Source organism: Pseudomonas sp. NLJ1, assembly GCF_049486705.1.
Taxonomy (GTDB): Bacteria; Pseudomonadota; Gammaproteobacteria; order Pseudomonadales; family Pseudomonadaceae; genus Aquipseudomonas; species Aquipseudomonas inefficax.
In genome coordinates, this window is the sequence record NZ_CP137735.1 from 1,365,725 (window position 1) to 1,422,467 (window position 56,743).

At 63.0% G+C, this 56,743-nt stretch carries 50 protein-coding genes, 4 tRNA genes and 1 pseudogene (1 of these 55 only partly in view); 22 read left to right on the forward strand and 33 right to left on the reverse strand.

Translation table 11 applies throughout. The features are described from left to right. Nucleotides 1–7: 7 nt before the first annotated feature. Entirely contained in the window at nt 8–1,516 is a 1,509-nt protein-coding gene (locus R9B85_RS06055; RefSeq protein WP_112254225.1) for a YdgA family protein, read from the reverse strand. 446 nt (nt 1,517–1,962) lie between these two features. Between R9B85_RS06055 and R9B85_RS06060 the strand changes: the two genes are divergently transcribed. The 4 genes and pseudogenes from R9B85_RS06060 to R9B85_RS06075 all read left to right on the forward strand — a co-directional run bounded on the left by R9B85_RS06060 (nt 1,963) and on the right by R9B85_RS06075 (nt 6,565). Next, nucleotides 1,963–3,315 (forward strand): APC family permease, encoded by a 1,353-nt coding sequence (locus R9B85_RS06060; RefSeq protein WP_112254226.1) that lies wholly within the window; start codon nt 1,963–1,965, stop codon nt 3,313–3,315. Nucleotides 3,316–3,614: 299 nt separating this feature from the next. After that, nucleotides 3,615–4,601, forward strand: a pseudogene (locus R9B85_RS06065) (HAMP domain-containing protein); the annotation flags it as partial. A gap of 102 nt (nt 4,602–4,703) precedes the next feature. Beyond that, on the forward strand, nt 4,704–5,459 hold the full coding sequence (locus R9B85_RS06070) for a methyl-accepting chemotaxis protein (protein ID WP_370290640.1): 756 nt from the start codon (nt 4,704–4,706) through the stop codon (nt 5,457–5,459). Between the two features lie 146 nt (nt 5,460–5,605). Then, the gene (locus R9B85_RS06075) at nt 5,606–6,565 is read left to right on the forward strand and encodes a cation diffusion facilitator family transporter (RefSeq protein WP_112254228.1); all 960 of its coding nucleotides are present in this window, start codon (nt 5,606–5,608) and stop codon (nt 6,563–6,565) included. Between the two features lie 233 nt (nt 6,566–6,798). On the opposite strand, the gene R9B85_RS06080 is transcribed toward R9B85_RS06075, so the two are convergent. The 18 genes from R9B85_RS06080 to R9B85_RS06165 form a co-directional block, all read right to left on the reverse strand. After that, nucleotides 6,799–6,874 (reverse strand) — tRNA-Lys (locus R9B85_RS06080). Between the two features lie 60 nt (nt 6,875–6,934). After that, nucleotides 6,935–7,609, reverse strand: coding sequence for a 7-cyano-7-deazaguanine synthase QueC (gene queC, locus R9B85_RS06085; protein ID WP_133974768.1), 675 nt, complete (start codon nt 7,607–7,609; stop codon nt 6,935–6,937). A 17-nt stretch (nt 7,610–7,626) separates the two neighbouring features. Then, nucleotides 7,627–8,274: a 7-carboxy-7-deazaguanine synthase QueE gene (gene queE, locus R9B85_RS06090; RefSeq protein WP_112254230.1), complete on the reverse strand. Its 648-nt coding sequence runs from the start codon at nt 8,272–8,274 to the stop codon at nt 7,627–7,629. Between the two features lie 160 nt (nt 8,275–8,434). Then, complete coding sequence (ybgF, locus tag R9B85_RS06095; RefSeq protein WP_112254231.1) at nt 8,435–9,241, reverse strand: tol-pal system protein YbgF; 807 nt, start codon at nt 9,239–9,241, stop codon at nt 8,435–8,437. Nucleotides 9,242–9,247: 6 nt separating this feature from the next. Continuing rightward, nucleotides 9,248–9,748, reverse strand: coding sequence for a peptidoglycan-associated lipoprotein Pal (pal, locus tag R9B85_RS06100; RefSeq protein WP_012273762.1), 501 nt, complete (start codon nt 9,746–9,748; stop codon nt 9,248–9,250). A 53-nt stretch (nt 9,749–9,801) separates the two neighbouring features. Beyond that, entirely contained in the window at nt 9,802–11,073 is a 1,272-nt protein-coding gene (tolB, locus tag R9B85_RS06105; RefSeq protein ID WP_046617157.1) for a Tol-Pal system beta propeller repeat protein TolB, read from the reverse strand. A gap of 26 nt (nt 11,074–11,099) precedes the next feature. Further along, on the reverse strand, nt 11,100–12,197 hold the full coding sequence (gene tolA / locus R9B85_RS06110) for a cell envelope integrity protein TolA (protein ID WP_112254232.1): 1,098 nt from the start codon (nt 12,195–12,197) through the stop codon (nt 11,100–11,102). After that, a complete protein-coding gene (gene tolR, locus R9B85_RS06115) occupies nt 12,197–12,649 on the reverse strand; it encodes a protein TolR (RefSeq protein ID WP_003254760.1) in 453 nt (150 codons plus the stop codon). The genes tolA and tolR overlap by 1 nt, the downstream gene beginning before the upstream one ends. A 14-nt stretch (nt 12,650–12,663) precedes the next feature. Continuing rightward, entirely contained in the window at nt 12,664–13,359 is a 696-nt protein-coding gene (gene tolQ / locus R9B85_RS06120; RefSeq protein WP_015271471.1) for a protein TolQ, read from the reverse strand. A 2-nt stretch (nt 13,360–13,361) separates the two neighbouring features. After that, nucleotides 13,362–13,814, reverse strand: a complete 453-nt coding sequence (ybgC, locus tag R9B85_RS06125) for a tol-pal system-associated acyl-CoA thioesterase (RefSeq protein WP_423770901.1) — start codon at nt 13,812–13,814, stop codon at nt 13,362–13,364. Nucleotides 13,815–13,939: 125 nt separating this feature from the next. Continuing rightward, nucleotides 13,940–14,986, reverse strand: coding sequence for a Holliday junction branch migration DNA helicase RuvB (gene ruvB / locus R9B85_RS06130; protein WP_112254233.1), 1,047 nt, complete (start codon nt 14,984–14,986; stop codon nt 13,940–13,942). Then, complete coding sequence (gene ruvA / locus R9B85_RS06135; protein WP_112254234.1) at nt 14,983–15,600, reverse strand: Holliday junction branch migration protein RuvA; 618 nt, start codon at nt 15,598–15,600, stop codon at nt 14,983–14,985. Before ruvA ends, ruvB begins: the two co-directional genes overlap by 4 nt. A gap of 109 nt (nt 15,601–15,709) precedes the next feature. Next, the gene (ruvC, locus tag R9B85_RS06140) at nt 15,710–16,234 is read right to left on the reverse strand and encodes a crossover junction endodeoxyribonuclease RuvC (RefSeq protein ID WP_112254235.1); all 525 of its coding nucleotides are present in this window, start codon (nt 16,232–16,234) and stop codon (nt 15,710–15,712) included. Between the two features lie 182 nt (nt 16,235–16,416). Further along, entirely contained in the window at nt 16,417–17,163 is a 747-nt protein-coding gene (locus tag R9B85_RS06145; protein WP_112254236.1) for a YebC/PmpR family DNA-binding transcriptional regulator, read from the reverse strand. A gap of 114 nt (nt 17,164–17,277) precedes the next feature. After that, the gene (gene aspS / locus R9B85_RS06150; RefSeq protein ID WP_112254237.1) at nt 17,278–19,053 is read right to left on the reverse strand and encodes an aspartate--tRNA ligase; all 1,776 of its coding nucleotides are present in this window, start codon (nt 19,051–19,053) and stop codon (nt 17,278–17,280) included. Nucleotides 19,054–19,148: 95 nt separating this feature from the next. Beyond that, nucleotides 19,149–19,370 carry an FmdB family zinc ribbon protein gene (locus R9B85_RS06155; RefSeq protein ID WP_003254776.1) on the reverse strand — a complete coding sequence of 74 codons (222 nt, stop codon included), beginning with the start codon at nt 19,368–19,370 and terminating at the stop codon, nt 19,149–19,151. Between the two features lie 92 nt (nt 19,371–19,462). Continuing rightward, nucleotides 19,463–19,792, reverse strand: a complete 330-nt coding sequence (locus tag R9B85_RS06160; RefSeq protein ID WP_112254238.1) for a ribbon-helix-helix domain-containing protein — start codon at nt 19,790–19,792, stop codon at nt 19,463–19,465. A gap of 256 nt (nt 19,793–20,048) precedes the next feature. Then, nucleotides 20,049–20,522: a Dps family protein gene (locus R9B85_RS06165; RefSeq protein ID WP_084854477.1), complete on the reverse strand. Its 474-nt coding sequence runs from the start codon at nt 20,520–20,522 to the stop codon at nt 20,049–20,051. A gap of 279 nt (nt 20,523–20,801) precedes the next feature. Here R9B85_RS06165 and R9B85_RS06170 point away from each other — a divergent pair, with 279 nt between their 5' ends. Further along, the gene (locus R9B85_RS06170; RefSeq protein WP_112254239.1) at nt 20,802–21,395 is read left to right on the forward strand and encodes a cold-shock protein; all 594 of its coding nucleotides are present in this window, start codon (nt 20,802–20,804) and stop codon (nt 21,393–21,395) included. Nucleotides 21,396–21,472: 77 nt separating this feature from the next. On the opposite strand, the gene R9B85_RS06175 is transcribed toward R9B85_RS06170, so the two are convergent. Further along, a complete protein-coding gene (locus tag R9B85_RS06175; protein WP_112254240.1) occupies nt 21,473–21,679 on the reverse strand; it encodes a SlyX family protein in 207 nt (68 codons plus the stop codon). Nucleotide 21,680: 1 nt separating this feature from the next. Continuing rightward, a complete protein-coding gene (locus R9B85_RS06180) occupies nt 21,681–22,100 on the reverse strand; it encodes an HIT family protein (protein ID WP_112254241.1) in 420 nt (139 codons plus the stop codon). Nucleotides 22,101–22,790: 690 nt separating this feature from the next. Here R9B85_RS06180 and R9B85_RS06185 point away from each other — a divergent pair. From R9B85_RS06185 to R9B85_RS06195, 3 genes are all read left to right on the forward strand, one after another. Further along, nucleotides 22,791–24,056, forward strand: coding sequence for an OprD family porin (locus tag R9B85_RS06185; protein WP_112254242.1), 1,266 nt, complete (start codon nt 22,791–22,793; stop codon nt 24,054–24,056). 160 nt (nt 24,057–24,216) lie between these two features. Continuing rightward, entirely contained in the window at nt 24,217–25,932 is a 1,716-nt protein-coding gene (locus R9B85_RS06190; RefSeq protein ID WP_207876965.1) for a proline--tRNA ligase, read from the forward strand. A 20-nt stretch (nt 25,933–25,952) separates the two neighbouring features. Further along, nucleotides 25,953–26,906, forward strand: coding sequence for a hypothetical protein (locus tag R9B85_RS06195; protein ID WP_112254244.1), 954 nt, complete (start codon nt 25,953–25,955; stop codon nt 26,904–26,906). 160 nt (nt 26,907–27,066) lie between these two features. On the opposite strand, the gene dinB is transcribed toward R9B85_RS06195, so the two are convergent. After that, entirely contained in the window at nt 27,067–28,125 is a 1,059-nt protein-coding gene (dinB, locus tag R9B85_RS06200; RefSeq protein ID WP_181457416.1) for a DNA polymerase IV, read from the reverse strand. A gap of 220 nt (nt 28,126–28,345) precedes the next feature. Here dinB and R9B85_RS06205 point away from each other — a divergent pair. The 5 genes from R9B85_RS06205 (at nt 28,346) to R9B85_RS06225 (ending at nt 33,033) form a co-directional block, all read left to right on the forward strand. Beyond that, nucleotides 28,346–28,422: transfer RNA gene (locus R9B85_RS06205), tRNA-Met, on the forward strand. Between the two features lie 136 nt (nt 28,423–28,558). Further along, nucleotides 28,559–28,635: transfer RNA gene (locus R9B85_RS06210), tRNA-Met, on the forward strand. Between the two features lie 124 nt (nt 28,636–28,759). Then, nucleotides 28,760–28,836 (forward strand) — tRNA-Met (locus R9B85_RS06215). Nucleotides 28,837–29,098: 262 nt separating this feature from the next. Continuing rightward, a complete protein-coding gene (gene mprF, locus R9B85_RS06220) occupies nt 29,099–31,741 on the forward strand; it encodes a bifunctional lysylphosphatidylglycerol flippase/synthetase MprF (protein ID WP_112254246.1) in 2,643 nt (880 codons plus the stop codon). Further along, nucleotides 31,741–33,033, forward strand: coding sequence for a virulence factor family protein (locus R9B85_RS06225; RefSeq protein WP_112254247.1), 1,293 nt, complete (start codon nt 31,741–31,743; stop codon nt 33,031–33,033). The genes mprF and R9B85_RS06225 overlap by 1 nt, the downstream gene beginning before the upstream one ends. 113 nt (nt 33,034–33,146) lie before the next feature. Here R9B85_RS06225 and R9B85_RS06230 read toward each other — a convergent pair whose 3' ends face one another. Beyond that, nucleotides 33,147–35,057, reverse strand: coding sequence for a potassium transporter Kup (locus tag R9B85_RS06230; RefSeq protein WP_215521301.1), 1,911 nt, complete (start codon nt 35,055–35,057; stop codon nt 33,147–33,149). A gap of 235 nt (nt 35,058–35,292) precedes the next feature. Here R9B85_RS06230 and rimO point away from each other — a divergent pair, with 235 nt between their 5' ends. Beyond that, nucleotides 35,293–36,624, forward strand: a complete 1,332-nt coding sequence (rimO, locus tag R9B85_RS06235; protein WP_013973825.1) for a 30S ribosomal protein S12 methylthiotransferase RimO — start codon at nt 35,293–35,295, stop codon at nt 36,622–36,624. 199 nt (nt 36,625–36,823) lie between these two features. Here rimO and R9B85_RS06240 read toward each other — a convergent pair whose 3' ends face one another. From R9B85_RS06240 to R9B85_RS06255, 4 genes are all read right to left on the reverse strand, one after another. Further along, nucleotides 36,824–37,573, reverse strand: a complete 750-nt coding sequence (locus R9B85_RS06240) for a hypothetical protein (protein ID WP_215521302.1) — start codon at nt 37,571–37,573, stop codon at nt 36,824–36,826. Nucleotides 37,574–37,628: 55 nt separating this feature from the next. After that, entirely contained in the window at nt 37,629–39,284 is a 1,656-nt protein-coding gene (locus R9B85_RS06245; protein ID WP_112254250.1) for a DUF5666 domain-containing protein, read from the reverse strand. Beyond that, nucleotides 39,281–40,126, reverse strand: coding sequence for a DUF6502 family protein (locus R9B85_RS06250; RefSeq protein ID WP_252378924.1), 846 nt, complete (start codon nt 40,124–40,126; stop codon nt 39,281–39,283). Before R9B85_RS06250 ends, R9B85_RS06245 begins: the two co-directional genes overlap by 4 nt. A 188-nt stretch (nt 40,127–40,314) precedes the next feature. After that, nucleotides 40,315–40,938 (reverse strand): hypothetical protein, encoded by a 624-nt coding sequence (locus R9B85_RS06255; RefSeq protein WP_375149944.1) that lies wholly within the window; start codon nt 40,936–40,938, stop codon nt 40,315–40,317. A gap of 321 nt (nt 40,939–41,259) precedes the next feature. Here R9B85_RS06255 and R9B85_RS06260 point away from each other — a divergent pair, with 321 nt between their 5' ends. From R9B85_RS06260 to tsaA, 4 genes are all read left to right on the forward strand, one after another. Then, the gene (locus R9B85_RS06260) at nt 41,260–41,712 is read left to right on the forward strand and encodes a GNAT family N-acetyltransferase (protein WP_207879308.1); all 453 of its coding nucleotides are present in this window, start codon (nt 41,260–41,262) and stop codon (nt 41,710–41,712) included. Between the two features lie 77 nt (nt 41,713–41,789). Continuing rightward, entirely contained in the window at nt 41,790–42,500 is a 711-nt protein-coding gene (locus R9B85_RS06265; protein ID WP_112253471.1) for an rRNA pseudouridine synthase, read from the forward strand. A 49-nt stretch (nt 42,501–42,549) separates the two neighbouring features. After that, nucleotides 42,550–43,011: a DUF1456 family protein gene (locus tag R9B85_RS06270; RefSeq protein WP_112253470.1), complete on the forward strand. Its 462-nt coding sequence runs from the start codon at nt 42,550–42,552 to the stop codon at nt 43,009–43,011. A 6-nt stretch (nt 43,012–43,017) separates the two neighbouring features. Further along, on the forward strand, nt 43,018–43,710 hold the full coding sequence (gene tsaA, locus R9B85_RS06275; RefSeq protein ID WP_112253469.1) for a tRNA (N6-threonylcarbamoyladenosine(37)-N6)-methyltransferase TrmO: 693 nt from the start codon (nt 43,018–43,020) through the stop codon (nt 43,708–43,710). Nucleotides 43,711–43,830: 120 nt separating this feature from the next. Here the strand turns inward: tsaA and R9B85_RS06280 are convergent, their stop codons facing one another. From R9B85_RS06280 to R9B85_RS06295, 4 genes are all read right to left on the reverse strand, one after another. Further along, nucleotides 43,831–45,153 carry a dicarboxylate/amino acid:cation symporter gene (locus R9B85_RS06280; RefSeq protein ID WP_025340279.1) on the reverse strand — a complete coding sequence of 441 codons (1,323 nt, stop codon included), beginning with the start codon at nt 45,151–45,153 and terminating at the stop codon, nt 43,831–43,833. Between the two features lie 410 nt (nt 45,154–45,563). Continuing rightward, on the reverse strand, nt 45,564–46,910 hold the full coding sequence (locus R9B85_RS06285) for an ATP-binding protein (protein ID WP_423770902.1): 1,347 nt from the start codon (nt 46,908–46,910) through the stop codon (nt 45,564–45,566). Then, nucleotides 46,907–47,584 carry a response regulator gene (locus tag R9B85_RS06290; RefSeq protein ID WP_025340281.1) on the reverse strand — a complete coding sequence of 226 codons (678 nt, stop codon included), beginning with the start codon at nt 47,582–47,584 and terminating at the stop codon, nt 46,907–46,909. Before R9B85_RS06290 ends, R9B85_RS06285 begins: the two co-directional genes overlap by 4 nt. 150 nt (nt 47,585–47,734) lie before the next feature. Then, a complete protein-coding gene (locus tag R9B85_RS06295) occupies nt 47,735–48,340 on the reverse strand; it encodes an outer membrane beta-barrel protein (protein ID WP_013973837.1) in 606 nt (201 codons plus the stop codon). A gap of 129 nt (nt 48,341–48,469) precedes the next feature. Between R9B85_RS06295 and R9B85_RS06300 the strand changes: the two genes are divergently transcribed. Together R9B85_RS06300 and R9B85_RS06305 are read left to right on the forward strand one after the other, a co-directional pair. Further along, nucleotides 48,470–49,261: a dienelactone hydrolase family protein gene (locus R9B85_RS06300; RefSeq protein WP_423770903.1), complete on the forward strand. Its 792-nt coding sequence runs from the start codon at nt 48,470–48,472 to the stop codon at nt 49,259–49,261. A gap of 158 nt (nt 49,262–49,419) precedes the next feature. Further along, nucleotides 49,420–50,121 carry a 4'-phosphopantetheinyl transferase family protein gene (locus R9B85_RS06305; RefSeq protein WP_423770904.1) on the forward strand — a complete coding sequence of 234 codons (702 nt, stop codon included), beginning with the start codon at nt 49,420–49,422 and terminating at the stop codon, nt 50,119–50,121. 3 nt (nt 50,122–50,124) lie between these two features. On the opposite strand, the gene R9B85_RS06310 is transcribed toward R9B85_RS06305, so the two are convergent. Next, the gene (locus R9B85_RS06310) at nt 50,125–51,732 is read right to left on the reverse strand and encodes an ATP-binding protein (protein ID WP_112253464.1); all 1,608 of its coding nucleotides are present in this window, start codon (nt 51,730–51,732) and stop codon (nt 50,125–50,127) included. Next, entirely contained in the window at nt 51,729–52,427 is a 699-nt protein-coding gene (locus tag R9B85_RS06315) for a response regulator transcription factor (RefSeq protein WP_085590720.1), read from the reverse strand. The genes R9B85_RS06310 and R9B85_RS06315 overlap by 4 nt, the downstream gene beginning before the upstream one ends. Before the next feature lie 830 nt (nt 52,428–53,257). On the opposite strand from R9B85_RS06315, the gene R9B85_RS06320 reads away from it, so the two are divergent. Beyond that, nucleotides 53,258–56,137 carry a ribonucleoside-diphosphate reductase subunit alpha gene (locus tag R9B85_RS06320; RefSeq protein WP_112253463.1) on the forward strand — a complete coding sequence of 960 codons (2,880 nt, stop codon included), beginning with the start codon at nt 53,258–53,260 and terminating at the stop codon, nt 56,135–56,137. A 267-nt stretch (nt 56,138–56,404) separates the two neighbouring features. After that, nucleotides 56,405–56,743, forward strand: partial view of a ribonucleotide-diphosphate reductase subunit beta gene (locus R9B85_RS06325; protein WP_112253462.1) — the 5' end (the start) only. 912 nt of this gene lie beyond the right edge of the window; only the first 339 of its 1,251 coding nucleotides appear in the window; it begins with the start codon at nt 56,405–56,407; the stop codon falls past the right edge of the window.

The window sequence follows — 56,743 nt, forward strand, 5'->3', positions numbered from 1 at the left end:
GAAACGATCAGCCCTGCGGCGAGAGTGCCGCCAGGTGCGCCGCGATGAGCATGGCGAACTCTTCCACGGTCATCTTCTTGCCATTGAAGTCGACCATGCCATCGGCATAGTGCAGGCTGCTCACCACATCATTGCCCTGCACGGTGGCCATGCCGCTCTGCAGCGCCATCATGCCGACCATTTCCCCGGCCTGGCTCGATTGCATGGCAATGGCCTGGGCGTCGGTCTGGCCATCCAGCAGTGCCTGCAAGGTTGCCAGGTCACCGATCATCGGCTTGGACAACGACAGCTTGCTCTTCACCTCGGTGATCAATTGTTTGCTCAACTGGTCTGGCGGCAGGTCGAAGCTGGCCGGGGCGGCGAAGCCCATCGACAGGTCAAAGCGGCTTTCGCCATTGGCGGTCCTGAACGACAGGTTTTCCACCGCCACCCGGGGCTTGGCAGCCAGCAGTTTCTGCAGCTCGCCCTGGAACCTGGCCTTCTCCTCGTCGTTCATCTGGATTTCCGGCACCGGCTGGCCAGCGGCAGCGGCGGCCTCGAATTCCGGCAGGTGCGCCTGGTACCAGGTCGACAGCGCCTGTAGCGCCGGCGCGTTGACCGAAGTGATGCTCACCGCCATCTGCGCCTTGCCCACGGCACGGCCATCCCAGGTGATATCCCCGACCTTGTACTCCACGCGACCACCCACGGTATCCGGGCCGTCAAGGGTTTGCAGGGCGTTCTGCTCCAATGCCTTGATTACCAGCACCTGTTGTTTGGGCCCAAGGGTGACCTTGGTTTCGGCCAGCGCCAGGTCGACGTTACCCACATAGATGGCCTCGTGCGCGGTGGCCGCCAACTGGCCGCCGACTTTCAGGCCGTTGAGCTCGAAGGTGGCAGGCGGCTGGTCATCGCGTACCAGTTTCATCACGAACCGGTCGGCCTGGCCCTGGAAGTTCGAGGCCTTGCCTTCCTGGTCACCGCTGACCTGCAGTTGCATGCCCGAGAAGTCGAGGCTGTTGCCATCCGCTTCGTCGAGCTTGACCGGTGCCAGCCGTACCTGGCTGACCACATTACCGTCGTAGCCCAGGCTGGTCTGAGCGCTGACCGGGGCTTGCTCGCCCGCTGCGGCGAACCACGGTGCGGTGGTGTCGTCCTTCTGCAGCGTGCTGTTGCTGACTGCCAGCACCGGCATCAGCTTCAATGCCTTTACCCGTGACCAGGGAAACGGGCCGTGCTCGATCTGGTCGGTCACGCCCACGTCGAAATTCACCACTTCGCCTTCGCCCAGGTTGATATCGCGGGCCTTGAGCCGGTACTGGGCGGTACTGCTGAAGAAATGCTGCTCCAGCGACACCCGTTCGATGCTCATGCTGCCACCGGTGCTCACCAGGGCCTTCTTGAGTTCCGCGTTGCTGCGGACCAGGGCGTTGTCCAGCTCTGCTGGCAGCTGCTTGCCGGTGTACCAGGCGCCAGCGGTGGTTGCGACGGCGATGGCGATAGCCAGGCCGGAAAGGATGCCAACTGATTTCTTCATGAATAGAACCGATTGCTGTCCATAAGGGCTTCGTAGGCGGCCAAGGGCCACACGGGACGCCAAGAGTACCACCGCAGCCCAGCCCTGGCGCTGGCCAGGCTCAAGAAATCCCGTTTTTGGGAAGCGCCTGACACGCCCTCCAAGGCAGACGGGCATACGTTAATTTTTGCGAACACTAAAATTGATCAAAACCGCAAAAAAACGCGCAAAAACCGAACAAAACCCCACTTTAATCGATAAATATTTCAATCTGGCAACATCTTGTCATGTTTAACTTGACACTCAGCTACCCATCGTTTTTTATTTTCACCACTTTGCGCGCTCTCCCGCGTCCCCGCTGCTCCAACAATAAAAGGTGAACAACATGGAGCCCACCCGCTCGCCCTTGCCGCATGCGCAGTACACCGTGCCCGCCGTTTACGCCCAGCCGCAGGAGCCATGCCAGCATGCAGCCTGACCACAGCGCCTCCGGCAACGGCCAACTCCGTAAAACCCTGCGTCTGTGGCACGTGATCATCATCGGCTTGGCCTACCTGACCCCGATGACCGTGTTCGACACCTTCGGCATCGTTTCCGGGATAACTGCCGGCCACGTACCCAGCGCCTACATCCTGGCGCTGGCCGGGATCCTGTTCACCGCCGTGAGCTACGGCACCCTGGTAAGACGCTTCCCGCAGTCGGGCTCGGCCTACACCTACACCCAACGGGCGATCAACCCGCACGTGGGCTTCCTGGTCGGCTGGTCGTCGCTGCTGGACTACCTGCTGCTGCCAATGGTCAACGCGCTGCTGGCCAAGCTGTACCTTTCGGCCATGTTCCCAGAAGTACCGGAGTGGATGTGGGTGGCCGGCTTCGTCACCTTGATCAGCCTGATCAACATGCGCAGTGTGAACCTGGTGGCGCACTTCAACCTGCTTTTCGTGGCCGTGCAGGTGGCGATCATCGCCGTGTTCATCTACCTGTGCGTACGCGGCCTGGACCAAGGTGAAGGGCTGGGTACCGCCTGGAGCCTGCTGCCGTTCGCCGACGACCAGACTCAGTTCAGCGCCCTGGCCGCCGGTGCGACCATCCTGTGCTTCTCGTTCCTCGGTTTCGACGCTGTCACCTGCCTGTCCGAAGAAACCCACAACCCGAGCAAGACCATCCCACGGGCGATCTTCCTCACCGCACTGATCGGCGGCGTGGTGTTCATCACTGTGTCGTATTTCATCCAGGCTTACTTCCCGACCATGGCGCGCTTCCATGACCATGAAGCGGCACTGCCCGAAATCGCCCTGTACGTCGGCGGCAAGCTGTTCCAGTCGATCTTCATCGCCTGCACCGTGATCAACACCATCGCCTCGGGCCTGGCTTCGCAGACCAGCGTGTCGCGCCTGCTGTACGTGATGGGCCGTGACAACGTGCTGCCGGCCAGCCTGTTCGCCCGCCTGCACTCGCGCTACAAGACGCCAGTGCTGAATATCGCGGTGGTGGGGCTGATTTCGCTGTCGGCGATCTTCTTCGACCTGGTCACCGCCACCTCGATCATCAACTTCGGTGCGCTGGTCGCGTTCAGCTTCGTCAACCTGTCGGTCATCAACCACTGCTACCTGCGCGAAGGCAAGCGGCAAGGCCTGGCCAACCAGCTAAAGTACCTGGTGCTGCCGACCATCGGCTTCTGCATCATCGTCTCGCTGTGGCTGGACCTGAATGCCCACTCGCTGATGTTCGGTGGCGTCTGGGCTGTGCTCGGCTTGCTCTACCTGGCCTGGCTGACCAAGGCTTTCAGGAACGCGCCGCCCAACTACGTCGCTGAATGACCGTCGCTGAATGACCCATGCTGCCGACAACGCCCGCGCCTGATCGCGGGCGTTGCATTTGATCGAAAAGGAAAGCCCTCATGCCGCTGCGTCGCCTCTCCATCCAATGGAAGATCACCCTGCTCGCCGGCCTCTGCCTGCTGGCCATCGTCGCCCTGCTGGTAACCACATCGCTGGCCCAGGCGCGGCGCAGCGCGGCGTTGGTCAACCAGGCCAACACCGAAATGCTCGACAGCAGCGCACGCCTGCGCCTGGAGGCCCATGCCGAAACCCAGGCCCTGCGCATTCAGCGCTATTTCATGGACGCCTACCAGTACGGCAATGGCTTTGCCCGCCTGGTGCAGGTGCTCAAGGCCCGTGGCGGCAACGACCTGCGCGCCGAGCTGACGCGCCAGGCCCGTGCCAGCCTGGCTGGCAACCCGGATGTGATCGGCCTGTACCTGGTATTCCAGCCCAACGCTCTGGACCCGGACAGCCAGTACCTCGGCCAGGATGCCATGGGCAGCAACGAGGCCGGGCGTTTCTCGCTGTACTGGTCACAACCCAGCCCCGGCACCCTGGAGCTTGAAGCCATGCCGGAATCGATGCTCGGTGACGCCAGCATCGGCAGCAACGGCGCGGCGAAGAACCGTTGGCTGACCTGTCCGCAGGACACCGCCAGAACCTGCATGCTCGAGCCATACCTCGACGAAGTGAATGGCCGACAGGTGCTGATGACCAGCATCGCGCTGCCGCTGCTGGAGCACGGCAAGGTGGTCGGCGTGGTCGGCCTGGACATCGGCCTTTCCAACCTACAGCAGTTGAGCCTGGACGGCCGCCGGGAGCTGTTCGACGGCCAGGGCCAGGCCAGCATCGCCAGCGCGGCCGGCCTGCTGGCCGGCAATAGCCGCGACGACAGCAAGCTGGGCGAGCCGATGGACAAGACGGTAGCCGGCGGCCTGCTGCGGGTTGCCCACCCGTTCACGCCAATCCCTGACGCCGCCCCTTGGCAGGTATTGCTGGAACTGCCGGAAAGCGTGCTGCAGGCGCCTGCCGTAGCCCTCAACCAGCGCCTGGACACGCACAACCACAGCGCCAACCTCACCAGCCTGCTGGTTGGTCTGGGCGCTGCGGTAGTCGGCTTGCTGCTGGTGTGGCTGACCGCGCGCGGTGTGACCCGGCCAATCCTGGCCGTGGCCGCGCGCCTGGAAGACATCGCCAGCGGCGAAGGCGACCTCACCCGCCGCCTGGACTACGCCCGCCAGGACGAACTGGGCCAGCTTACCGGTTGGTTCAACCGCTTTCTCGACAAGCTGCAGCCGGTCATAGCCCAGGTCAAAGGCTCGCTGCGGGAGGCACGCAGCACTGCCGACCAGTCGGCAGCCATCGCCAGCCAGACCAGCAACGGCATGCAGCAACAGCACCGCGAAATCGAACAGGTGGCCACCGCCGCCAATGAGATGAGTGCCACCGCCCTGGATGTCGCCCACAACGCCTCGCAGGCGGCCCAGGCCGCACGCGCTGCCGACCAGGCCAGCCGCGAGGGCCTGCAACTGATCGACAGCACCCGGCAGGGCATCGACCGCCTGAATGCCGGCATGAACGCTGCCATGGACGAGGCGCACGCGCTGGAAGGCCGCAGCGGGCAGATCGGTTCGGTACTGGAAGTGATCCGCACCATTGCCGAGCAAACCAACCTGCTGGCGCTCAACGCCGCCATCGAAGCTGCCCGCGCAGGCGAAGCCGGGCGTGGTTTTGCCGTAGTGGCCGATGAAGTGCGCGGCTTGGCCCAGCGTACCCAGGTGTCGGTGGAGGAAATTCGCCAGGTCATCGAAGGTTTGCAGCAAGGCACCCAGGATGTGGTGGGCGCAATGCACGAAGGCCGGCGTCAGGCCCAGGACAGCGCCGCGCGGATGGAGCAGGCGGTGCCAGCCTTGCAACGTATTGGCGAGGCAGTGGCGGTGATCAGCGACATGAATCTGCAGATTGCCTCGGCAGCCGAAGAGCAGAGCGCCGTGGCAGAGGAGGTAAACCGCAATGTGGCCGGCATTCGCGATGTGACCGAATCGCTGGCCGGCCAGGCAGACGAGTCGGCGCGGATCAGCCAGGCCCTGAACCGGCTGGCCAACCAGCAGCAGGCGTTGATGGAGCAGTTCCGCGTCTAGCCTGTCAGGGCCTCTTCGCGGGTAAACCCGCTCCCACAAGGTCGGCGCCGCCTTCAAGGTCAGAGCATAAAGCTGTGGGAGCGGGTTTACCCGCGAAGAGGCCAGCACATACAACACAGCAGCAGGGCTATTTACCGAGCACAATCATGCAAACCCCAACCAGATCTTCCTTCTTTGACATCACCAGCGAACAGGGCCTGCTACGCACCTCGATCGCTGTCACCCTGTTCATCGCCGTCATCGGCATCGCCTTCGGCCTGGCGTCTGGCTCGTTCTCCATCGTGTTCGACGGCGTCTATTCGCTGGTCGATGCCAGCATGAGCGGGCTGTCACTGGTGGTGGTCAGGCTGATTACCGCGCACACCACCAGCGTGCAGATGTCACGCAAGCTGCGCGAGCGCTTCACCATGGGCTTCTGGCACCTGGAGCCGATGGTGCTGGCCCTCAACGGCATCCTGCTCAGCGGCGTGGCCATCTATGCGCTGATTAACGCCGTCAGCAGCCTGCTGCAAGGCGGGCGCCACCTGGAGTTCGGTATCGCCATGGTCTACGCGGTGCTGACCGTGATCGCCTGCGTGACCATTGCCATTGTCGAGGCCCGTGCCAACCGCAAGCTGGGCTCGGATTTCGTGCGCATGGACGTCAAGGGCTGGGTGATGTCGGCCAGCATCACCGCTGCGCTGTTGATCGCCTTCTGCTTTGGATATGCGGTGCAGGGCACGTCGCTGGAGTGGGTGTCGCCGTACATCGACCCAGCGGTGCTGGCGCTGGTCTGCCTGGTGATAGTGCCGTTGCCGATGTCGGTGGTGCGCCAGGCTCTTTCGGAAATCTTCCTGGTGACCCCCGGCGACCTCAAGCTGCACGTGGATGAAGTCGCCAAGGCCTTCGTTGCACGCCATGGATTGCAGTCGTACCGCGCCTATGTGGCCAAGGTCGGGCGCTCGCGGGAGATCGAACTGTATTTCATCGTACCCAAGGCCATGGCCGCGAAAACCATCGATGAATGGGATGCGTGGCGCAACGAGATCGGTGATGCCGTGGGGGGTGAAGGGCCGGACCGCTGGCTGACGGTGGTGTTTACCGGGGATCCGGAGTGGGCTGAATAAGCCATCTGGAGTCTGCGCAGCCCCTGTAGGAGCGGCCTTGCGTCGCGATCGGGCTGCGCAGCAGCCCCAGCAATTTGTGCATTTTTGCTGAAACCCTGGGGCTGCTGCGCAGCCCGATCGCGACGCAAGGCCGCTCCTACAAGCGATCGCGCAAACCGAGCAATAAAACTCGGCCAACGGAAAACGAAAAAGCCCGCCACCGTTGCCGGTAGCGGGCTTTGACGTACTGAGTATGGTGGGTCGTGTAGGATTCGAACCTACGACCAATTGGTTAAAAGCCAACTGCTCTACCAACTGAGCTAACGACCCGTTGGATGGCGCGTATAATACTGATTTCTAACGGGAAATCAACACCCCATCAAACTTTTTTCAAAAGTATCGCGTCGGGTCTTCGACACCAGCTGCCTTGAAGCCGTCGGCACGCAGGCGGCAGCTGTCGCATTTGCCGCAGGCGCGGCCGTCATCGTCGGCCTGGTAGCAGGAAACGGTCAGGCTGTAATCCACGCCGCGAGCCATGCCAGCCTGTACGATCTGCGCCTTGCTCATGTTCTGCAGCGGCGCCTGAATACGGAAGCCCTGCCCTTCGACGCCGGCCTTGGTCGCCAGATTAGCCATGCGCTCGAAGGCTTCGACGAACTCCGGGCGGCAATCGGGGTAGCCGGAGTAATCAACGGCATTGACGCCAATGAAGATGTCGCGAGCTTCCAGCACCTCTGCCCAGCCCAGGGCCAGGGACAGGAACACAGTGTTGCGCGCCGGCACGTAGGTAACCGGGATGCCTTCACCTGGGGCTTCCGGCACATCGATGCTGCTGTCGGTCAACGCCGAACCGCCGATGCCGTCCAGGTTCAGGCCAATCACCTTGTGCTCGACCACGCCCAGGTCGCGGGCAACGCGGGCGGCGGCGTCAAGTTCGGCGCGGTGGCGCTGACCGTAGTCGAAACTCATGGTGTAGCAGCTGTAGCCTTCGGCCTTGGCCATGGCGACCACGGTGGCCGAGTCCAGGCCGCCGGACAACAGGATTACTGCGCGTTTGTCGGTCATGTGTGCTTGCTCCTCAATCAACGTCCGGGTTCGTCGTTCCACAGCAGCTTGTGCAACTGCAGCTGGAAGCGTACGGGCAGGTTGTCGGCGACGATCCAGTCCGCCAGGTCGCTGGCGTTCACCTGGTGGTGGCTGGGCGAGAACAACACCTCGCCAGCACGCTCGGCCAGGTTGTACTGGATCAGCTTGGAGACCGCCCAGTCGTAGTCCTCACGGGAACAGATGACGAACTTGACCTGATCGTTGCGGGTCAGCTGCTCGATGTTCTCGTAGCGGTTACGGTGCGATTCCTCGGAGCCTGGGGTCTTCAGGTCGACCACGCGGCTGACGCGGGTGTCCGTGCCGGCAATATCCAATGCGCCGCTGGTCTCCAGCGAAACCTCGTAACCGGCGTCACACAGCCGCTGCAGCAGCGCCAAGGCGTTGGGCTGGGCCAATGGCTCGCCACCAGTGACGCAGACGTAGCGCGGCTTGAAGCCGGCGACCTGCTCGAGGATCGAATCGAGGGTGCGAACGGTACCGCCACTGAAGGCATAGGCACTGTCACAGTACTGGCAGCGCAGGGGGCAACCGGTGAGGCGCACGAATACCGTGGGCAACCCAGCCGTTCGCGTTTCACCCTGCAAGGAGTAAAAGACTTCGGTAATGCGTAATGTGTCTTGCATGCTCGCCACGGGCGTGACAGCTAAACAGGCTGCCCGCCTCCGTCAGGCACTGCTGCGGACTCGACATAGCGTTATCCGCAGCAGCGTGTTTACGAAAAAAGGGCAGTGATTCTAACGAAAAAACCCGCGACAGGCGCGGGTTTCTTTCAAACGGTGCTACTTAGAGCTTCTGCAGGTCACGCTGAGCCAGTTGCGCGGCCGAGGTGCCGGGATACTGGGTGATGACCTGCTGCAGGATACCCTTGACCTTGTCGGTGTGGCCCATGCGGCGCTCGACGTCGGCCAGCTTGTACAGCGAATCCGGCACCTTACTGTGCTTCGGATACTTCTGGCTGACCTGGGCGAAGGCCTGGCTGGCGGCCGGCAGGTCGCCCTTGGCCAGGTTCACTTCACCCAGCCAGTACTGGGCATTGCCGGCGTACTGGCTGTTGGGGTACTTGCGCAGGAAGGCGTTGAACGCCTGGCTGGCCTTGTCGAAGTCTTTCTGCTTGATCAGGTCGAAAGCGGCATCGTAGTAGAGCTTTTCTTTCGCCGGATCACCGGGCTCGCTACTGGCGGCCGGTTGTTGCGCAGCAGCACCTGCTGCTGCATCGGGGGCGGTACCGGATGCACCACCACCGGAGGAATTGTCAGGGGTCGCGGCAGGCGCGGCGCCACTGTTGATGCGACGGTCCAGGTCCTGGTAACGCTCCAGGTTTTCCTGCTTCATGCGCGACACATCGTTCTGCAGCTCTTCGATGATGCCTTGCTGGCGGGAAAGCTGATCCTGCATCTGTTGCAGCTGCATGAACAGCTGGCCCTGTGCAGAGGCAGGGGCCGAAGCCCCTGACCCGGCATAGGCGCCGCTCGTGCCATAACCCGCAGGCGGATAGCTGCCTGCGTTGTCATCTACTACAGGGACCTCAGCCCAGGCCGCGAGCGGCAGGCTGAGTGCGAGGACGGTTACTACACGGCGGCACATACGCATGAGAACTTACTTACGCAGTTCTACGCGACGGTTCTGAGCCCAGGACTGCTCGTCGTTGCCGGTGGCAACTGGACGCTCTTCGCCGTAGGAAACCAGTTCCAGCTGAGCAGGGGAAACGCCCTGCAGAACCAGGTAGCGCTGAACGGCTTTCGCACGACGCTCACCCAGAGCCATGTTGTACTCGCGGGTGCCGCGCTCGTCGGTGTTGCCTTCCAGAACAACGCGGTTGCCGTTGGACTTCAGGTCCTTGGCGTGAACGTCCAGAGCGCGCATGGCTTCTGGCTTCAGGTCCGAGCTGTCGTATTCGAAGTAGAAGGTGGTGATTGCGCGCAGGGCAGCTTCTTCGCTCAGGGAGCCGTCAACAGCACCAGTGTTGGCACCGTAGCCAGCGTTCGGGTCTACAGCAGCGCCTTCGCCTGCGTTGTCACCGCCCTTCGAGGAGCAACCTACAGCTACGGCCATGGCCAGAGCCAGCGCAGCAAATTTACCAAACTTCAGCATTTCCATCGTGAAACTCCTAATGAAACCCCAGTGTGTTAAGCAAAAGTATTACGCCGCAATCAGTTCAGGTAAGGGGACCAGGACGGTTCTCTGACTTCGCCTTGAGCGGTAGGAAGTGGGAGCCTCACGCGGCCATTAAGCGACACGAGCATCAAGACTCCCCGGCCCTGCTGGCGGGTGGCGTAGATTAGCATGGTGCCGTTTGGCGCAACAGTGGGAGACTCATCAAGACTCGTTTCCGAGAGAATCTTTACACTTCCGCGCTGCAAATCCTGGGCCGCAACTTTGAAGTTGGTGAAGCCCTGCTGGCGATGGATCATCACCAGGGTCTTTTCGTCCGCCGACAGTTTCGGGTTGGCGTTGTAGTTACCCACGAAAGTTACCCGCTCGGCACCACCACCACTGACCGACTGCTTGTAGATCTGCGGCTTGCCGCCACGGTCGGAGGTGAAGTACAGGGTGTTGCCATCCTTGCCCCAGAACGGCTCGGTGTTGATGCCCGGGCCGGCGGTGACACGGCTGATCTGACGCGAAGCCACATTCATCACGTAGATGTCCGGGTTGCCGTCCTTCGACAGCACGAACGCCAGGCGCGTGCCGTCCGGCGACCAGGCTGGCGCACCGTTCAGGCCTTCGAAGTTGGTGACCTGCTCGCGGCGGCCGGTATCGATGTGCTGGACGAAGATGCGCGGGCGCTTCTGCTCGAACGAGACATAGGCAATGCGCTTGCCATCCGGAGCAAAGCGTGGCGACAGGATCGGTTCACGCGATTGCAACAGGGTCACCGCACGTGCACCGTCGTAATCCGAACGCTGCAGGGTATAGCGGGTGTTGTTGGTGGAGAAGCGCTCGGCCGTCACGTACAGCATGCGGGTGGAGAACGCACCCTTGATGCCGGTGAGCTTCTCGAACGACTGGTCGGCAATGTAGTGCGCCATGTCGCGCAGCTGGTCGACGCTGCCGGCCACGCTACCGGTCAGCACCTGCTGCTCGGTGGCGACGTTGAACAGCGCGTACTGCACCTGCAGGCGACCGCCCGACGGCACGATGCTGCCGACCATCACGTACTGCGCGCCCAGCGCTTTCCAGTCACGGAAGATCACTTCGCTGGCCTGCGACGGCTGGCTGATCATGTTCTGTCGCGGAATCGGCGAGTAGTAGCCGGAGTTGCGCAGGTCATTGCCGATGATATCGGCCATGTCTTCCGGCAACACGCTGCCGCCCTGTAGACCGAACGGCACTACCGCGATGGGCGTGGCCCGGTCGCTGCCGCTGGTGACCAGGATGTTCTTTTCCTCTGCCACGGCCATGCCTGCCACGCAGCACAGCATGACCAGCAGTCCTCTCAGACGTTTAATCACAACGCTAGATCCTCAGGTGTAAATGTCATCTTGAACGAACGATATTGGTTGAAATCGCTCGGCTTCATACCCTGCATCTCGGTCAAGCGACCGATGTTCTTCACAGCTGCCACCGCCGAGCTGTCGTACGGGCCGTCACCACTGGACCGGGCCACGCTGACGCTGGTGATGGTACCGTCCGGCAGCATGTTGATCTGCAGGACCACCGTCATGCCCTTGCGCGCGGAAGGCGGACGTGCCCAGCCCTCGGCCGCGCGCATGCGGATCAGGTCATCGAAGTCGCCGGCCACCTGGTCACCCTGCTCGTCGGCCAGGGCCTGCTGCCGTTCGGTGGTGTCGGACAACAGCTCGGCCAAAGCCTGGGCTTTCTTGTCTTCCGCCGCCTTGCGGGCCGCTTCCTGTGCCTTTTTCTTCTGGGCGTCTGCAGCGGCCTTCTTCTTGGCCTCTTCAGCTGCCTTCTTCTTAGCGTCCTCGGCCGCCGCTTTCTTCTTGGCGTCCTCGGCTGCTTTCTTCTTGGCCTCTTCGGCCGCCTTTTTCTTGGCGTCCTCGGCGGCTTGTTTCTTCGCCTCTTCAGCGGCTTCTTTCTTGGCCTCTTCTTCGGCTTTTTTCTTTTCTTCCTCAGCCTTCTTCTTGGCGATGTCGGCCTGTTGCTTCTCGGCAGCTTTCTTCGCCTCTTCGGCCTTCTTGGCTTCGGCGGCTTTCTTGGCCTCGGCGGCTTCGGCAGCTGCCTCGGCTTTTTTGGCTTCGGCGGCCTCGCGAGCCTCTTCGGCCTTTTGAGCGGCGTCGGCTTTCTTTTGTTCCGCGGCCTTCACGGCCTCCTGCTCGACCTTCTTCTGTTCCAGCTGCTCGACCTCGGTCTGGCGCGAAGCGGTTTTCTTGGCTTCCCCGGCAATCTTCTGATTGGTCTGGGTAGTCGCCTGGCTCTTGGACTTGAGCTGGTACAGGGTAGCCTGGACGATCGGCTTGGATGGCGGCAGCTCAGGCGTCATGGCAAAACTGACGAACAGCAGGGCGAACACCAGCACATGCAGGCCGATGGCCCAGATACTGGGCCAGAAGTAGCTTTCCGAGGCGGATGGCTCTCGCTGTTGCATCAGGGCGCCTCGGTAATCAGGCCAACGTTACCGACACCGGCCTTCTGCAACCCGCCCATGGCACCCATGACCGCGCCATAGTCGACAGCCTTGTCGCCACGAATGAACACCTGGGTCTGCTTGCCCTGGTCACGGCCGGCGGCGATGATCTTGGTCACCGCGTCGGTCATGGCAGGCAAGGTCATGGCCTTGTCCATCTGCTTGTCGGTATCGACTTCGCTGCCGAGGTTCCAGTAGTAGGTCTTGTCGGCCTTGATGGAGATGGTGAGGATCTGGACGTTGTTGTCCTGCGGCAAGGCTTCACTGGAAACCTTGGGCAGGTCTACCTTCACGCCCTGGTTGAGCATGGGCGCCGTCACCATGAAGATGACCAGCAGTACCAGCATCACGTCGATGTAGGGCACCACGTTCATCTCGGCGACGGGCTTGCGTTTGTGGCGAACTCGGGCCATGGGCTTCTACCTGATTACTCTTCGCTGGTGTGCACTTTGCGGTGCAGGATCGCCTGGAACTCGTCGGCGAAGGTGTAGTAACGGCCGATCAGCACTTCGCTGCGGGCCGAGAAGCGGTTGTAGGCGATAACCGCCGGGATTGCCGCGAACAGGCCGATGGCGGTGGCGATCAGCGCTTCGGCGATACCCGGGGCAACCGTGGCCAGGGTAGCCTGCTGGGCGCTGGCCAGGCCGCGGAAGGAGTTCATGATGCCCCATACGGTACCGAACAGGCCGATATACGGGCTGGTCGAACCGACGGTGGCCAGGAACGGCAGGCTCTGCTCGAGCTTTTCTTCCTCGCGCGAGATGGCTACGCGCATGGCACGGGCAACACCCTCCATGACCGCGTCCGGGTCAACACCCGGCTGCTGACGCAGGCGCGAGAATTCCTTGAAGCCGGCACGGAAAACCTGTTCGACACCGGAATCCGGGTCTGGGTTGCTGCCTGCCTGGCGGTACAGCTTGGACAGGTCGATGCCCGACCAGAAGCGCTCCTCGAAGGCATCCAGCGCACGACGACCGGCGCGCAGCATGGTGCTGCGCTGGAAGATCATGACCCATGAGGTGACCGAGGCGGCCACCAGGGTCAGCATTACCAGCTGTACCAACACGCTGGCATTGCTGACCAGACTCCACATGGAGGTATGGTCGACGACGTTAGCTTCCACGCTTATTCTCCTGCAATCGATTGAGTACCCGAGCCGTCCGCCGCAAAGGCGTCACGCAGCTCCGGGGGTATGGCTCGGGGTTTGAAAGTGTCGGCGCGCACGGCGGCCACCAGGAACTGCCCTTCGCAGAGCAGCGTTTCATCCTTTTCCCGCCAGACCTGCTGCACGAAGCGCAGGCTGGCGCGATTGAGTTCAAGTACTTGCGCGGTGACCCGCAGTTCGTCGTCCAGCCGCGCCGGCGCGTGATAGCGCGCTTCGCTGGAGTGGACCACGAACAGCAGGTTGTCTTCGGCCAGCTGCGCCTGGGAAAAACCCAGGTGCCGCAGCCGCTCGGTACGCGCGCGCTCCATGAATTTCAGGTAATTGACGTAATACACCACGCCACCGGCATCGGTATCCTCGTAATAGACGCGACAACGGTGTGCGAAAGGTTCCAGGCCATTTTGCGCGCGCATACTCTAGTGCTTACTCCTCAGCTTGCCAATCCGCTGTGGCAACTGTTTTTTCTTCATTAATGTCTTATTGCCAGCGCACCCTCGGCATGCCAGCGGTAGGACCACGAAAAGCCGTTTTCGATCTGTCACTCATCGCCCGTTTCGGAAAAATCCCCACCCTCCCCCAGGCGCCCGGGCACGTTCAGGCCAAAGTGCAGGTAAGCATGCCGGGTGACCACGCGGCCGCGCGGCGTGCGCATGATGTAGCCTTGCTGGATCAGGTACGGCTCGAGCACGTCCTCGATGGTGTGACGCTCTTCACTGATGGCTGCCGCCAGGTTGTCCACGCCAACCGGGCCACCGTCGAACTTCTCGATCATGGTCAGGAGCAGGCGACGGTCAGAGTGGTCGAAACCGCGCTCGTCGACGTCCAGCAGGTTGAGCGCCAGGTCGGCCACGGCCTTGGTGATCTGGCCCTTGCCACGCACCTCGGCATAGTCGCGCACGCGGCGCAGCAGGCGGTTGGCGATACGTGGCGTGCCACGTGCCCGGCGGGCGATCTCGTAGGCCCCCTGGTCCTCGATGGCCAGGCCGAGGATGCCGGCCGAACGGCTGACGATGGTGGCCAGGTCCTTGTCGCTGTAGAACTCCAGGCGCTGGACGATACCGAAACGGTCCCGCAGCGGGTTGGTGAGCATGCCGGCACGGGTGGTGGCACCCACCAGCGTGAACGGCGGCAGGTCGAGCTTGATCGAACGGGCCGCAGGCCCTTCGCCGATCATGATGTCGAGCTGGAAGTCCTCCATCGCCGGGTACAGCACCTCTTCGACAACTGGGGACAAGCGGTGGATCTCGTCGATGAACAGCACGTCATGCGGTTCGAGGTTGGTCAGCATGGCCGCCAAGTCGCCAGGGCGCTCGAGGATGGGCCCCGAGGTGCTCTTGACCGACACGCCCATTTCCTGGGCGATGATGTTGGCCAGGGTGGTCTTGCCCAGGCCCGGCGGACCGAAGATCAGCGTATGGTCGAGCGACTCGCTACGACCACGGGCGGCCTGGATGAACAGCGCCATCTGCTCGCGCACCACCGGCTGGCCGATGTACTCGTCCAGCCGCAGCGGACGGATCGCACGGTCCTGGACTTCTTCACGGTCGCGGCCACTGGCGGCGATCAGGCGGTCGGCTTCGATCACTTGGTAATCATCCCTTTCAGGCTGCGGCGGATCAGTTCCTCACTGCTCAGGCCGGCCTTGTCCTTGATCGCGGCGATTGCCTTGCTGGCTTCCTGCGGCTTGTAGCCCAGCGAAACCAGGGCGCTGACGGCATCGGCTTCGGCTGTGGATGCGCTGGCGGCCGGCAGCGGCCCGTCGGAGACCAGGGTAAACATGGCCGGGGACGTTTCCCAGGCCTTGAAGCGGTCCTTGAGCTCGACCAGCAGGCGTTCGGCGGTCTTCTTGCCGACACCGGGCACGCGCACCAGGGCCGAGGTGTCCTGGGCCTGCACGCAGCGCACCAGCTCGTCTACCTCCAGCCCGGACATGAGCGCCAAGGCCAGCTTCGGCCCTACGCCGTTCAGGCGGATGAGCTCGCGAAACAGCTCGCGCTCGCGCTTTTCGGCAAAACCGTAGAGCAGGTGAGCATCCTCGCGCACCACCAGGTGGGTGTGCACGGTTACGGGTTCGCCCACCTTGGGCAGACGGTACAGCGTGGTCATGGGAACTTCCAGTTCGTAACCCACGCCGTTGACGTCGATAATCAGGTGCGGCGGCTGTTTTTCCGCCAGGGTGCCGCGCAAACGTCCAATCACGTTCCGATCCTTCCTCTCGGGGAGCCGGTCAAAGACCGCTCAACCCTATCAGCAAATGCAGCGGGTGAATGCATCACCCGAACAAAATGTGTATCAGCGCATGAAGCCCCTAAAGACGCAAGCGCCCGCCGCGTCGCCGCGCCGTGGCCAGGCCATGCGGCACCAGGCTGGAGCGGGTATGGGCGTGGCACAGGGCGATGGCCAGTGCGTCGGAAGCGTCGATCTGCGGCTTCTGCGTCAGTTTCAGCAGGTGCATGACCATCATCATCACCTGCTCCTTGTTGGCCCCACCGGTACCAGCTACTGCCTGCTTGACCTGGGTGGCGCTGTATTCGGCGATTTCCAGGCCGGCTTCGGCGGCTGCGACGATAGCCGCGCCACGGGCCTGGCCGAGCTTGAGCGCCGAGTCGGCGTTACGGGCCATGAATACCCGCTCGATGCCCATGGTTACCGGGCCGTGCAGGGCGATGATTTCACCCACGCCACGAAAAACGATCTGCAGCCGCTCGTGCAGCTCGCCGCTGCCGGTACGAATGCAGCCCGACGCCACATACTCGCAACCACGGGCGGTCTGGCGTACCACGCCATAACCGGTGATGCGCGAGCCGGGGTCGATACCAAGAATCAGAGTCATAGTGCCTGTCGTAAATTATTGCTTCTTTGCAAACTGTACCGGCCCTTTCGCGGGTAAACCCGCTCCCACAGAGACTGCACCGCATTCGAGGTCGGTGCATTACCTGGGAGCGGGTTTACCCGCGAAAGGGCCGATACAGGCACTGAAATATTCAAAGCCCCTGCCGGGGTCGCCAGGGCACCTTAGCCGAGGTTTTCCATGATCTCATCGGAAATCTGGGCATTGGAGTAGACGTTCTGCACGTCATCCAGGTCTTCGAGCATGTCGATCAGCTTGAGCACCTTCTCGGCACCGTCCTGGTCGAGTTCGGCGCTGGTGGTCGGCTGCATGATGATTTCCGCGTCAGCAGCCTTGAAGCCAGCCTCTTCCAGGGCATTGCGCACGGCGTAGAAGCTGTTGAACGAGGTGAACACGTCGAACGAGCCGTCGTCGTTGGCCACCACGTCGTCGGCATCGGCTTCCATCGCCGCTTCCATCAGCGCGTCTTCTTCCACGCCCGGGGCAAAGCTGATCTGCCCCTTGCGCTCGAACAGGTAGGCCACCGAACCGTCGGTGCCCAGGTTGCCACCACACTTGGAGAAGGCATGACGCACGGCGGCGGCGGTACGGTTGCGGTTGTCGGTCATGGCCTCGACCATGATCGCCACGCCACCCGGGCCGTAACCTTCGTAACTGAGCTCTTCGACGTTGTCGCTTTCGTTGGTGCCGGCACCACGGGCCACGGCACGATCGATGATGTCGCGACTCATGTTGGCGCCCAGGGCCTTGTCCAGCGCCAGACGCAGGCGCGGGTTGGATGCCGGGTCAGCACCACCCTGCTTGGCAGCGACCGTCAGTTCGCGGATCCACTTGGTGAAGATCTTGCCTCTCTTGGCATCCTGGCGCTCTTTGCGGTGCTTGATGTTCGCCCACTTGGAATGACCAGCCATAACGACTCCGAATCCTTTGAATCACAAACAGCCCCGCCCCTGTACGGGGCGGGACGGGAAATTGCCTGCGCCGAAACGCAAAGGCGCATCCATGTGGATGCGCCCGGGGACTGCTTACTCGACCTTGGTCTGTTCGCGCAGTCGAATGTGCAGCTCGCGCAGGGCCTTGGCGTCGACCATGCCAGGGGCCTGGGTCATGACGCACGCAGCGCTCTGGGTTTTCGGGAAGGCGATCACTTCACGAATCGACTGGGCGCCGGTCATCAGCATGACCAGGCGGTCCAGGCCGAAGGCCAGGCCACCGTGCGGCGGTGCACCGAACTTCAGGGCGTCGAGCAGGAAGCCGAACTTCTCTTCCTGTTCTGCCGCTTCGATGCCCAGCAGGCGGAACACGGCCTGTTGCATCTCTTTACGGTGAATACGGATCGAACCGCCACCCAGCTCGGTACCGTTCAGGACCATGTCGTAGGCACGGGACAGGGCCGTGGCCGGGTTGGCCTCGAGCTCTTCCGGGGTGCACTTCGGCGCGGTGAACGGATGGTGCAGCGCGGTGAAGCTGCCGTCCTCGTTCTCTTCGAACATCGGGAAGTCGACCACCCACATCGGTGCCCACTCGCAGGTCAGCAGCTCGAAGTCGTGGCCCAGGCGGATACGCAGTGCGCCCAGGGCTTCGCTGACCACCTTGAACTTGTCGGCACCGAAGAACACGATGTCGCCGTCAACGGCGCCAACGCGGTCGAGGATGGTGTTGAGGTTGGCCTCGGGGATGTTCTTGACGATCGGCGACTGCAGGCCTTCGACGCCCTTGGCGCGCTCGTTGACCTTGATGTAGGCCAGGCCCTTGGCACCGTAGATGCCGACGAACTTGGTGTACTCGTCGATCTTGCTGCGCGGCATGCTGGCGCCGCCTGGCAGGCGCAGGGCGGTAACGCGGCACTTCGGATCGTTGGCCGGGCCGGCGAACACCTTGAAGTCGACGTCCTTGAGCTGGTCGGCAACGTCGACCAGTTCCAGCGGAATACGCAGGTCCGGCTTGTCGGAGCCGTAGCGGCGCATGGCCTCTTCGAAGGTCATGTGCGGGAATTCGCCGAATTCCAGGTCCAGCACTTCCTTGAACAGCTTGCGGATCATGCTTTCGGTCAGGCCCATGATCTCGCTTTCATCGAGGAAGCTGGTCTCGATGTCGATCTGGGTGAATTCCGGCTGGCGGTCGGCACGCAGGTCTTCGTCACGGAAGCACTTGGCGATCTGGTAGTAGCGGTCGAAGCCGGCGACCATCAGCAGCTGCTTGAACAGCTGCGGCGACTGCGGCAGGGCGAAGAAGCTGCCGGCGTGGGTACGGCTAGGCACCAGGTAGTCACGCGCGCCTTCCGGGGTGGCACGGGTCAGGATCGGCGTCTCGACGTCGAGGAAGCCGTTTTCGTCGAGGAAGCGACGAATGCTGCTGGTGATGCGCGAACGCAGGCGCAGCTTGTCGGCCATTTCCGGGCGACGCAGGTCGATGAAACGGTAGCGCAGGCGAGTTTCCTCGCCGACGTCGGAGTATTCGTTCAGCGGGAACGGCGGGGTTTCCGCTTCGTTGAGCACGTTCAGCTGGTAGCCGAGGATCTCGATGGCGCCGGAAGCCATGTTGGCATTCACCGCACCTTCAGGGCGCTTGCGAACCTTGCCGGTGATCTGCACGACGTATTCGCTGCGCACGCGGTCGGCGGCGGCGAAGGTTTCGGCGCGATCCGGGTCGAACACGACCTGGGCCATGCCTTCGCGGTCACGGATGTCGAGGAAGATCACCCCGCCGTGGTCGCGGCGACGATGGACCCAGCCGCAAAGGGTGACTTCCTGGCCGTCCAGGCTCTCGTTCAGTTGGCCGCAATAATGGCTGCGCATCATGATGGTGGTTTCGCTTCTCGTGATTCGTGTATTCGGTGGAGGCCTTGGCCGCCCGCAGAGGGCTAATACTGCAAGACCCGGTCACAGCATTCAACTCAGTCGGCCTTGTCGCCGCCTGCCAGATTCTTTTTTGCCCCGGTCTTGAAGTCGGTTTCGTACCAACCGTTACCACTCAGGCGGAAGCCTGGCACCGACAGCAGTTTCTTCAGCGCCGGCGCCTGGCAGGCCGGGCAATCGGTCAGCGGCGCGGCGCTGATCTTCTGCAGCACTTCCATGCGGTGCTCGCAGGATGCACATTGATAGTCATAAAGGGGCATGGGTGTCTCTCGTCAACCACAACGCTGGCTGCCGGGGCAGCAAAAAGCGGGATTATATATGGTTAGCAAGCACTGCGCAGCCCGCCAGGCGATCAGCGCGCACTTGGCGGGTCCAGCAGCCAGGCGACGCAGATAACACGGATCAGCCCGCTGAAGTTGCGCACCCCACCCTGTCGCAGATGCACCTCGCGGTCCACGTAGGACAGCACCGCGCTGACCGAGCAGCGGTTTGCCGCGGCGATGCGCTCCAGGATACCCCAGTAGACGGCTTCCAGCCGCAGGCAGGTGGAAAAACCGTTGAGCCGCACCGAGCGCGACACCGGCTGGGTCTGCAGCATGTCGAAATCCGCCTTGAACGGGTCGATGCACTGTTTATCCGGCCAACGCCCTTGGCCAGCCACACGCTTGCTTGCTTGCATCATGCGCCACACTTCCTCGTCACAGGTACCAGGTGGCCTATGAAGCGCTGATCGGCGAGCTTGAAGCAGCGGCAAAATCTTCCCGCACAAAATACATAAGGCCTTAACAGGACCTGTGGGAGCGGCCTTGTGTCGCGATGGGCTGCGCAGCAGCCCCGGCATTCTTTGCTAAGGCTGCAATCTTGGGGCTGCTGCGCAGCCCATCGCGACACAAGGCCGCTCCCACAAGGATCAGTGCAGACCGGACGAATTTGTGAACTTAATTACCGTCGAGCAGCACCCGCAGCATCCAGGCGGTTTTCTCGTGCACCTGCATGCGCTGGGTCAGCAGGTCGGCGGTCGGCTCGTCACTGACCTTGTCCACCACCGGGAAGATGCTGCGCGCGGTCCGCACCACGGCTTCCTGGCCCTGCACCAGCTGGCGGATCATCTCGTCGGCAGGCGGTACTCCTTCCTCCTCCTTGATCGATGAGTGCCGTGCATAAAATGCATAGGACCCGGGTGCCGGGAAGCCCAGGGCACGAATGCGCTCGGCGATCGAGTCGACCGCAAGCGCCAGTTCGTTGTACTGCTCTTCGAACATCAGGTGCAGGGTGCGGAACGACGGACCGGTGACGTTCCAGTGGAAGTTATGGGTTTTCAGATACAGCACGTAGGTATCCGACAACAGCCGGGACAGCCCATCGACGATGGACTTGCGATCTTCTTCACTGATACCGATATCGATTGCCATGAAGTTCCCCTTTCCATAAGGCTTGAGACCCAAGCGGGTGCCGACCACTGTAGCAACACTTGGCGCCCGCCGCATGTGACATGGCGCAACACATCGCTCCGCGCGCCCTGCGGTTTGAGTACCCTGCGGCTTTACTGTTAAATAGGCACGGTGCCACCCGTGCAGATTGTCATTGCCGGGTGCATAGGCTGGCCTGTCACGTTTTCGCGCCCTACACCTCATGCGCACCGTGCAGCCAGCTCTTCCTGTGATCGGCCTTATAACTGTGAGCCAACCCCCATGTTCAAGATCGTCCATCTGGTGACGGGCGTGGCAGCCTTGCTGCTATCGCTCATACCCAGCCTGAAAACCGATGCGTCACCCTTCCTGCAACAACCCGACGCGGTCTACCTGGCCCTGCTCGGCCTGCTCAACCTCGTCCTGGCCCCGGTCGTGCCACTGTACTACCGCGGCGCGCGGCAGCAGTTGCAGCACCTGGCGTGCGCCCTGCTGGTAGTGGCCGTGGTGCTGCAGACCCTGACACTGCTGGCCCGCCCGGAAATGGGCAACCTGGCCGCACTGGTCTGCGCAGCACTGGCCGTGGCCGTGCACCTGGCCGTGGGCTTTGCCCGCAGCCCTCGCAAGGTCCGCGCCAGCCAGCACGCAGCGCAGGATGCCGGCAATCGTGATACCGGTACCGTGAAGTGGTTCAACACATCCAAAGGCTTCGGCTTCATCTCCCGCGACTCGGGCGATGATATCTTCGTGCACTTTCGCGCCATTCGCGGCGAAGGCCACCGCATCCTTGTGGAAGGCCAGCGCGTGGAGTTTTCCGTTATGCACCGTGACAAGGGCCTGCAGGCCGAGGATGTGGTTGCGGTAACCCGCCGCTGACTCCCCCCTGTGGGAGCGGGCTTGCCCGCTCCCACAGGGTTCGTGTGCGCTCAACGTGGGTGCAGTAGTTTCAGGTATTAATAATGAGGCGGCGGCGCCTCGTCCCCTTCGCTGCCGTACTGGCCAACCATCTCTTCGTAACGCTTGATCAGCTCGGCCATCTGCAACTGCAGCCGTTCGATCACCCGCCCCTGCTCGACCACCACGTCATTCAGCGCCTGGATGGTGTCATCCTGGAACGCCTGACGGGTTTCCAGCTCGACCATTCGCATTTCCAACGACATATCAGGCCTCTGTGTAACCATCGAGTTTCAGTTCACGCAGGCGTTGGCGAATGGCTTCGACCTGCTCATCGGTGTAGGCCACTGCCGGGCACTTGCCCCACACTGGTGCCGGCCAGGCGGCGTCGTCGCGCTGGCGCACGATCACATGCATGTGCAACTGGCTGACCACATTGCCCAGGGTGGCCACATTCATCTTGTCGGCGCCGTAGCTGGCCTTCAGCGCTTCGGCCAGCAGGGTGGTTTCCTGCCACAACTGCTGCTGCTCCGCGACATCGAGCTCGAACAGTTCGCTGATGCCGGCGCGCTTGGGCACCAGGATGAACCATGGATAGTTGGCATCCTTGCTCAGCAGCAACTGGCACAGCGCAAATTCCCCCAGCACCAGCGAATCCTGCTGCAAACGCGAATCGAGGACGAACACGGCAAATCTCCTTCAGGCAGAACCAACCCGCTTCACGCGGAAAACAGGCCTGCAAGGATACCCTGCACGTTCCCGGTAACACAGCGCTACTTTTCGCACCAAAATGAGGCTGCCGATACACCTGGCACCCCACTTGCCACCCCACAGGTGACACTGCATGAACAAGTTGCGGTAACACATTGACTTTCATGACAGCTTTTCAAATTTTAATGATTCTTGACTGTAATACCTCGCCAGGCGGCTCCCGCCCCGTATTTACGGCACTTTCCGACCCCCGGTAGCCGGTTTTGTGAAAATTTCATGAAGCGTTGCGAATTTTGAGCACGCTTGTTGCATTCCTTTCACGCCAAGTCGGCACGACATCTGCATCGGCAGGTGTACGCGACAAATAACAACAGCGGCATTGGTTACCAGGGAGTTTCCCAACCGGAGTCGGTAGTTACAGATTCATTACGGTGAAAGAAACAGCGCTGGTGTTGAACGGCCCTTGAATCGGGCGTGATTTGCGACATGGAAATACCTGAAAGCGACATGGTGAAAAAGTTCCGCAAAGGATGTTTATACCCATATCGCCAACAACAGTCAGCGTGCTATACATTTTCGCCGACATAACAAGAAAGAGCTGCCCCATATAACTAAAACACTTGGACGCAGCGGTACTCTTCCTAAAAACCAAAGGAGCAAATCACGATGCGCGTGATGAAGTGGAGCATGATCGCCCTGGCCGTTGCGGCAGGGACCTCGCAGTTGGCATTGGCCTCTTCCCAGGACGAGTCCAAAGGTTTCATCGAAGACAGCAAGCTGAACGTCAAGACCCGCATGCTGTACTTCAGCCGTGACTTCCGTAACAACGAAGGCGGCCAGAGCCGTCGCGAAGAGACCGGCCTGGGCTTCCTCGGCACCTTCGAGTCCGGCTTCACCCAGGGCACCGTGGGTGTGGGTGTGGATGCCATCGGCATGCTCGGCCTGAAACTGGACAGCGGCAAGGGCCGCGCCGGTACCGGCCTGTTCCCGACCGGCTCCGACGGCCGTTCGCAGGATGACTACTCCAAGGGCGGCGGCGCGGTCAAATTCCGCATCTCCGACACCGTGCTGAAAGTGGGTGACCAGTTCACCGCTCTGCCGGTCTTCGCCACCGACGACAGCCGCCTGCTGCCAGAAATCGCCCAGGGCACCCTGATCACCAGCAACGAGATCGAGGGCCTGACCCTGCACGCTGGTCATTTCACCAGCCTGACCGCCCAGGAGCAGACCGACCGCGACAGCTTCCACCTGAAGGAAGCCAACGTGGTAGGTGGTACCTACGCCTTCACCGACAACCTCAGCACCAGCCTGTACTACTCGAAGGTTGAAGACTACTGGCGCAAGTACTACGCCAACGTCAACTGGGCGCTGCCGATCTCGGACAAGCAAGGCCTGGTGTTCGACTTCAACATCTATGACACCAAGAGCGAAGGCTCGGCCGAGTACCGCGCATTCGATGGCGACAAACTGGACAACCGCGCGTTCAGCCTGTCGGGCGCCTACAACATCGGCGCTCACACCTTCACCCTGGCCTACCAGAAAGTTACCGGTGACGGCGACTACGGCTACGGCATCGACGGTGGCGGCACCATCTTCCTGGCCAACTCCGTGGCCCGTTCCGACTTCAACGCCGAAGACGAGAAGTCCTGGCAGGCTCGCTACGACCTGAACTTTGCCGAATACGGCATCCCGGGCCTGACCTTCATGACCCGTTATGTACGCGGTACCGATGCCAACGTCACCGGCACCAGCAACGGCAAGGAATGGGAACGCGACGTCGATATCAAGTACGTGCTGCAGAGCGGCCCGGCGAAAGACCTGAGCTTCCGCGTACGTCAGGCTACCTACCGTTCTTCCGATGGCACCTACTACGATTCCCCATCGATCGACGAACTGCGCCTGATCGTGGAGTACCCGCTGAGCATCCTGTAAGCCTGGCTTGCAGTGCCCCGCACTTGAAAAAGCCCGGCGATCACGCCGGGCTTTTTCTTGGCTGACAAGTGTCACGCCCTGGGGCATCCTGTACGCCTTCGTTTCGCCCCCGTACAATGCGGGGTCATTTCAATGTCTTAGGCAATCGACACGGCTCACCATGCGCACCAGTCAATATTTGCTCGCCACCCAGAAAGAAACCCCTGCCGACGCAGTGGTCATCAGCCATCAGCTCATGCTGCGTGCCGGCATGATCCGCAAACTGGCCTCCGGCCTGTACACCTGGCTGCCGATGGGCTTGCGGGTGATGCGCAAGGTCGAGGCCGTGGTGCGCGAGGAAATGAACGCCGCCGGCGCCCTGGAAGTGCTGATGCCCAGCATCCAGCCCGCCGAACTGTGGCAGGAATCCGGCCGCTGGGAACAGTACGGCCCCGAGCTGCTGCGCCTGAAGGATCGCCACCAGCGCGACTTCTGCGTCGGCCCGACCCACGAAGAAGTGATCACCGACCTGGCCCGCAACGAGCTGTCCAGCTATAAACAGCTGCCGCTCAACATGTACCAGATCCAGACCAAGTTCCGTGACGAGATCCGCCCGCGCTTCGGCTTGATGCGCGGCCGCGAGTTCATCATGAAGGACGCCTACTCGTTCCATGCCGACCAGGCTTCCCTGCAGGAAACCTACGATCGCATGCATCAGGCGTACACCAATATCTTCACCCGCCTGGGCCTGGACTTCCGCCCGGTGCAGGCCGACACCGGCTCCATCGGTGGCAGCTACTCGCACGAGTTCCACGTGCTGGCCGAGTCTGGCGAAGACGACGTGATCTTCAGCGACAGCTCCGACTACGCCGCCAACATCGAGAAGGCCGAAGCCATCCCGCGTGAAACCGTGCGCCCGGCCCCTACCGAGGAGCTGCGCCTGGTCGACACGCCGAACGCCAAGACTATCGCCCAGCTGGTGGAAAACTTCGGCCTGCCGATCGAGAAGACCGTCAAGACCCTGATCGTGCGCGGCGCCGAAGAGGGCAAGCTGGTTGCACTGATCGTGCGTGGCGACCATGAGCTCAACGAAATCAAGGCCGCCAAGCTGGAACAGGTTGCCGACCCGCTGGTGATGGCCAGCGACGCCGAACTGCGCGAGGCCATCGGTGCCGGCGCAGGTTCGCTCGGCCCGCTGAACCTGCCGCTGGAAATCATCATCGACCGTTCGGTTGCCCTGATGAGCGACTTCGGCATCGGCGCCAACATCGACGACAAGCACTACTTCGGCGTGAACTGGGAGCGCGACCTGCCGGTTCCACAGGTCGCCGACCTGCGTAACGTGGTCGAAGGCGACCCGAGCCCGGACGGCCAGGGTACCCTGGTGATCAAGCGCGGCATCGAAGTGGGCCACATCTTCCAGCTTGGCACCAAGTACAGCGAGGCGCTGAAGTGCCAGGTACTGGGCGAGAACGGCAAGCCGGTCACCCTGTCCATGGGCTGCTACGGCATCGGTGTGTCCCGCGTGGTCGCAGCTGCCATCGAGCAGAGCTATGACGACAAGGGCATCATCTGGAACGACGCCCTGGCTCCGTTCCAGATCGCCCTGGTCCCGCTGCGCTACGAAACCGAGGTGGTTCGCGAGGCGACCGACAAGCTGTACGCCGAACTGACTGCTGCCGGCTACGAAGTGCTGCTGGACGACCGTGACAAGAAGACCAGCCCAGGCATCAAGTTTGCCGACATGGAACTGATCGGCATCCCGCACCGCGTCGTCGTCAGCGATCGCGGCCTGGCCGAAGGCAACCTGGAGTACAAGCACCGCACAGAGCAGGACGCCCAAGCGTTGCCGCTCGATGAAGTGCTGACCTTCCTGCAGGCCCGCGTTCGCCGCTGATAACCAATGCACGAGTGATCATGTTCAAGCGAAGTACCTTTCCCCTGGGGGGCGCCGCACTGTGCGGCGCCCTGCTCGTCAGTGGCTGCGCCAACCAGATGTCCCAGCGCAGCGACCATGAGGAGCGCGTCGAGCGCAAACTGCTCGAGCACACCCTGCAGATCGATGTCGGCGAGCCGAAGGTGATGGAGCTTCCGCAACGGCGTGTGCGCGTGCATGAGCAGAAGCGCTTCGAAGTCACCGAATTCGAAGTCACCCGCAGCTATGACCGCTATACGCCTTACCAACCCTGGCGGGAGATCTACGAGATCCCGCTGGGTGCGGTGGCTGTGGTGGCAGGCGTGGGTGCCAACGTGGTCAATGTGTTCGCCCTGGGCAACCTGCCGGAAAGCATCACCCACGACTGGCTCAGCTACGGCGTGGACGGGCTCAACCCGTTCATGAACGTGCCGTCCAACGGCCGTGCCCAGCAGAACCTGGCCGGGATCAGCGAAGTGCAGAAAGGCAAGCGCGAGGAATCTACCAGCCTGCCCTGGAGCGAGCGCCTGGTCGAGGTGAAGGCTGGCAAGATGACCCACGAGCTGACCACCGACAGGAACGGCGTGCTGCGCCTGAACCTGCTCGACAGCCCGTTCTCCGAGCAGAACCTCAACCACATCGGTACCCTGCACCTGCAGGTGCTGGACGAGGACAACGCGGTACGTGGCGATGCCAGCCTGCTGGTCAGCGCCACCCTGCGCAACAAGCTGCTCGAAGCCCATGAACTGATCTTCGATGACCTCGAAGATGACGATGTCGGCCAATGGGTACACCGGGTCAAGCGCTTGTCCGAACTGGGCCTGGAAGAGGAAGCCAGTGAAATGGAACAGAGCCTGATCGAACTGACCCGCAACGACCCGGAGTTGCAGCAGGAATTTCTGCAGTCGCTGACCAAGGCCACCGGCAGGTTGGTGGCTGACCCGGGCGCGCAGTAACCCGCATCACGCAATATCTTGTAGGAGCGGCCTTGTGTCGCGATGGGCTGCGAAGCAGCCCCAGGATTTCAGCGTTGATGCATGAAATGCCGGGGCTGCTTCGCAGCCCATCGTGACACAAGGCCGCTCCTACAGGGACCGCGTTAAATTGGCGGGCCATTTATTGAGGCGGGAACAGCTCCAGCTGCTCATGCGCCCCGCGCAAGTCGCGCAACCTCACGCCTACCCCCAACAAGCGTACCGGCTTGCCACCACGGGCAAACGCCTGCCCCAGCAACTGGCGATAACTCTCAAGGTCTCTGCCCGCCCCCGCCTGCTCCATGGTGGTCTGGCTGAAGTCATGGAACTTGACCTTGACGAAGGGCTTTTCCGGCCGGTAACTACTGTCCATGCGGGCGATACGCTGGTTCAGGCTTTCCAGCAGTTCGGGCAGCCGTGCCAGGCAACTGGCCAGGTCCGGCAGGTCGGTGTCGTAGGTGTTTTCCACGCTGACTGACTGCCGGCGGCTGTCATTGTGTACCGCACGCTCATCGATACCCCGCGCCAGCCCCCACAACCGCTCGCCAAAGCTGCCGAACTCGCGCACCAGCGCCAGACGCGACCATTCGCGCAGCTCCAGGCAGGTTTCGATACCCAACCGCGCCATCTTGTCTGCCGTTACCTTGCCCACCCCGTGCAACCTGGCCACCGGCAGGGCGGCAACAAATGCCTCCACTTCGTCCGGGGTAATCACGAACAGGCCATTGGGCTTGCGCCAGTCACTGGCGATCTTGGCCAGGAACTTGTTAGGCGCCACGCCGGCCGAGACAGTGATATGCAGGGTGCGGGCGACGCGGCGGCGGATATCTTCGGCAATGCGCGTGGCGCTGCCCGAGTACCATTGGCTGTCGCTCACATCCAGATAGGCCTCGTCCAGTGACAGCGGCTCGATCAGCTCGGTGTAGTCGCGGAAGATCGTGTGGATTTCCCGCGAGGCCTCGCGGTAGGCCTCGAAGCGCGGCTTGACGATCAGCAGGTCCGGGCACAGTTTCAGCGCGTGCCGCGACGACATGGCCGAACGCACGCCGTAGGCACGCGCCTCATAGTTGCAGGTGGCGATGACCCCACGATGGTCGGCCGAGCCCCCCACCGCCATGGGCCGCCCGGCCAGGCGCGGGTCGTCACGCATTTCGATCGCGGCGTAGAAGCAATCGCAGTCGACGTGGATGATCTTGCGCAAGGACATGGATGACCGTCAGCACTGTAAATTCATACAGATAGTATCGCATGCGTACTGTTGTGAAACAGCTCACCCGCTTCGGCACACGATAATCGGCCTGAAAGCCCCACCGTGCCTGAGCTGCATACATTTGAATACGCTAAGGGGTTGAACAAAAAAGGTTTTTCCAGAACATTTGCTTGACAATGGGAAGAGAATCCGTAGAATTCGATCTCACAGGCGCGGGATGGAGCAGCCTGGTAGCTCGTCGGGCTCATAACCCGAAGGTCGTCGGTTCAAATCCGGCTCCCGCAACCAGATTCGAGAAAAGGCCACTGTTAACGCAGTGGCCTTTTTCTTTGTGCGCAGAAAACCTCTGCCAGCAAAAAGTGTCGAGAAATCAAACGTTAGCGCTTGACACACCCGCCACAAGCTGTAGAATCCGCCCCACTGACGCGGGATGGAGCAGCCTGGTAGCTCGTCGGGCTCATAACCCGAAGGTCGTCGGTTCAAATCCGGCTCCCGCAACCAGATTCAAGAAAAGGCCACTGTATACACAGTGGCCTTTTTCTTTGCCTCTGAAAATGTGCATCGCTAGCCTGAAGTTCAAAAAGCTTGACAACCAATCGCCAAGCTGTAGAATGCGCCCCTCTGACGCGGGATGGAGCAGCCTGGTAGCTCGTCGGGCTCATAACCCGAAGGTCGTCGGTTCAAATCCGGCTCCCGCAACCATATTCGTCAGAACAAACCCCGCCTGTGTAACAGCAGCGCGGGGTTTGTCGTTTTCGCCCCTCTGCTTTTTCCTCGCCTCGAATTCCCTCGCCCCCTCAGCCACCCCCTGGCTAGAAAGGGCGTGCCTTGGATGAACTATCTTTAACCCGGCCAGGCCGCTGCAAGCGCCCGAGCCCGGAGTAACATGGGGATACGTTTTTCTAAGGGACTTTCACTTGGCCGCACCTTCCCCTCTCCTCGCGCTGCATGCCCGAGGCAACCAATGACTTCGCCAAACCCAGAACCGGCAGCGCCGCTCGCCTCGGCGCTGCCGGGGGCCGTGCAACGCCTGCCCTTGCTCGAGCGCTTGAGCCGCTACCGTCAGCCCATCAGCCTGGCAGTGACCCTGGTGTTGTTCACCATGGCCTTGATCGCCTGCCGCCACCTGTTGAGCGAGTTGGATATCTATGCCTTGCACGATGCCATGCTCAGCGTACCGACCCAGGCACTGCTCGGTGCCTTGCTGGCAACCGTGGCCGGCTTCCTGATTCTGCTGGGTTACGAGTGGTCGGCCAGCCGCTATGCCGGTGTGAAACTGCCGCTGCCCAGCCTGCTGCTGGGCGGCTTCAGTGCCTTTGCCATCGGCAACGCCATCGGCCTGTCGATGCTGTCGGGAGGTTCGGTGCGCTACCGCCTGTATGCGCGGCAAGGGGTCGGCGCAGGCGAAGTGGCGCGGATGAGCGTGTTCGCCAGCCTATCGCTGGGCTGTGCGCTACCGCCCCTGGCCGCCTTGGCGACCCTGAGCGACCTGCCGGCGGCCTCGGCCGCACTGGGTCTGGCGACGGGCTTGCTGGCGGGTATCGCCATAGCCGTGCTGGTGCTGTGCAGCGTGCTGGTGTTCGGCCTGTACCGCCGGCGCCTGGCCGAACAACCACTGGCCGATAACCTGCTGGTACAGCTAGGCCGGCGCACACTACGCCTGCCCAGCGCCCGCCTGACCGCCCTGCAACTGCTGATCACCGCACTGGATGTCGCGGCTGCCGCCACCGTGCTGTATCTGCTGCTGCCCGAAGCACCGCCATTTGGTGCCTTTGTCCTGGTGTATTTGCTGGCCTTGGCCGCAGGTGTGCTCAGCCACGTACCGGGCGGCGTCGGGGTGTTCGAAGCGATCCTGCTGGCAGCGTTTGCCGACCAACTCGGCGCGGCGCCGCTGGCAGCAGCACTGCTGCTGTATCGGCTGATCTACGTGGTACTGCCGCTGCTGCTGGCCTGCGTGCTGCTGTTGGCCAACGAAGCCCGGCGCCTGCTGTTCGCGCAACAGGCTATCAAGGCCGCTTCCGGGCTGGCTGCGCCGATCCTGTCGATCCTGGTGTTCCTGTCCGGGGTGGTGCTGCTTTTCTCCGGGGCCACGCCGGAGATCGACACCCGCCTGGAGCACATGGGTTTCCTGGTACCGCACCGCCTGATCGACGCCTCGCACTTCGGCGCCAGCCTGATCGGCGTGCTGTGCCTGCTGCTGGCCCAGGGCCTGCGCCGGCGCCTGTCCGCCGCCTGGCTGCTGACCACCGTGCTGTTGCTGGTCGGCGCCCTGCTGTCGCTGCTCAAGGGCTTCGATTGGGAAGAGGCCTGCCTGCTGACCCTTACTGCCACCCTGCTCGCTCTGTTCCGCCGCTCCTTCTACCGCCCCAGCCGCTTGCTCGAGTTGCCGTTCTCGCCGGTGTTTCTGGTAGCCAGCGCCTGTGTGGTGGGCGCATCGGTGTGGCTGTTGCTGTTCGCCTACCAGGATGTGCCCTACAGCCATCAGCTGTGGTGGCAGTTCACCCTCGATGCCGACGCCCCGCGCGGCCTGCGCGCCGCCATGGGCAGCGCCTTGCTGCTGGCGGCGGTGGCCCTGACCTGGCTGCTGCGCACGGCACCACCGGTAATCCACCTGCCCGATGAACAGGAACTGCAGCGGGCCAACCGCATTCTGCTGGCCTCTGACCAGCCCGATGGCGGCCTGGCGCTGACCGGCGACAAGGCGCTGTTGTTCCACCCTGCTGACAACGCCTTCCTCATGTACGCCCGTCGCGGTCGCAGCCTGGTGGCCTTGTACGACCCGATCGGCCCGGCCCAGGAGCGCGCCGAGATGATCTGGCAGTTCCGCGACCTGTGCGACCTGCACCATGCCCGCCCGGTGTTCTATCAGGTGCGCGCCGAGAACCTGCCGTTCTACATGGACATCGGCCTGACCGCGCTGAAGCTGGGCGAAGAAGCCCGGGTCGACTTGCGCCGCTTCGACCTCGAAGCCAAGGGCAAGGAGATGAAGGACCTGCGCTACACCTGGAACCGTGGCGGCCGTGACGGCCTGAGCCTGGAGATCCACGAGCCCGGGCATGCTCCGCTGGCCGAGCTGAAGGAAATTTCCGACGCCTGGCTCGGCGGCAAGAACGTGCGTGAGAAAGGCTTCTCGCTGGGGCGCTTCAGCCCTGAGTACCTGCAGCATTTTCGCATTGCCCTGATCCGCTTTCAGGGCCGCCCGGTGGCTTTCGCCAACCTGCTTGAAACCCATGGCAATGAACTGGCCAGCCTTGACCTGATGCGGGCCCACCCCGAAGCCCCGAAGCTGACCATGGAATTCATGATGATCGGCCTGATCCTGCACTACAAAAGCCATGACTACGCCCGCTTCAGCCTGGGCATGGTGCCGCTTTCCGGGCTGCAGCCGCGGCGTGGCGCGCCCTTGACCCAGCGCCTGGGCTCGATGGTGTTCCGCCGTGGCGAGCAGCTTTACAACTTCCAGGGGCTTCGACGCTTCAAGGACAAGTTCCAACCGGACTGGGAACCCCGCTACATGGCCGTGCCGGCCGGGCTCGACCCGCTGGTGGCACTGGCCGACACCGCCGCCCTGATTGCAGGCGGCCTGACTGGATTGGTGAAACGTTGATGACCCGACGCTTTTGGCTGTACCTGCTGGTTCCCCTGCTGTTGGCCGCCCTGGGAGGCGCGCTGGCGTTCTGGCTATGGACGCGCCCGGCCCCCGAGGCGCGCCTGGAACAACTGAGCATCAATGGCACCCCTATCACCCGCGTGACCCCAGGCGTGCACCCCAAAGCCCGGGTGGCCATCGGTGTCCCTCAGGACCAGGCGCTGACCGACAGGCAACTGCTGGACCTGGCACAGGCCGGCGAAGCGCAACTGGTGCAGGTGATCGTGCCGCCCAACGACTGCAGCAAGCAGCAACAGGCCCTAGACCAGGCCCTGGGCCAATTGTCGGAGAAGCCGACCCTGGTCGCCGGCATCGGCCCTGGCGCCGCCCAGGCCTGGCGCTGGCTGGCCAGCCAGAACAACGACAAGGCGCGGGCGATTTCCGTGGACTTCAGCCTGGAACAGCCCGGCTGCCAGGCGCCGCTGCCGAAGTCGGCCGCCCATGGCCACTGGAACGTCGCCTGGAACGACAACCCGGATGACGCCAGCGCCGCTTTCGTGCGCGACCAGGCCAATGCCGAAACCAGCATCAGCGACTACGACATCCACCTGCCACAAGTGCTCAAGGCCCAGCTCACCCAGGCCCTGGTCGGCCACGATGGCAACGCCCTGGCCATCCCGGTGGTCGAGGTACCGGCCGGGCAGACTACCGACACGGTCACCCTGTTCCTTTCCGGTGATGGTGGCTGGCGGGACCTGGACCGCGACGTGGCCGGGGAAATGGCCAAGCTTGGCTACCCGGTGGTCGGCATCGATACGTTGCGCTACTACTGGCAGCACAAGACTCCGGAACAAAGCGCCGCCGACCTGTCCGAGCTGATGCAGCACTATCGGCAGAAGTGGGGCACCAAGCGCTTCGTGCTGACCGGCTATTCGTTCGGCGCCGACGTGCTGCCGGCGATCTACAACCGCCTGCCGGCCGAGGACCAGCAGCGTATCGACGCGGTGATGCTGCTGGCCTTTGCCCGCAGTGGCAGCTTCGAGATCGAAGTCGAGGGCTGGCTGGGCAAGGAAGGCCAGGAAGCGCCAACCGGGCCTGAAATGGCCAGGCTGCCGGCTTCCAAGGTGGTGTGCGTGTATGGTGTGGAAGAAACCGACGAGAGCGGCTGCACCGACAAGACTGCGGTGGGTGAACGCCTGAAGCTGCCAGGGGGGCACCACTTCGACGAAAACTACCCGGCATTGGCCAAGCGCCTGATCGGCGAGATCGAGACACGCCAGGGCAAGTCCAGCGTGGCTGAGCAGAACTGATAAGACCTTGCGACCCATTCGCGGGTAAACCCGCTCCCACAGGTACAGCGCAAGCTTTGAAAGCTATGCGGTCCATGTGGGAGCGGGTACTGCCTTGAAATCTGTATTGCACCTCAGATCTCGACCTGGGTCCCCAGCTCGATCACCCGGTTCAACGGCAGGTTGAAGAAGCGCAAGTTGCCGTTGGCATTCTTCAGCAGGAACGCAAACAGGTTGCCCCGCCAGCGCGACATCCCCTCCAGCCGTGAGGCGATCACGGTCTCGCGGCTGAGGAAGTAGGTGGTGCGCATCGGGCTGAAGTCCAGCTCTTCCAGGTGGCAAAGCTTCAGCGCCGCCGGCACATCCGGTTCGTCCATGAAGCCAAAGTGCAGCAGCACGCGGAAGAACCCGTCGCCATAAGCCTCCACTTCGAAACGCTCCTGCTCCGGTACCCGTGGCCGGTCCTCACTGACAACCGTCAACAGCACGACCTGACTGTGCAGCACCTGGTTATGCAACATGTTGTGCAACAGCGCATGGGGCACCGCATCGGAGCGCGCCGTGAGGAACACCGCCGTGCCTTCGACCCGGTGCGGCGGCTGAATGCGTATGCTGCTGATGAACAGCTGCAGTGGCAGCGCGCCTTCGTCGATACGCTCCATCAGGATTTGCTTGCCGCGCTTCCAGGTGCTCATCAACAGGTACAGCACGCCCCCGGCCAATACCGGGAAGGCACCGCCCTGGGCGATCTTCGGCACGTTGGCGGCAAAGAACAGCCCGTCGACGAACAGGAAGCCCAGCAGGATCGGCACTGCCAGCACCGGTGGCCACTTCCACAGCAGCAGCATCACCGCCGAGACCAGGATGGTGGTCATCAGCATGGTACCGGTCACCGCCACGCCGTAGGCCGCCGCAAGGGCTCCGGACGACTCGAAACCGACCACCAGCAGTACCACGCCGACCATCAGCGACCAGTTGATTGCGCCGATGTAGATCTGCCCCTGTTCGTCGCTGGAGGTATGCTGGATCTGCATCCGGGGAATGTAGCCCAGCTGAATGGCCTGGCGGGTCAGGGAGAACGCCCCTGAGATCACCGCCTGCGAAGCGATCACCGTGGCCATGGTAGCCAAACCGACCATCGGCAGCAGCGCCCAGCCCGGCGCCAGCAGGTAGAACGGGTTACGTGCCGCCTCGGGGTCTTGCAGCAGTAACGCGCCCTGGCCAAAGTAGTTGAGCACCAGCCCCGGCAGTACCAAGGCAAACCAGGCCCGGGCGATCGGCTTGCGGCCAAAGTGGCCCATGTCGGCGTACAACGCCTCGGCACCGGTCAGCGCCAGCACCACCGCACCGAGAATGGCGACACCCATGCCGGGGTGAACCACGAAGAAGTTCACCGCCCAGATCGGGTTGAATGCCTTGAGTACTTCCGGGCTCTGCGAAATGCCATGCACCCCCAGCGCACCCAGCGCCACGAACCAGATGACCATGATCGGGCCGAACAGCTTGCCGATCTTGTCGGTGCCGTGCTTTTGCACCAGGAACAGCGCCACCAATATCACCAGCGAAATCGGCACCACCCAGTGGTCGATACCCTCGAACGCCAGGCCCATGCCCTCTACCGCCGAGAGCACCGACACCGCCGGGGTGATCATGCTGTCGCCATAGAACAACGAAGCGCCGATCAACCCGCAAACCACCATCAACGTGCGCAACCTCGGATAGGCCGCCGTGGCCCGCCGCGCCAGTGCGGTCAACGCCATGGTGCCGCCCTCGCCCTGGTTGTCGGCGCGCAGGATGAACATCACGTATTTGAACGACACAACCCACAGCAGCGACCACAGGATCAGCGACAGGATCCCCAGCACGCCGTCATGGTTGACCGGTACTCCGTACCCGCCGCTGAAGACTTCCTTGAGGGTATACAACGGGCTGGTACCGATATCGCCATAAACTACCCCGACCGCTGCCACGAGCAGGCTCAGCGACCGCGTCGCGCCCTGCTTCCCCTCGTGCCCGCCCTCGGCGTGACTGCTTGCCTGAACCATCGACCACTCCCGCAGACGGCCTTGCAAGGCCAGTAGAATTCCCCATGCGCCAGGTGATACCGATACCCCCGGCGCAATGGCGCGAAGCATAGCGCAGCGTTCGTCGCATTTCTGCTGGTCAAGCGACCCTGCGCTCGCTAGAATTGCGCACTTTTTGATCAGAGGCGCCAAAAGCGCCCGTCAAGATCGCCCCCGATTCCGGTCGGGCGACCTGCATTCAATACCGAGGTTAGTCATGTCCACCACGCCCGCCACCCCCAAGGTAGGTTTCGTAAGCCTGGGTTGCCCAAAAGCCCTGGTCGATTCCGAGCGCATCCTGACCCAGCTGCGCATGGAAGGCTATGAAGTCGTGCCCACCTACGAGGACGCCGACGTGGTGGTGGTCAACACCTGCGGTTTCATCGACAGCGCCAAGGCCGAGTCGCTGGAAGTGATCGGCGAAGCGATCAAGGAAAACGGCAAAGTCATCGTCACCGGCTGCATGGGTGTCGAGGAAGGCAGCATCCGTGACGTGCACCCGAGCGTGCTGTCGGTCACCGGCCCGCAGCAGTACGAGCAGGTGGTCAACGCCGTGCACGAAGTGGTGCCGCCACGCCAGGACCACAACCCGCTGATCGACCTGGTGCCGCCGCAGGGCGTCAAGCTGACCCCGCGCCACTATGCGTACCTGAAGATTTCCGAAGGCTGCAACCACAGCTGCAGCTTCTGCATCATCCCGTCCATGCGCGGCAAGCTGGTCAGCCGCCCGGTCGGCGAAGTGCTGAGCGAGGCCGAGCGCCTGGTCAAGGCCGGGGTCAAGGAAATCCTGGTGATTTCCCAGGACACCAGCGCCTATGGCGTCGACGTCAAGTACAAGACCGACTTCTGGAACGGCCGCCCGGTCAAGACCCGCATGCTCGAACTGTGCGAAGCACTGAGCAGCCTGGGTGCCTGGGTACGCCTGCATTACGTTTACCCATACCCGAACGTCGACGACGTGATCCCGCTGATGGCCGCCGGCAAGATCCTGCCGTACCTGGACATCCCGTTCCAGCACGCCAGCCCGAAAGTGCTCAAGGCCATGAAGCGCCCGGCGTTCGAAGACCGCACCCTGGCGCGTATCAAGAACTGGCGCGAGCAGTGCCCGGAGCTGGTGATTCGCTCCACCTTCATCGTCGGTTTCCCGGGCGAGACCGAAGAAGACTTCCAATACCTGCTGGACTGGCTGACCGAAGCCCAGCTGGACCGCGTGGGCTGCTTCCAGTACTCGCCGGTGGAAGGCGCCCCGGCCAACGACCTGGGCCTGGAAGAAGTGCCGGACGACGTCAAGCAGGACCGTTGGGACCGCTTCATGGCCCACCAGCAGGCCATCAGCGCCGCCCGCCTGCAACTGCGCATCGGCAAGGAAATCGACGTATTGATCGATGAAGTGGAAGAGCAAGGTTCGGTTGGCCGCAGCTTCTTCGACGCCCCGGAGATCGATGGCAGCGTGTTCATCGATGGCGACCACGGTTTCAAGCCGGGTGACAAGGTGCGTTGCCGCGTGGTGGATGCCGACGAATACGACATGTGGGCCGAACCCATCTAATCGCGCTGGAACATAATGCCTGCAGTTGTGTAATTTGGGGCCGCTTCGCGGCCCATCGCCGGCAAGCCGGCTCCCACAGGGGATCGCGCAAATCCTGAATTCTGCGCGGTACCTGTGGGAGCCGGCTTGCCGGCGATGGGCTGCGAAGCGGCCCCGTTAACACTGTCTGACAGGCATTACCGGGTCAGGGGCTTTTTCGTCAGAACGCATGAAAAAGCATCAGGCCGCCCTCTGCATCCGGGCTGGCATCCGAGAAGCCTTTGACCGCATAGAGTTGCACTTTCCACTGCTGGTTGAGCTTGTGGGTCAGGAACAGGGTAAGTTCCCTGATCTGCGCGCCCGTCGAGACGACCTTCTGCCGCCAGTCGTAGGAAGCGCCCGCCGAAGTGCCTGCAGCCACGGGCATGGCGAAGCCGAGGCTGGCAAAAATCGGGTCGTCGAAATCGCTGTCGGGCGGGTCGCCGAACTTCTTCCAGCCCAGGGTCGCGAAGCCGGTCACCGGGCCAAAGGCCTTGGCGATGTCGACCTGGCCGGTGTAGTCGTATTCACCGGTGCCCAGGCACTGGTCTTCATCGGCAGTGGGGAATTTGACCTTGCCGATCAGGTCCAGCATCAGGCCGCCGCCACTGCCATCGAGCAGGGCATAACCGGCGCTGGCAACCGTGTCCCCCAACCCGCTTTCCACATCCCGGCAGCCACCGGGCAAGGGGTCACCGTTCGGGCCCACCTCTGGGTTGGTGATGCGCAGCCAGGGCACGGTGACCTTGTAGGTCATCGGGCCGGTTTCATACTTGCCGACCACGGGGACGTACCAGATTTCCGAGGTTGTACCCGTGCCATAGTCGCCACTTGAATAGTCCATGCCTATGGCGGCGCTGAAGGTATCGCCCAGGGCCGAGGCGCTGGCGCATGACAGCAAGCAGGCGAAAAGAGGGAGCGTGGGTCTCATCTGCACCTCGGTATCCCGGCCGGGAACGGTGATGGCACTTCCCCAGCCTAGTTGCCTAATGCCCAGATCGCTCCGGATGTTCCACTTTTTCGACTTTCTCTGTTGTTTCGGGCCTTTCGATCTTTTCGACCTTCTCTACTTTCTCGACCTTCTCTACTTTTTCTACTTTCTCGATTTTGTCAGGCTTTTCGATCTTCTCGACCTTTTCGGGCTTCTCGATCTTCTCGGCTTTTTCTACTTTCTCTACCTTTTCAATCTTCTCCGCTTTTTCAATCTTTTCCACCTTTTCAAGCTCGACCTTCTGTACCCGGTCAGAGCTTCCACTATTGCTGCTCTCGGGTTGCTCCACGGTTTCGACACGTTCCGACGTTCCGGACCTGTCCACGCCCTCAGCACTGCCCCGACCACTGGAATCGTCAACACCGCCGTGCCCGCTGTGGTCATCACTGCTTTCAATGCGGTCACTGGTCGTATCGCGTCCGCCATGCCCGCTATTGCTGACCCCTTCAACGTCACTGGCACCGTGCTCGCTGCCACGCCCCGAATGCCCTCTGTCCGGGTTGTCGACTCGGTCATCATGGAACTCCACGCGGGTCGCCCGCAGCTCGTGCTTGCCACTGAACACCCCGCTCACCCGCACACGTTGATCGAGCGCCAATGCCGCGGGCTGCTTGCCGACGATCACTGTGCCCTGCCCCAGCGTCACCTTGATGCCTGCCACCACCAGTTGTTGAGCGTGGCTGCGCTGTACCAGCCCTTCGATCACCGCCGCCTGCACACGGCCAGCAAAAGGCAGGCTCGGGTCTGGACGGGTTTGCGCCACTACCAGCTGGCGCCCGGTCCACTGCCCACGCACCAGCACTTCCCGCGCGGGTGCCACACGGGTTCCCAGCTTGAGCCCTTGAAGGCTGCCAGTACGATCAACCGCACCGATGGCACTGGCCTCCCTGAGCCCAGGCGCCCGTTCGATACGACTGGCTACCACTTCGCCCCTGGCATCGCGCAGGCCACTGACCCTGACCGGCTCGCCCGGGCGCAGCCCTTCAGCCACCCGCGCCCCTGCAGCAAGCCGCACAGGTTGGCCCATGACCCGCAGGGGGGCCGAAGCATTGGGCAGAGCCGTCAGCGGCCCTTCGTAAACGTTGAGGATCGAGATGCGCCCTGCTTGCAGGCCGCGCTTGCCGGCAAAGGCCTCCACCGCGACAACCTGGCCGATCGCCAAGTGAGCGCTACTGGCAGGTGCACCGTTTTCACTCACCGGTACATCCTTGCCAAAGTGTACTTCCAGCCCATTGACACAGATCGAGGCGAACCCGGTGATAGTGCCGACGATGCCCGTGCCCCCGGTACCGCCCGGGCGCAGGATCGGTGCGCCGGTACCGCCTACCCCGCCGTTATCAATGAAGGTGCCGTCCACACCGTCGGCCACCGCACCGGTCCCGCCCGTGCCGCCGGGACGCTGCGGCAGCGGCGCACCAGTGCCACCCACTCCGCCGTTTTCGCTACGCACACCGGTACCGCCGACACCGCCCGTTCTGGCGCCGGTACCTCCAATACCACCCGGAAACTGCAAGCCCGCCGCACCCGCCATACCCACTTCGTCACGGCTGACACACACCGGCGCTGCGACCACCTCGCCAGGCGCCATCAGGTTCAGCCCGAAGCCCAGGATCAGCGTGACGACACTGAGGCAGCGCGCGAAGGAAGTCATGGCTCTGATGTCTTCGACAAATCGGGGTCGGTAGTCTCAGTGTAGAAATAAAGCCCGACAGTGATGCGCTGACGTTGCTCGGCGCTGGGTACATCGCCCTCTTCCAGGCCTGATGCGAGCCGGCTGAAGGCAAGCAGCATCTGCATGCCATCCTTTTCCACTGCTGCACGCAAGTGGTCGACGCTGGCCGGGCTCAAGGCGTCGTAGTGCACGCTGCGTTCAAAGAACGGCTGGCCGTCCCCACTCAGGTTGTGCACTGCTGCACAGGCATGGTCATGCAGGTTGTGGCCAAAGTACGCGGCCTTTTCGTCGAAGCCTTTCTGCGGCACGAATGCCTGGGCTTCCAGGTGCACACAGTCGTGCTCATCGAGCCGGACGATACCCAGGCGCAACCACTCATCCAGCACCACCCGCCCGCGGATGTCGGTGCTGACTTTCGCCACCAGGGCATCGAACGAGCTATCGCCGCCGACACTCGCCAGGCGCGGCAACGGCAGCGCCTGGCCAGGCTCCGAGCAGAACGGCTTGCCGGTGGTCCACATATTGACCAACTGCGCACCTAACGTGATGTTTTCCGGCAGCGCGCCGAGCGATTCGCCCCCCTCGCTGCGCAGACGCCGGACATCCTTGCGATGCACGCCCGTGAGCAGGCTGATGCGGCTGTCGGTCGGCACTGTACCGTCCAGGCGAAATTCGCGATGAGCCACATCGACGAACACTTCCTTGAGCAGGTCGGCGAACATCGGGAAAGTGACCCCTTTGCGCAGCATCAGGCGCACCAGAGGACGCATGACACGCCGCAGTGCGCTTAACATCGAAGGGGGGATGGTAGGCGATTGCATTGAGCGCATTCCTTGACAGATGAACCCAGTATACGACGCGGGAAAAGATCCCACACCAACTGTAACCATATCCCTGACGAGATGAGGGATAGTCGTCGGCGCTCATTGCATTTCGCGTTGAGTGGGGCTGCCGTGTATCCGAACCTGGCCTCACGCAGGCCCGCCCCGTAGGCGCTGCATGAGACCGTTCAGAGCCAGTCAGCTCCTGCTGTTGTCATCACCCGGTTCGCCTGCGGCATGCTCACCGCGGTCATCACCCGGTTCGCCACCCAGATGGTCGCCACGATCATCACCAGGTTCACCACCAACATGATTGCCGTGGTCATCGCCAGGCTCACCGCCAACATGATTGCCATGATCGTCCCCGGGCTCACCGCCAACGTGATTGCCATGATCGTCACCGGGCTCGCCGCCAACGTGATTACCGTGATCGTCCCCAGGCTCACCGCCAACGTGATTGCCATGATCGTCACCTGCTTCAGCGTGGTTGCCGCTGCGCCCAGAGTTCGAGGAACCGTCGTGGCCGCGCCCACTGTTGCCGGCATGGCCATCTCCATCCCCGCCAGCGCCGTGGCCGCCGCCTTCACCGCCATGGCCACCGCCACCACCGTGACCACCGCCGCCACCGCCATGGCCACCACCGCCGCCACCGTGACCACCGCCGCCACCGCCATGACCGCCACCGCCGCCACCGTGACCGCCGCCGCCACCGCCATGACCGCCACCGCCGCCACCGTGCCCGCCACCGCCATGACCACCACCGCCGCCACCGTGACCGCCACCGTGACCGCCACCGCCACCTCCACCGCCATCCTTGGCGTAGGCGCTGGAGCCACTGGATATCGAGTCTGGGATCAGAACGATGGAAGTCGACAGCACGCCAGCAACGGCTACAGCCAATAGAGCCTTTTTGAACAGCACATGGATTTGCATATTTCGTCTCCAGGTTGTCGCCATGAGAAACGCCAAATCGAGCCGGGAATCCTGAGTTCGGTTGTTGCCTTTCGATGCGTGGGAATTTTTCCCACGAAAAAGTAATAGACCGGCGAATACCGAGGTGCAAGCAGCGCACGGACAAGCCGACCAGTGGTTGGCCTGCTATGTTTGCCTTATCGTCATGGAGGAACACCGGCATGCATTCGGTACTGACGCTGCAAACCCCGCGCTTGGGTGACTACGGCGAACTGGCACAGGTGTGGGAGGACTCGGTACGTGCCACCCACGACTTCCTGCCGGATGGCTACATCGTCCTGCTACGCGACCAGGTACTGCGTCGCTACCTCGACGCCGTAATGCTGATCTGCTGCAAGGACCGCCAGCGCATCTGTGGTTTCGCCGGGGTCGCCAACGGGCGCGTGGACATGCTGTTCGTCGCACCGCACTACCGTGGCAAAGGGGTTGGCAAGCGCCTGCTGCACTATGCAATAGACGAACTGAATGCCGAACGGCTGGATGTCAATGAACAGAACCCGCAAGCCTTGGGCTTCTACCTGCATGAGGGCTTCGAGGTGATCGGCCGTTCGGAGACCGACGGCCTGGGGCAACCCTACCCGTTGCTGCACATGCGCCTGCGCAAAACGGCGTAAATGACACAGATTCCCAGCCCCTCGGCCGCGCGGGCAGGTACAATGCAGGTCTTTCCCTGCCTTTGCGAATTGCCGTCATGTCCGAACCCGTCCGCCTGTCCAAACGCCTTATCGAGCAGCTTGGCTGCTCCCGCCGCGAGGCCGAGCAGTATATTGAAGGCGGCTGGGTCACAGTCGATGGCGTGGTGGTCGAGCAACCGCAGTTCAAGGTCGAACAGCAACGCGTCGAACTGCTGCCGGGTGCCCGTGCCGAAACGCTGGAACCGGTAACCCTGCTGCTGAACCAACCGGCCAGCGTGGATAGCGAAACCGCCCGCGCCAGCATGAACATGAGCACCCTCAGCGAAGCCCACCGCGAAGGTGTGCGCGCCTTGCACGGGCATTTTGCCCGGCAGGCCTGCGTGGCGCCGCTGGAGCGCGGTGCCAGCGGCCTGCAGGTATTCACCCAGGACTGGCGGGTAACCCGCAAGATCGAAGCCGACCTGCGCCGCCTCGAACAGGAATTCATCGTAGAAGTGCGCGGCGAGACCACGCCCCAGGCGCTGGAACGCCTGGCACGCGGTGCCACCCGCAATGACCGCGAGCTGCCTAGAGCCAAGGCCAGCTGGCAGAACGAGACCCACCTTCGCATGGTCCTGAAAAACCCGCAGCCAGGGCAGATCGCCGAGCTGTGCGCCTACCTGCGCCTGGAGCTGGTCGGCATGCGCCGCATCCGCCTGGGTGGCGTGTCAATGGGCAAGTTGCCCCTGGGCCAGTGGCGCTACCTGGCCACTACCGAACGTTTCTAAGCAATACGCCGCGCCCACAGGCGCGGCACCTGAACAGGATTCTGCAACAATGAACCACAACGACGTCCTGCGCAGCCTGCGCTACATGCTCAAGGTGAATGACGCCAAGATGGCCGAAATCATCGGGCTATCTGGCCTCGACGTGCACCCCCTGGTACTGGCCACCTACCTGAAGAAGGAAGACGAGGAAGGCTTCGTGCGCTGCCCGGAACGGGTCATCGCGCACTTTCTCGACGGCCTGGTGATCCACCGTCGCGGCAAGGATGACAGCCGCCCGCCGCAGCCGATCGAGCTGCCGGTGACCAACAACCTCATCCTCAAGAAGCTGCGGGTGGCTTTCGAGCTCAAGGAAGATGACCTGCATGCGATCCTCAAGTCGGTCAACTTCCCGGTCAGCAAACCCGAGCTCAGTGCGTTGTTCCGCAAGGCTGGCCATGACAACTACCGCCCCTGCGGCGACCAGTTGCTGCGCAATTTCCTCAAGGGCCTGACCCTGCGCGTGCGCGGCTGATTGGCCATGCAGCACACGGTTACCCCGGTCGGCGTCATCCGCTCCTGTTTCAAGGAGAAGTTTGCCATCCCGCGCCAGCCGCAACTGGCGCCCGCCGCACGCGGAGTGCTCGAGCTGCTGCCGCCGTTCGACCAGGGCGATGCGGTCGAGGGGCTGGAGCAGGTCAGCCATGTCTGGCTGCTGTTCCTGTTTCACCAGGCACTGGAAGACAAACCCCGTCTGAAGGTGCGGCCACCGCGGCTGGGCGGGAACAAGAGCATGGGTGTGTTCGCCACCCGCGCCACCCACCGGCCCAATGGCATCGGTCAGTCGGTGGTACGCCTGGAAGGCGTGGAACCCGGGCGGCTGCTGCTGTCTGGTATCGACCTGCTGGACGGTACGCCGGTGCTGGACATCAAGCCGTATGTGCCGTACGCCGATAGCATCGCTGGCGCCAGCAACCAGATGGCCAGCCAGGCGCCAGCCGCGATCGCCGTGCAGTGGGGCGACAACGCCCTGCTCCAGGCCCGCGAACATGCACTGCGCCTGGGTGAACCGCTGGTGGAGCTGATCGAGCAATGCCTGGCGCAGGACCCACGGCCGGCCTACCAGGTGCCGCCGGCGGAGCGGGTGTATGGGGTGAAGTTCTGGGATGTGCAGGTGCGCTGGCACTACCCGCAACCGGACGTGATCCGGGTGCTGGAGGTGGTGCTGGCCTGACCTCTGGACTGTGCGCGGTCTTCGCGCCTGTACGCGGTCCCTTGTAGGAGCGCGCACAGGTATGAAGGCACATGAAAAAGGCGACCCTGAGGTCGCCTTTTTCTTTTCACCATCCCGCGATCAGCGAGCCGGGCCTTCAGCCACGCCCAGGTCGTCGGTCGGACGAGTATCGACCAGCGGCGCACCACCGGAGGCCAGCTCCGATGCCAGCTTGTCGTTGTCCATTTCCTTCACCCACTTGGCCACGACCACGGTGGCAACGGCGTTGCCAACCAGGTTGGTCAGGGCGCGGGCTTCGGACATGAAGCGGTCGATGCCGAGGATCAGCGCCAGGCCGGCAACCGGCAGATGGCCAACAGCCGACAGGGTGGCGGCCAGCACGATGAAGCCCGAGCCGGTAACGCCGGCAGCACCCTTGGATGCCACCAGCAGCACCAGCAGCAAGGTGATCTGGTGAGTGATGTCCATGGTGGTGTCAGTGGCCTGGGCGATGAACACCGCAGCCATGGTCAGGTAGATCGAGGTGCCATCGAGGTTGAACGAGTAACCGGTCGGGATGACCAGGCCAACCACCGACTTCTTCGCACCCAGGCGCTCCATCTTCGCCAGCATGCGTGGCAAGGCCGATTCCGAGGAGGAAGTGCCCAGTACGATCAGCAGTTCTTCACGGATGTAGCGGATCAGCTTGAGGACGCTGAAGCCGTGGGCGCGGCAGATACCACCCAGCACCACCAGCACGAACAGCAGGCAGGTGATGTAGAAGCAGGCCATCAGGTAGCCAAGCTGCACCAGCGAACCAACGCCGTACTGGCCGATGGTGAAGGCCATTGCACCAAATGCACCGACCGGGGCCAGCTTCATGATCATGTTGATGATGTTGAACATGACATGGGCGAAGCGGTCGATCATGTCCAGCACCGGCTTGCCGTAGCTGCCCAGGCGGTGCAGGGCGAAGCCGAACAGCACGGAGAACATCAGCACTTGCAGGATGTCGCCGTTGGCGAAGGCGCCGACCACGGTGTTGGGAATGACGTTGAGCAGGAAGCCGACAGTGGTCTGCTGCGCGCCGGCGGCGGCGTAGGCAGCCACGCTGCTGGCGTTCAGGGTGCTGACGTCGATGTGCATGCCAGCGCCCGGCTTGACCACGTTGACGACGACGAGGCCGATGATCAGGGCGATGGTGGAGACGATTTCAAAGTACAGCAGCGCGTAACCGCCGGTCTTGCCGACCGACTTCATGCTCTGCATGCCGGCGATGCCGCTGACCACGGTGCAGAAGATGATCGGGGCGATGACCATCTTGATCAGTTTGACGAAGCCGTCACCCAAGGGTTTGAGAGCGACGCCCGTCTCCGGGTAGTAGTGGCCGAGCAGGATGCCGATGGTGATGGCGACCAACACCTGGACATACAGGGATTTGTACAGCGGCTGACGTGTCGTCATGGCTAATTTTCCTCAAGTGTGCCGGTTCACCCTTCCCAGGGCGATGGGGCACCTGAATCGCTAACCCTCCTGCACCCGGAGGGATTTGTCGTTGTGTTCGAGCTGCCTGGGCAGGCCTCTGCGAGGATCAATAGCAAGGGTGGTGCCAAAATGCCCACGAAGGGTGCAAGGGCCGTATTTGCAAGGGATAAACGCCCAACGACGGGGCGACTTGCCTGAGGTGGGCTGGCGGATTTCCGCCCGATGGCGGGATTTGTACAGGGGCATTGGCGGGAATCCGCCCATCATCAATAGCCTGGGCTGGCCTCTTCGCGGGTAAACCCGCTCCCACAGTGACCGGGCTGCATTCAGATCCTCTGCGGTCTTGTGGGAGCGGGTTTACCCGCGAAGAGGCCGGCACAGGCTAAAAATCAATCCAGGTTGAATGTAATCCTGAACGCCGCGCCCCCCAGAGGAGAATCACCCAGGCTCAACTCGGCGTCATAGCTGTCGACGATATCCTTGACCACCGCCAGCCCGATCCCCTGCCCCGGATGCTGGCTGTCGAGCCGCTCCCCACGCTCCAGAATCCGCTCACGCTGATCCACCGGCACCCCCGGCCCGTCGTCCTCGATGCACAAGGTCAACAGCCCAGGCGCCTGCTCCAGGCTCACGCGCACCTGACCAAGGCTCAGGCGGTAGGCGTTCTCCAGCAGGTTGCCCAGCAGCTCCAGCAACGCGCCCTGCTCCATCGGCACCTGCGCCGCCTCGGGCAGTTGCAGGGTCACCCCCACCCGCTTGTCCCGGTACACCTTGGCCAAGGTGCTGCACAGGCTGTCCAGCAGCGGTCGCAGCAGCACGCTGTGGCGTACCAGGCCGCTCTTGCGCAAGCTGGCGCGTTGCAGCTGGTAGTCGATCTGCTGGCTCATGCGCTCGATCTGGCTCTGCAGCACGCGCGCCTGCTCGCGCTCGCCGCTACGCTGCTGCAGGCTTTCGCCCACCCCCTGCAACACCGCCAGCGGCGTCTTCAGGCTGTGCGCCAGGTCATCGAGCGAATCACGGTAGCGCTGGCGCTGCTCGCGCTCGCTGCGCAACAGGCGGTTCAGCGAGCCGGTCAGGCGCAGCAGCTCACGTGGGTGTTCGCCGCTCAGGCCATCGCGCTCGCCCGATTCCACATCGTCCAGCTCGCGACTGAGCCGGCGCAACGAACGCAGGCCCCAGGTCAAACCGGCCCATAGCAGCGCCAGCAGCGCCAGCAAGGCCGCGCCAAAGCCCAGATAGAGCTTTTCGCGCAGGCCATCGAGGGTGTGCTGGTATTCGCGCACAGGTTGCAGGGCAACGATGCTGTAAGCGGCGCTCTGGCCACCCAGCAGCTTTATCTCGACGTCATAGACGAAGAACTCTTCGCCATCGGCCTGGTGAATACGGGCAAATTCATTGCCACGGCCGTCGTAGCGCGGGCGGTAGTTGATGTTCTGCGCGGCGGTAGCCCGCGACTGCCAGACCAGCTCGCCGTCGCGGTCGAAGATATAGCCGAGCAGGCCGGTGTATGGCAGGTTGTAACGCTCGTCCGGCAGCAGCGTCGGCATCTGCAGTTGGCCATGTTCGATGCGCGCAGCGGAAATCAGCGTGGTCACATCCGAAGCCAGGCGTTGTTCGATCGACTCCTGCAGGGCCAGGCTGAAGGCTTTCTGCAAGGCCGGCAGCAGCGCCAGCATGAACAGCAGCGCCAGCACCGCGGCCGCCAGCATCAGGCGCACCCGCAGCGAACGGATCATCGGCAGCGCTCGGTGAACAGGTAGCCCAGGCCGCGCACGGTGTCGATCGGCTTGAAACCGTGCTCGCCCTCGAGCTTGCGCCGCAGGCGGCCGACCAGCACTTCGATGACATTGGGGTCGCGCTCCTCGTCACCCGGGTACAGCTGCTCCATCAGGCGGTCCTTGGCCACCACCTGCTGGTGATGGCGCATGAGGTATTCGAGGATGCGGTATTCGTAGGCCGTCAGAGCCAGGGGCTGCTCGTCCAGCGTCGCCTGCTTGCGGTTGAGGTCGAGCACCAGCGGGCCGGCGGCAATGGTCGATTGGGTGAAGCCGCTGGAGCGGCGCAGCAGGGCGTTCAGGCGCGCCTCGAGTTCTTCGAACTGGAACGGCTTGACCAGATAGTCGTCGGCACCGGCGGCAAGCCCCTCGACCTTGTCCTGCCAGTTGCCGCGGGCGGTGAGGATGAGAATGGGGAAGGTCTTGTCCTGGCTGCGCAGGCGCGTGATCAGTTCCAGCCCGCTGATGCCGGGCAGGCCCAGGTCGATGATGGCCAGGTCGAAGTGGTACTGCCCGGCCTGGTACAGCGCCTCTTCGGCATCGGCCACCGCCTCGACCACATGGCCGCTTTCGCCCAGGCGGGTGTAGAGGTGATGGCGAAGCAGGGCTTCGTCCTCGACCACCAGCAGTTTCATGTGCAGCTCCTTGATATTTATTGCCTGTACCGGCCCTTTCGCGGCTAAAGCCGCTCCCACAGGAATCGCACAGGTTTCAAGAACTGTGCGGTACCTGTGGGAGCGGCTTCAGCCGCGAAGAGGCCGGTACAGGATAACCCGGCTCGCCCGTCAGAACTTGTAGCTTGCAGCCAGGTAGGTCTGCGCGCTGCTGGTCAAGCGCAAGGTGCCGTCCTTCGGCCCGCCGTGCGCACCTACTTCGGTGGCGGCGTTGGTGCGCAGGTAACGGTAGCCCAGCTCCACCGAAGCCTTGTCGGTGATGTCCTGGATCACGCCGGCCTGCAGGCCATACGCGTAACCGTAGTCGGTATCCCGGCTGGCGCCCGGCGAGTCCTGGGTCAGCTTGGTCACGCCCAGGCTGCCGCCGCCGAACAGCTTGGTGGTATCACCCACCGGCAGGAACAGGTCGTAGCTGCCCAGCAGGTTTTCCTGGCGCAGCTTCAGGCCGCTGTGGTCGCCCGAGACATTGTCGTAAGTCATGTAGTAGCGGCCCTGATCATTGATCTTGCCCACTCGCACGCCCCAGGTGTCGTCCTTGCCGATGATGCCGTCGGCGTTGAGGTGGTCGGTGTTGCGCTGCAGCAGGCCGGACTTGCGAACCTTGTCGCTGGTCTGGCCGTAGGTCAGGCTGGCGAAGTTGTCATCAGCGGCCTGGGCAGTGGTGATGCCAGCGGCGCAGACGGCCATGGCGGCAAGCAGGGTGTTGAAGGTTTTCATGGCTGGATACTCCAGTTGGGTGCGCTGTTTCGGTCTGGAAGCTAGAGTAAGCAGGGCACCCTGAACCGCGCCTGAACCCTGGCTGAACCCTGGCTGAACGAACCGTTTGCAGAACAAGGAGTAGTGACCATGCGTGCCCTGCTGGCCTTGACCCTGATGTGCAGCGCCGCCCTCGCCCAAGCGGCGGTACAAACCCGCGAGATCCCCTACCAGGACGCCGACGGCAATCGCCTGGTCGGCTACTACGCCTATGACGACGCTGTCGAAGGCAAACGCCCCGGCATTGTCGTGGTGCATGAATGGTGGGGGCTGAACGACTACGCCAAGCGCCGCGCCCGTGACCTCGCGGCGCTGGGCTACAACGCGCTGGCCATCGACATGTATGGCGACGGCAAGCAAACCGAACACCCTGCCGATGCCCAGGCATTCATGACAGAAGCGCTGAAAGACCCGAAAGCGGCTGCGCGGCGCTTCGATGCCGGCCTCGAACTGCTGAAAATGCAGCCGAACACCAACAAGCATCAACTGGGCGCTGTCGGCTACTGCTTCGGCGGCAAGGTGGTGCTGGATGCCGCACGCCGCGGCGAAAAACTCGACGGCGTGGTGAGCTTCCATGGCGCGCTGGCTACCCAGACCCCGGCCAGGCCTGGGGTGGTTCGCGCGGATATCCTGGTCGAACATGGTGCGGCGGACAGCATGGTTACCCCGCAGCAGGTGGAGGCGTTCAAGGCCGAGATGGATGCGGCCAAGGTCAACTATCAGTTCGTCAGTATCGACGGTGCCAAGCACGGATTTACCAACCCGGACGCGGACCGCTTGAGCCACGGCGAGCATGGCGGGCCGGATATCGGCTACAACAAGGCCGCGGATGAACGCTCCTGGGCGGACATGCAGGCGTTCTTCAAGAAGGTGTTCAAGTAGGGATTACCGGGGCCGCTTTGCGGCCCATCGCGACACAAGGCCGCTCCTACAGGTACTGCGTCGCTTTGTGTAGGAGCGGCCTTGTGTCGCGATGGGCTGCAAAGCAGCCCCAGCTATTCCACCTCCCACACCACCGCTGCGGCTGGCACAATAGCCCCATGAACACACTCCCTGCCTGCTGCGCCCCCCTCCAGTACCACTGGCCCCTACCCCGCCCACTACCTGGCGCGGTGCTGGTCAGTTGCGCCTTCGATCCGACGCGCCTGGCGCCCGACGACTTCCAGCGCACCGGCGTGGTGCCCACTGCCAGCCTGCAACGCTCGGTGGCCAAGCGCCAAGCCGAGTACCTGGCCGGCCGGGTATGTGCCCGTGCCGCGCTGCAGCGCCTGGACGGCCGTGACTATGTACCGGGTACGCACGAGGACCGCTCGCCCATCTGGCCCGCCGGCATCCACGGTTCGATCACCCACGGCAAAGGCTGGGCGGCCGCCGTAGTCGCTGCCGGGGGCAGTTGCCAGGGCCTGGGCCTGGACCAGGAAGCACTGCTGGATGACCAGCGTGCCGAGCGGCTGATGGGTGAAATCCTCACCCCGCCCGAGCTCGAGCGCCTGGACCGCCGCCAGCTCGGCCTTGCAGTCACCCTGACCTTCTCGCTGAAGGAAAGCCTGTTCAAGACGCTCTACCCGCTGACCCGCCAGCGTTTCTACTTCGAACACGCCGAAGTGCTGGACTGGTCTGCCGAAGGCCTGGCCCGCCTGCGCCTGCTCACCGACCTGTCGCCGCAGTGGCGGCATGGCGCCGAGCTGCAGGGCCAGTTCTGCCTGCAGGACGGCCATCTGCTCAGCCTGGTCAGCGCCTGACCGTCACAACGGCGCTTGCTGCCGTGGCCAGTTCAGGCTGAAGCAGGCACCGCCCAGCGCGGCGCTGCGCCCCACCGTGGCCCGGCCCGCGTGCCAGTAGATGATCCGCCGCACAATCGAAAGGCCCAGGCCATGCCCGCCCGAGGCGCGTGTACGGCTGTCGTCGAGGCGAGTGAACGGTGTGAAAATACGGTCCCAGACACCCTCGGGTATCCCCGGGCCGTCATCCTCCACATCGATGCGGCAGCGTTGCTGCCCCAACTGGTAGCTCAGGCGCACCTCGGCCTCGGCATGGCGCATGGCGTTGCCCACCAGGTTCTGCAGGGCCCGGTGCAGGTAGCGCGGCTCGGCCTCGACCCAGGCGCCTTCGCCATCGGCACCCTGGCACTCACCGCGCACAACCCGTACCTCGGCACGCAGCGGCGCGAGCTCTTCGATCACGCGGTCGAGCAAGGCATCCAGGTCGACACGCTCGAACTTCAGCGCCGGTGCGCCCTGCTCCAGGCGGGCGTAAGTGAGCATCTCGTCGACCAACTTGTCGAGGTCCTGGATATCGCCGTCCATGCCCGCCAGGTGCTTGGCCCGAGCCTGCTCGGTGGTGGCACTTTCGATCATCTCCAGGCCAAAGCGCAGGCGTGCCACCGGCGTGCGCAGCTCATGGGAAACCGCCCGCACCAGCTCGCGCTGCATGGTCAGCGAGCGTTGCAGGTGCTCGGCCATGCCATTGAAAGCCGCGGCCAGGCGCCCCACCGAGTCGGCATCGTCGGCCGGCACACGGGTATCCAGGCTGCCCTGGGCGATGCGCGTAGCGGCAATCTCCAGGCCCGACACGCGCCGCTCCAGTTGGCGTACCAGCAGGTAGACCACCAAGCCGATCAGGCACAGGCCAAGAAAGGTGATCAGGATCAGCAACTGCGGCGGATAGGGGTTGAGCTGGTGCAGCGGGCCGATTTCCAGCACCCACGGCGAACCAGCCAGCCCGGCGAACACGCGGATCGAGTCACCATCCTTGCCCAGGGCCATGACCGTGTCGCCTTCCTCGACCCGGCGCCGCTGGTCATCATCCAGGCTCACCCGCTCGATGCGCTGCAGGGCCACGCCAAAGCCGAAGCCCTTTTCTTTCTTGATCTGTGCCAGGCGCTGTTGCTGTTCGGTCACCGGATAGCGCACCAGTTCGTCGGCCAGCAGATAGAGGGTGGCCCGCGCCAGTTGCTCGCTGATCTGTTTGATCTGCGCTACCAGCATCAGGTCTTGCTGGCCGACCTTGCGCAACACCTGGGCTGCATGCGGGCCGGTCTTCTCCACCACCACCAGGCCGCGGTACAGGCGCGCCCGCTGGCCGCCATCGAGTGTGCGCGCAGTCATCGGTTGCAGCGCCAGCGGCACACCGAGCAGGCGCTCCCAGATCAGCAGCGAGCGCTTGCGCTCGGTGTCGTTCTGCAGCGCCAGGTTGTCGGCCATCAGGCTGAACGTACCCTGGGCCAGGCCCTCGCGGTGCTGCGCGGCACGCACTTCGTTGACCAGGTGCAGGCTGAGCACCCCGAGCAGGGCCACCAGCACCAGCACTGCCAGCATGCCGCCATAGATGCGCAGGAAGATCGAGTTGTTCATGGGGCTTCGCCGACGAACAGGTAGCCCTTGCTGCGCAGGGTCTTGATCAGCCTTGGCTGGAGCGGGTCGTCGCCGATCTTTGGGCGGATCCTGGAGATGCGTATGTCGATGGAGCGGTCCTGGCCGTCGTAGCCGACGCCACGCAGCGCGGTAAAGATCTGCTCGCGCGTCAGCACCCGCCCGGCGTTGCTGGCCAGCAGCCAGAGCAGGTCGAATTCGGCGCCGGTCAGCTCGATCAGCTGTTCGCCCAGGCGCGCCTCGCGCAGGCGATTGTCGATGCGCAGCGCGCCGAAGGCCAGGTCCTGGCGCTTGCTGTCCGGTGCTTCGCTGCGGCGCAGCAGGGCCTGAATGCGTGCCAGCAGCAGGCGTGGGCGTACGGGTTTGCAGACATAGTCATCGGCCCCCAGGTCCAGGCCCTGGACCTGGTCCAGTTCATCGCTGCGGGCGGTCAGCATGAGGATCGGGCCCGGGTACTGGCTGCGCACCCGGCGGCAGATGCTCAGGCCGTCCTCGCCGGGCAGCATCAGGTCGAGAATGACCAGGTCGGGCTGGCTGTCGACGATGCGCCGCGCGGCGCGAGCGCCATCGCCTTCGACGCTGACTTCGTAGCCGTTGGCCTGCAGGTACTCGGCGGTGAGCTCGGCCAGGCGCTGGTCGTCTTCGACGATGAGGATGCGGGGTGCGGGGTGGTCCATGGCTTTGGCCTTTGTTTGTTGTTTTTCTGTGGCCTGTACCGGCCCCTTCGCGGGCTCGCCCGCTCCCACAAGGACCGCACCGCTTTCAAGGCTTGCACAGTACCTGTGGGAGCGGGCGTGCCCGCGAAGAGGCCAGTGCAGGAAACATGACCCGTTAACCAAAAGGCAACATCTGCTTCGGATACTACGTCCCGCCCCCGGCACTGCCAAGCCGCCCGGCAGCCCCTCGACTGAACCGTTTTTTGTGATAGGGTTCGCGCCCGAAAAATTCTGCCCAGGGGCAGCAGGACGCAGAAAAATACTGCAAACCACTTGGCACAAGGCCTACAGCGAATACCCACCATTCACTCACAAAGTACGCACAAGTTATCCACAGGGGCTCCGCCTTGCAAAGCCCCCGATACCGCATTATCTTGTATCCCGATCGCAGCGAACCACTAGATATAGGGGTTCGTGCAAAATCACACACAAAAGTCAACCCGCAAAATCAAGCGATTTTCCGGGTGAACTTCAAGTGATTCCAGCAGCCAAACCGCTCCTGCGGAGGCGACCGAGGCAAGCCCTTCCAGGGCCTTGTTCGGGTATGGGTGCTACAGGCCAGGCCTGGCATCCATCAGCAACAGTTTTTGGGCCCGGCCCAGAACCTTTGACTTCGGCCAGGGAGCGGCGAGCCAATTGCCCTTATTCCTGAGTCTGTCCCGAAGTTGGTACGCCCGCGCGGGCGGATGCGCATGCATTGCCCATCCCCGCCAGGCCATCGAGCAAGTGGACGGAACGGTGGGCGCCCAAAAGGCGCCTGAACAATATAGAAACTGTGGAGACACCCACCCATGCAAACCGACACAACTCGCGAGAACCCGCAGGCCAAGGTGCCGCAGGCCGCCGATTCCAACCAGGATCTGGCCGCCACCGCTCCCGGCCAACTGCGTGTGATCAAGCGTAACGGCACTGTCGTCCCCTATACCGACGACAAGATCACCGTGGCCATCACCAAGGCGTTCCTCGCAGTTGAAGGCGGCACCGCCGCTGCTTCGTCGCGCATCCACGACACCGTCGCGCGCCTGACCGAGCAGGTCACCGCCACGTTCAAGCGTCGCATGCCATCGGGTGGCACCATCCACATCGAAGAAATCCAGGACCAGGTCGAACTGGCCCTGATGCGCGCCGGCGAGCAGAAAGTCGCCCGTGACTACGTGATCTATCGCGACCAGCGTGCCAAGGAGCGTGCTACCCGCAGCAACGCCGACGCCGTGGTCGAGCCGCACCCGAGCATCCGCATCACCCTGGCCGACGGCAGCCTGGCGCCGCTCGACATGGCCCGCCTGAACACCATCATCAGCGAAGCCTGTGAAGGCCTGGCCGAAGTCGACGGCGAGCTGATCCAGCGCGAAACCCTGAAGAACCTGTACGACGGCGTGGCCATCAAGGACGTCAACACCGCCCTGGTGATGACCGCCCGTACCCTGGTCGAGCGCGAGCCGAACTACTCGTTCGTCACCGCCCGCCTGCTGATGGACACCCTGCGCGCCGAAGGCCTGGGCTTCCTGAACGTGGCCGAGAGCGCCACCCACCACGAAATGGCCGACCTGTACGCCAAGGCCCTGCCGGCCTACGTCGACAAAGGCGTCGAGTTCGAGCTGCTGGACCCGGCCCTGAAAGGCTACGATCTGGAGCGTCTGGGCAAGGCCATCGACCACGAGCGTGACCAGCAATTCACCTACCTGGGCCTGCAGACCCTGTACGACCGCTACTTCATCCACAAGGATGGCGTGCGCTTCGAGCTGCCACAGGTATTCTTCATGCGTGTGGCCATGGGCCTGGCGCTGGAAGAGAAAGACAAGGAAGCCCGTGCGATCGAGTTCTACAATCTGTTGTCGTCCTTCGACTACATGGCCTCGACCCCGACCCTGTTCAACGCCGGCACCCTGCGCCCGCAGCTGTCCAGCTGCTACCTGACCACCGTGCCGGACGACCTGTCGGGCATCTACCACGCGATCCACGACAACGCCATGCTGTCGAAATTCGCCGGTGGCCTGGGCAACGACTGGACCCCTGTGCGTGCACTGGGCTCCTACATCAAGGGCACCAACGGCAAATCCCAGGGCGTGGTTCCGTTCCTGAAAGTGGTCAACGACACCGCCGTTGCCGTCAACCAGGGTGGCAAGCGCAAGGGCGCCGTGTGTGCCTACCTGGAAACCTGGCACCTGGACATCGAAGAGTTCATCGAGCTGCGCAAGAACACCGGTGATGACCGTCGTCGTACCCACGACATGAACACCGCCAACTGGATCCCTGACCTGTTCATGAAGCGTGTCTTCGATGACGGCAAGTGGACCCTGTTCTCGCCTTCGGAAGTGCCAGACCTGCACGACCTGACCGGCAAGGCCTTCGAAGAGCGCTACGAGTACTACGAAGCCCTGACCGAGTACAACAAGATCAAGGTGTTCAAGACCATCCAGGCCAAAGACCTGTGGCGCAAGATGCTGTCGATGCTGTTCGAGACCGGCCACCCATGGCTGACCTTCAAAGACCCGTGCAACCTGCGTTCGCCGCAGCAGCACGTGGGCGTGGTCCACAGCTCGAACCTGTGCACCGAGATTACCCTGAACACCAACAAGGACGAGATCGCGGTCTGCAACCTGGGCTCGATCAACCTGCCGAACCACATCGTCGACGGCAAGCTGGACACCGCCAAGCTGCAACGCACCGTGAACACCGCCGTGCGCATGCTCGACAACGTGATCGACATCAACTACTACTCGGTGCCGCAAGCGCGTAACTCGAACTTCAAGCACCGCCCGGTCGGCCTGGGCATCATGGGCTTCCAGGATGCGCTGTACCTGCAGCACATTCCGTACGGCTCCGATGCTGCGGTCGAGTTCGCCGACAAGTCGATGGAAGCGGTCAGCTTCTACGCCATCCAGGCGTCCTGCGACCTGGCTGACGAGCGCGGTGCGTACGAGACCTTCCAGGGTTCGCTGTGGTCCAAGGGCATCCTGCCGCTGGATTCGCAACAGATCCTGATCGAGGCCCGTGGCGCCAAGTACATCGACGTCAACCTGGAAGAGTCCCTGGACTGGGCCCCGGTGCGCGAGCGCGTCAAGAAAGGTATTCGCAACTCGAACATCATGGCCATCGCGCCGACCGCGACCATCGCCAACATCACCGGCGTTTCGCAGTCCATCGAGCCGACCTACCAAAACCTGTACGTGAAATCGAACCTGTCGGGCGAGTTCACCGTGATCAACCCGTACCTGGTCCGCGACCTGAAGGCCCGTGGCCTGTGGGACTCGGTCATGATCAACGACCTGAAGTACTACGACGGTTCGGTGCAGCAGATCGAGCGTATCCCGCAAGAGCTGAAGGACCTGTACGCCACCGCGTTCGAAGTCGAGACCAAGTGGATCGTCGATGCCGCCTCGCGTCGCCAGAAGTGGATCGACCAGGCCCAGTCGCTGAACCTGTACATCGCCGGCGCTTCGGGCAAGAAGCTGGACGTGACCTACCGCATGGCCTGGTACCGTGGTCTGAAGACCACCTACTACCTCCGTGCCCTGGCTGCGACCAGCACCGAGAAGTCGACCATCAACACCGGCAAGCTCAACGCCGTTTCCAGCGGTGGCGACAGCGCCCCGGTCCAGGCAGCCGGCCCTGCGCCAGTGCCGAAGGCCTGCGCGATCGACGAGCCTGACTGCGAAGCCTGCCAGTAAGGCTTGGCTGAGGCTTCCCCCGGGAAGCCTCTTTTCCGTGTAGCCATACGGAACCCTGTGGGAGCGGGTTTACCCGCGAAGAGGCCGGCACTGCCGCCTCCTGCCCCACAGCCAAACACAATAGGCCCGGGCGCCAATGCCCAGGCCAGCCCCTCAAAGGGCACTCAGAATTGCGTGCACTGCTGTACCCCATCCGGGGCCAAAGCAACGCAACCAAGATCCACCGGCCATACTTCACAGATGGCCCTCAAGCAGGAGAATCTCACCATGCTGAGCTGGGACGAATTCGATAAAGAAGACGGCGAAGTAGCCGCCAAAGGCAACACCCCTGCGCAGGCCACTGCCGCCGCCACCCTCGACAAGCTCGACAGCGCCGGTGGTGCCGCCGCCCTGGAAGCCCGTGCCGCCACCGCCGACGACTCCGACGCCGTCAAGCGCGCCAAGGCTGCCCTGAACGACCTCGACATCGCCGAAGGCCTGGCCGAGCTGGAAGGCTCCGGCGCCCGCGTGCGTGTTGACGAAAAGCGCATGATCAACTGCCGCGCCGACCTCAACCAGCTGGTACCGTTCAAGTACGACTGGGCCTGGCAGAAGTACCTGGACGGC

Excerpts from the sequence above, each read along its gene's own strand:
- R9B85_RS06260 (WP_207879308.1), top strand. The coding sequence starts at position 41,260 with ATGCATTCGGTACTGACGCTGCAAACCCCGCGCTTGGGTGACTACGGC.
- R9B85_RS06295 (WP_013973837.1), bottom strand. The coding sequence starts at position 48,340 with ATGAAAACCTTCAACACCCTGCTTGCCGCCATGGCCGTCTGCGCCGCT.
- R9B85_RS06265 (WP_112253471.1), top strand. The coding sequence starts at position 41,790 with ATGTCCGAACCCGTCCGCCTGTCCAAACGCCTTATCGAGCAGCTTGGC.
- R9B85_RS06060 (WP_112254226.1), top strand. The coding sequence starts at position 1,963 with ATGCAGCCTGACCACAGCGCCTCCGGCAACGGCCAACTCCGTAAAACC.
- R9B85_RS06190 (WP_207876965.1), top strand. The coding sequence starts at position 24,217 with ATGCGCACCAGTCAATATTTGCTCGCCACCCAGAAAGAAACCCCTGCC.
- R9B85_RS06305 (WP_423770904.1), top strand. The coding sequence starts at position 49,420 with ATGAACACACTCCCTGCCTGCTGCGCCCCCCTCCAGTACCACTGGCCC.
- R9B85_RS06320 (WP_112253463.1), top strand. The coding sequence starts at position 53,258 with ATGCAAACCGACACAACTCGCGAGAACCCGCAGGCCAAGGTGCCGCAG.
- R9B85_RS06250 (WP_252378924.1), bottom strand. The coding sequence starts at position 40,126 with ATGCAATCGCCTACCATCCCCCCTTCGATGTTAAGCGCACTGCGGCGT.
- R9B85_RS06195 (WP_112254244.1), top strand. The coding sequence starts at position 25,953 with ATGTTCAAGCGAAGTACCTTTCCCCTGGGGGGCGCCGCACTGTGCGGC.
- R9B85_RS06075 (WP_112254228.1), top strand. The coding sequence starts at position 5,606 with ATGCAAACCCCAACCAGATCTTCCTTCTTTGACATCACCAGCGAACAG.
- R9B85_RS06230 (WP_215521301.1), bottom strand. The coding sequence starts at position 35,057 with ATGGTTCAGGCAAGCAGTCACGCCGAGGGCGGGCACGAGGGGAAGCAG.
- R9B85_RS06245 (WP_112254250.1), bottom strand. The coding sequence starts at position 39,284 with ATGACTTCCTTCGCGCGCTGCCTCAGTGTCGTCACGCTGATCCTGGGC.
- R9B85_RS06310 (WP_112253464.1), bottom strand. The coding sequence starts at position 51,732 with ATGAACAACTCGATCTTCCTGCGCATCTATGGCGGCATGCTGGCAGTG.
- R9B85_RS06270 (WP_112253470.1), top strand. The coding sequence starts at position 42,550 with ATGAACCACAACGACGTCCTGCGCAGCCTGCGCTACATGCTCAAGGTG.
- ybgF (WP_112254231.1), bottom strand. The coding sequence starts at position 9,241 with ATGCGTATGTGCCGCCGTGTAGTAACCGTCCTCGCACTCAGCCTGCCG.
- pal (WP_012273762.1), bottom strand. The coding sequence starts at position 9,748 with ATGGAAATGCTGAAGTTTGGTAAATTTGCTGCGCTGGCTCTGGCCATG.
- queC (WP_133974768.1), bottom strand. The coding sequence starts at position 7,609 with ATGACCGACAAACGCGCAGTAATCCTGTTGTCCGGCGGCCTGGACTCG.
- R9B85_RS06225 (WP_112254247.1), top strand. The coding sequence starts at position 31,741 with ATGACCCGACGCTTTTGGCTGTACCTGCTGGTTCCCCTGCTGTTGGCC.
- R9B85_RS06055 (WP_112254225.1), bottom strand. The coding sequence starts at position 1,516 with ATGAAGAAATCAGTTGGCATCCTTTCCGGCCTGGCTATCGCCATCGCC.
- ybgC (WP_423770901.1), bottom strand. The coding sequence starts at position 13,814 with ATGCGCGCGCAAAATGGCCTGGAACCTTTCGCACACCGTTGTCGCGTC.
- aspS (WP_112254237.1), bottom strand. The coding sequence starts at position 19,053 with ATGATGCGCAGCCATTATTGCGGCCAACTGAACGAGAGCCTGGACGGC.
- mprF (WP_112254246.1), top strand. The coding sequence starts at position 29,099 with ATGACTTCGCCAAACCCAGAACCGGCAGCGCCGCTCGCCTCGGCGCTG.
- R9B85_RS06290 (WP_025340281.1), bottom strand. The coding sequence starts at position 47,584 with ATGAAACTGCTGGTGGTCGAGGACGAAGCCCTGCTTCGCCATCACCTC.
- R9B85_RS06145 (WP_112254236.1), bottom strand. The coding sequence starts at position 17,163 with ATGGCTGGTCATTCCAAGTGGGCGAACATCAAGCACCGCAAAGAGCGC.
- R9B85_RS06185 (WP_112254242.1), top strand. The coding sequence starts at position 22,791 with ATGCGCGTGATGAAGTGGAGCATGATCGCCCTGGCCGTTGCGGCAGGG.
- R9B85_RS06165 (WP_084854477.1), bottom strand. The coding sequence starts at position 20,522 with ATGGCAATCGATATCGGTATCAGTGAAGAAGATCGCAAGTCCATCGTC.
- R9B85_RS06170 (WP_112254239.1), top strand. The coding sequence starts at position 20,802 with ATGTTCAAGATCGTCCATCTGGTGACGGGCGTGGCAGCCTTGCTGCTA.
- tolA (WP_112254232.1), bottom strand. The coding sequence starts at position 12,197 with ATGCAACAGCGAGAGCCATCCGCCTCGGAAAGCTACTTCTGGCCCAGT.
- R9B85_RS06255 (WP_375149944.1), bottom strand. The coding sequence starts at position 40,938 with ATGGCGGTGGAGGTGGCGGTGGCGGTCACGGTGGCGGTCACGGTGGCG.
- tolB (WP_046617157.1), bottom strand. The coding sequence starts at position 11,073 with ATGCTGTGCTGCGTGGCAGGCATGGCCGTGGCAGAGGAAAAGAACATC.
- R9B85_RS06285 (WP_423770902.1), bottom strand. The coding sequence starts at position 46,910 with ATGATCCGTTCGCTGCGGGTGCGCCTGATGCTGGCGGCCGCGGTGCTG.
- ruvC (WP_112254235.1), bottom strand. The coding sequence starts at position 16,234 with ATGACTCTGATTCTTGGTATCGACCCCGGCTCGCGCATCACCGGTTAT.
- R9B85_RS06300 (WP_423770903.1), top strand. The coding sequence starts at position 48,470 with ATGCGTGCCCTGCTGGCCTTGACCCTGATGTGCAGCGCCGCCCTCGCC.
- R9B85_RS06315 (WP_085590720.1), bottom strand. The coding sequence starts at position 52,427 with ATGGACCACCCCGCACCCCGCATCCTCATCGTCGAAGACGACCAGCGC.
- queE (WP_112254230.1), bottom strand. The coding sequence starts at position 8,274 with ATGCAAGACACATTACGCATTACCGAAGTCTTTTACTCCTTGCAGGGT.
- R9B85_RS06160 (WP_112254238.1), bottom strand. The coding sequence starts at position 19,792 with ATGATGCAAGCAAGCAAGCGTGTGGCTGGCCAAGGGCGTTGGCCGGAT.
- R9B85_RS06070 (WP_370290640.1), top strand. The coding sequence starts at position 4,704 with ATGCAGCAACAGCACCGCGAAATCGAACAGGTGGCCACCGCCGCCAAT.
- R9B85_RS06175 (WP_112254240.1), bottom strand. The coding sequence starts at position 21,679 with ATGTCGTTGGAAATGCGAATGGTCGAGCTGGAAACCCGTCAGGCGTTC.
- R9B85_RS06280 (WP_025340279.1), bottom strand. The coding sequence starts at position 45,153 with ATGACGACACGTCAGCCGCTGTACAAATCCCTGTATGTCCAGGTGTTG.
- R9B85_RS06155 (WP_003254776.1), bottom strand. The coding sequence starts at position 19,370 with ATGCCCCTTTATGACTATCAATGTGCATCCTGCGAGCACCGCATGGAA.
- rimO (WP_013973825.1), top strand. The coding sequence starts at position 35,293 with ATGTCCACCACGCCCGCCACCCCCAAGGTAGGTTTCGTAAGCCTGGGT.
- tolR (WP_003254760.1), bottom strand. The coding sequence starts at position 12,649 with ATGGCCCGAGTTCGCCACAAACGCAAGCCCGTCGCCGAGATGAACGTG.
- R9B85_RS06240 (WP_215521302.1), bottom strand. The coding sequence starts at position 37,573 with ATGAGACCCACGCTCCCTCTTTTCGCCTGCTTGCTGTCATGCGCCAGC.
- tsaA (WP_112253469.1), top strand. The coding sequence starts at position 43,018 with ATGCAGCACACGGTTACCCCGGTCGGCGTCATCCGCTCCTGTTTCAAG.